This window comes from Oceanimonas pelagia (genome assembly GCF_030849025.1).
GTDB classification, from domain to species: Bacteria; Pseudomonadota; Gammaproteobacteria; order Enterobacterales; family Aeromonadaceae; genus Oceanimonas; species Oceanimonas pelagia.
This window is the reverse complement of record NZ_CP118224.1, coordinates 115,964-165,000: the sequence shown is the minus strand read 5'-3', so window position 1 is coordinate 165,000 and position 49,037 is coordinate 115,964. Positions and strand designations below refer to the sequence as shown.

Genomic DNA, 49,037 nt, shown 5'->3' with positions numbered 1-49,037 from the left:
GCGAAGAAGCTTTCCGAACAGGCGTTATCCCAGCAGTTACCTCGGCGTGACATGCTGATGGTGATTCCCCGTGTATTCAGCCATCTCATCACCTCTCCGTTGCGATACTGACTCCCTTGGTCCGAGTGGAACAACAGCTGTTTCCCATCTGGCCGCTGATGTTGCCATGCCTGCTCAAGGGCCTCCAGCACCAGTTGGGCGCTATTGATGGCACCCATGGCTCGGCCCACCACGCGGCGTGTGCCCAGGTCTAGGACTGCTGCGATGTAGAGCCAGCCTTCACTGCACCGGATTTGGGTGATATCTGATACCCAAACTCGGTTCGCTGAACCCACCGAGAACTGGCGATTCAACAGATTCGGTAACACAGGCAAGGACGATGTTGGCTTTTGATATCCTGCTTTAGGAGCCGTGCATGAACGATAACCAGCGTCTCTCAGCAAGCGCTGAACCTGGTTCTTGCCGCAGCAGAACCCGGCATCCCGTGCTTCCAGCCACAGCTTGCGATAACCCGGCACATTCTTCAGTTGCCTGGCTCGCTCGAGCAGGAAGGTGTTCAGCGTCCGTCGCTCGATGGCACGCGCCCCCGGAGAGTGTTGACGTGTTCGCCAGCGATAATATCCCGCTCGTGACACGTCGAGTACTTCACACATTATCGAGACCCGCCAGCGTTGACTTCGGTGGGCCTCGATAAAGGCAAACCTTACTTGCCGTGCTTGGCGAAGTACTCTTGCGCCTTTTTTAGGATTTCGTTCTCCAGCTCTTTCCGCTCAAGCTGCTTCTTCAGCCGAGCTACCTCGCGCTCCAGCTCCTGCAGGCTTTTTTCTGGTCCGGTGTTTTCAACGGCTTTGTCGGATGATTTCTTGGTCATGCTCCACTCTCTACGCCAGCGACTCAATTGGTTAGGATGGATCCCAAGTCTGCCAGCAAGCTGAGCTTGTGTCTCTGTGGTGGAGAGCGAGGCCTCGACGGCCTCACGTTTGAATGCATCGCTAAAGCGACGGTGGGGTTTGTATTTCATAACACCTTCTCATCTAATGAAGGTGTCTACTTTTCTCGGGCCAGTCCAGTGAGCATAAATTTCTCCTCACTCCTCACCCTTTTCGTCTCACGCAATTACAGATTACAGACTGATGCTGCCATCTGGCGCAAAGGCCTCTTCTTCAATGCGCTCGCACACCAGCTCTTCGATATCAAAGCGCACCTGCTCAAAGGCCAGGATCACACTGGCCTCGTCGGCCAGTTGCTGGCCGGACAAATGCTCCAGCCGGTGCTGAGCAATAAAGCAGGGCACCTGCCGCCCCTGCCAGTGGGTGCTGAAGGCAACCCGCTGTTCGTCGGGTTGCCAGTAAATTTCGTCACCGACGATAATGTCCTGATTCATTGTCCCTGCTCCAGCCTGGCCCTGAGCGCCTGCAACACCGGCGCCATATCGGGGCGCACCCCCCGCCAGAGATAAAAGCTCTCCGCCGCCTGCCCCACCAGCATGCCCAGGCCGTCAAAACGATCCTGCACACCCTGCTCCGCGGCCCATTGCAGAAAGGGGGTTTCTTCCCGGCCATACATCATATCGTAGACCTGGGTGCCGGAATGGCAAAGGCTGGCGGGCAACGCCAGGCGCTCTCCCTGCAGGCTGGCGGAGGTGCTGTTGATGATAAGATCAAAGGTATCTGCCAGGCCTTCGAGCGGCTGATGGCTGACCGGCCCCAGTCCGGCAAAACGCTTGGCCAGCGCCTCGGCCCGCATCTCGGTCCGGTTAGCCACCACCAGGGCTGCCGGCCGTTCGGCCAGCAACGGGCCCATCACCCCCCGGGCGGCGCCCCCTGCGCCCAGCAACAGAATGCGCCGGCCGGCCAGTGCCCCCCCCAGGCGATGAAGATCCATGACCAGACCGGCCCCGTCGGTATTGTCGGCCAGCAGCCGACCGTCTTCCAGCACCTTAAGGGTATTGACCGCTTCCGCCAGGGCAGCCCGTTCACTCAGCTCATCCGCCACCGCCAGGGCATCGGTCTTGAACGGTACCGTGATGTTGCAACCACGGCCCCCGGACCGCACAAACTCGCTCAGGCCGCCCTGAAAGTGGTCCAGCGGCAGCAGCAGGCGTTCATAGCTCATGGCTTGTCCGGTTTGTTCGGCAAAGGCACCGTGAATGAAGGGAGACTGGCTGTGGGCAATGGGATTACCGATAACGACGTATCTGTCCATGATGGCTCTCGCTGCTCGTCGGCGGCCGCCAGAACTGGGCGATCAACCGCGATGTTCAAAAGGGATTGGCATTATATTGCCATGAATGGCATTTTTTTGGTTGCATTAGCCGCCAAAACGAATAGATTTTGCGCTAACGAACAAAATCTTTGTGGTTGGCCTTGGATACCGAACTTTTAAAGACCTTTCTGGAAGTGTCACGCACCCGTCACTTCGGCAAGGCGGCAGAGCACCTGTACCTGACCCCGTCGGCGGTCAGCTTTCGCATTCGTCAGCTTGAAAGCCAGCTGGGCGTAACCCTGTTTACCCGGCTGCGCAACAACATTCAGCTGACCTCGTCGGGCGAGGCGCTGATCCCCCATGCCGAGTCCATGCTGCTGGCCTGGGCGCGGGCCCAGCACGAGGTGGCCCTGAGTGAACGGCAGACCCAGCAACTGGCGGTGGCCGGCACCGCCAACCTGTGGGACGCCTATCTGCAGGACGGCCTGCACCGGCTTTATTGCGAACTGCCGGCGCTGTCGCTGCGGGCGGACATTCGCACCCCCGAGCAGATGACCCGGGCCCTGCTGAGCCGCACCCTGGATCTGGCTTTTCTTACCGATCCGGCCCGCATCGAGGGAGTGCGTCACATCGCCACTCATACCATGGAGCTGCAGCTGGTATCTACCTACCCGGAGCTGAATGCCACTCAGGCCATGGCTCAGGACTACATTCGCATCGACTGGGGCACCGCCTTCAACACCCAGCATGCCAAGCTGTTCAACACCGCCACGCCGCCGCTGCTGCACACCGGCTCGGTACGCATCGCCCTGGAATACCTGCTGCATCATGGCGGCAGTGCCTTTCTGCCGAGTGCCATGATCCGGCAATACCAGGATCAGGAGCGGCTGTTTCTGGTGGACGACGCCCCCATCATCAGCCGGGAAGTCTATGCCGCCTTTTTGCCCGGCGGCGAGCGCCAGGCCCTGATCGACAAGGTGATCGAGCTGTTCGGCGCCTCCGAAGAGGCCAGCGCTTAAACCCAGTTCCTGGGGACCAGAAACTCCTGCAGCCGGGCTTCCTTGGTGCCCGGCTCTGGCCGCCAGTTGTATTCCCAGCGCGCCAGTGGTGGCATCGACATCAGGATCGACTCGGTACGGCCGCCGGTCTGCAGGCCAAACAGGGTGCCCCTGTCATACACCAGGTTGAATTCCACATAGCGTCCGCGCCGGTACAGCTGGAACTGGCGTTCGCTCTCACCATAGGGCGTGTCCTTGCGTCGCGCAATGATCGGCAGGTAGGCATCCAGATAACCCCTGCCCACCGCCTGCATAAAGGCAAAGCACTGCTCAAAGGGCCAGTCGTTGAGATCGTCAAAGAACAGGCCGCCCACCCCCCGGGTTTCATCCCTGTGCTTGAGGTAGAAGTAACGGTCGCACCAGTCCTTGTATTTGGGGTAAACGTCATCGCCAAAGGGATCGCAAAGGTCTTTGGACACCTGGTGCCAATGCCTGCAGTCTTCTTCCACCGGGTAGAAGGGGGTCAGGTCAAAGCCGCCACCAAACCACCATACCGGATCGGCGCCTTCCTTCTCGGCAATGAAAAAGCGCACGTTGGCGTGGCTGGTGGGCACATGGGGGTTGCGCGGGTGGATCACCAGCGACACGCCCATGGCCTCAAAGGAGCGACCGGCCAGCTCGGGGCGGTGGGCAGTGGCCGAGGCCGGCATGGCGGCACCGTGCACATGGGAGAAGTTCACCCCACCCTGCTCGATCACGGCGCCGTCGCGCAACACCCGGCTGCGGCCACCACCGCCCTCTTCCCGGGTCCAGCTGTCTTCCACAAAACGACCGGTGCCGTCGGCCTGCTCCAGCTGCCGGCAGATGTGGTCCTGCAGCTCTAGTAAAAACGCCTTCACGGCCGCGGTATCCGGTTTGGTACTCATCATGATTCCTTGTTGATATGCAATCAGGCCGGACGCAGCACGGCGCCGGTAATGCCATCGCGAATAAGCGACGGATTGGTCCGGCCGCCAGTGGCACCGGGCAGTATGTAGTCGAGCTCGCTGCCAAGCCGTTCCGCCAGCTCATCGGCGCTGCGCGCCGGCTCCTCGCCACTTTTGTTGGCACTGGTCGACACCAGCGGCTTGCCAAAAGCCAGACACAGAGCATGCGCCTGGGGGTGATCGGTCACCCGCACCGCCAGCGAGTCGAAACGCCCTTTCAGCCACTCGGGCACCTCCGGGCGAGCGGGAATCACCCAGGTATAGGGGCCGGGCCAGCTTTCCAGGATCACCTCCAGTCGCCCCGCCGGCAACCGGGTCAGATCCAGATAGGGCAGCAACTGGCTGACGTCGGCGGCAATCAGCACCAGGCCCTTGTCGATGGGCCGCTCCTTGATGGCCAGCACCCGCTGGACCGCCTCGCCGTTGTCGGGATCGCATCCAATGCCAAACACCGCCTCGGTGGCATAGCCGATCACGCCCCCCTGCTCGAGGTGCTCAACGGCGGTAAAAAGCACTTGCTGAGTCATGAAACTGAACTTCCTTTTTGAATAAAAACCGCTTACTGCTGATAACCGCAGCCCTTGTTGGGGCAATACAGACGTCCCTTGCGTTCGGCCAGAATGCCAAAGCCGCACTCGGGGCAGGTTTGGGCCACCGGCTTGTCGTTGAGGATGTAGCGGCAGCCGGGATAGGCATCGCAGGCATAGAAGCGTTTACCGTAACGGGAGGTACGGGCTACCAGCCGGCCCTTGCTACATGCCGGGCAGGCCGGATCACTGTTGCCCTGGTCATTGAGGTCGGCCACGTAGTGACAGGCCGGATAGTGGGAACACCCGATAAAAAGCCCGTAGCGGCCCTTGCGAATGGCCAGGGTATGGCCACACAGCGGGCAGGCGCTGCCTTCCAGCGGCTTTTCCACGTCTTCGTCGTGCTCAATGACCCTGAGCGGGCGCATGTAGTCACAGTCTGGGTAGGCGGAGCAGCCAAGAAAGGCGCCATGCTTGCCATGACGCAGTTGCAGGGCCTCGCCACACTTCGGGCAAACCTCGTCGGCCCGGGCCGATGGCTTGCCACTGAACAGACTGGGATCGATTTTCGACATGCCGCGCCTCCGAATTCACTGAGGGAATTCTACCAGCGCGGCCAGGTTCAGTGAACCGCTCCGTCGGGCTGTTCGAACAGCAGCTCTTCCAGCTGATGGTAGGCCGATTCGCTGCCGGGCACATTGAACAGCACCATCAGCACCACCCACTTGAGATCGTCGAGCTCAATCACCGGTGAGTCCAGTTCCATCACCCGATCGATGACAATCTCCCGGGTGTCGGCGTTAAGCACCTTGATCTGTTCAAGAAACAGCAAAAAGCCGCGGCCGTCGGTGTCGAGTTTGTACAGCTCTTCGGGCGTGTAAATACGGAATGAATCGGGAGCGGAACGCGCCCAGGACGGCGGTTCATCCGCCTCCTGCAACTCGGCCAGACGCTCCAGCCAGGCCAGCGCCTTGAGGATCTCTTCCTTGTTGAAGCCCGCTTCGGTCAGTTCTTCGGCGAGTTCATCCTGATCCACCATGGTGTCTACATCCGCATGGATGTAGGTCTCGAACAAGTACATCAGTACTTCGAACATGATCAGCTCCTCCTCGCTCTGACATAACCTCCGGGCACGGATTCCACCCAGCCGGCCAGTTCCAGCTCGATCAACCGGGTTAACACCTCATGCACCGGCTGTCGGCACCGCGCCGCGATAACATCCAGCGCCGTTGCCTCCAGACCTACGGTATCCAACAAGTCCGGATAAGGCAATAACTGCTCCGTGGCGGTCTCGTGAATTTTGACCGCCGCCGCGGAGAACCCCGCCAGCTCTTCCAGCACATCATCGGCACCGCACACCAGCTTGGCACCCTGCTGGATCAGCCGGTTACAGCCGGCGGCCTGGGGGTTTTGCCAGGCGCCAGGTACGGCAAACACCTCCCGGTTCTGCTCCAGAGCAAAGCGGGCGGTGATCAGCGACCCGCTGCGCTCGGCGGCCTCCATCACCAGCACCCCCAGGCTGAGGCCGCTGATAATGCGGTTGCGGCGGGGAAACTGAAACGCCTGGGGCGGCTCCCAGGGATAACATTCCGACAATAACGCACCACCGGCCTCGACAATCTGCCTGGCCAGGCGGGCATGACGCTTGGGGTGACACCGGTCCAGCCCCGAGCCAAATACCGCCAGGGTAATGCCGCCGGCGTCCAGTGTGGTCTGATGGGCCAGGCCGTCAATGCCCATGGCCAGTCCGGAGGTAATGGCCAGCCCCGCCGCGACCAGCTCTGCGACCAGAGCGCGCGTGTTTTCCTTGCCCACATAGGACGGGTGGCGGCTGCCCACCACCGCCAGTTGCGATCGTTCCAGCGCCGTCAGGTTGCCTTCCACAAACAGCAGCAGGGGAGCGGCGGGGCACTGATTGAGCAGGGTCGGGTAGGCCTTGTCGGCGCGCGTCAGAACATGCCGCTCAGGGCCGTTCTGAAGCCAGCGCAGCACCCGCTCCAGCAACTCATGCCGGGGAGCCAGCAACTGTGCCCGGCCGTCGCCACCGAGATGAGCTTGCCCCACCAGATCGGCCTGTTGCCAGTCTGGCCCCAGCCGCTGCCACAACTGCCAGGCCCGAACAGGCCCCAGCCCCGGCGCCTGCTGCAGCGCCAGCCAGGGCAAAAGAGGGTGAGCGTCAGAGGCCGTGCTCGTCATACTCAGGCTCGCCCAGCAGATAGTCGCGCTGCACCGGCTCCCGGCTGTCGAGCACCAATGCCGCACTGACTTGTTCACCGGCCTCAAACACCATCACCCGGGCCACCGGCAACGGCGGCAGAACAATGCCTTCTTTGTTTGACGGAGCTGGCCGCAAGACACCATAAAGGTGGCCGGCACGCAGGCCGTCCCGCTGCCCCTTGTTAAGCAAAATCACGTCATGGCGGGCCGCCACCGTGCCCTCAGCCCCCATGGCCAGCACTCGGCCGGCACTCAGCGCCGGGCCCGGCGCCGGCCGGTAAAAGGCCGCCAGCGCCCGATCCGCAGACAGTGGCAGCAGCGCATCTCCGGGACGCATTTCCCGGCTCAGGCTGCTGATGTGCACGCTGGCCAGATTATATTCCGGCTGCGCCTGGGTGCTCACCGTGCCCACCAGCATGGCCCGGCGCCCGTAGGACTCGCCGGTGCGGTCATCGGCCAGTTCCCCCATGTCACGGTACACGCCGTACAACTGCCCGGGAACCAGCCGCCCTTCCACGTAGGCCAGTTCGCCCTGGCGCAACAAGTCCCGCCCGTGCCGGTCTCCCAGCAACACCGGCGCCGTATCGAGCTCGCCGGACGCCAGCAGCCGGTGACTGCCGGTGTAATTCATGATCGCCGCCAGCGGCACCGTGGCCACCGCCGGCTCGGTGCGCACGCGGGGCGACAGTTTTACCACTCCCGGTTGCGGCTCACCGTCGCGCACCAGCCGGGGCTCGCCGTTCACCCAGATCAGGGTCAGGCGATCGCCGGGATAGATAAGATGAGGGTTGGCCACCTGGGGGTTGGCCCGCCACAGTTTGGGCCACAGCCAGGGCGATTTGAGGAAGTGAGCGGAAATGTCCCACAGGGTGTCGCCCTGGCGCACCGTATAACGGGTGGGGTGGTTGTCTTTCAGCGCCAGTGCCTGGGCCTGGACGGAGCCGGTCAGCAACAGCATGCCGGTCAGAATCAGTGCTCTCGGTTTTATCATCCCTGTTCACCTTGATGGAATCTTGTTCCGCTTGATAAGGTCGCAACCTGCCGCCGCCCGGTGTCGGCCATCTGTTGCTGATCTTTGAGTGGCAAATGGCTAAAATACTGACAGAACCGAATACAGGAAAACACCGTTGTTATGGCAAAAGTACTAGAAGTATTGCGCTTTCCCGATGAGCGGCTGCGCACCGTGGCCAAGCCGGTTGGCGCTTTCACTCCCGAATTACAGACCATTGTAGATGATATGTTTGAGACCATGTATGCCGAAGAAGGCATTGGGCTGGCCGCCACCCAGGTCGACATTCATCAGCGCATTATCGTGATCGACGTGTCCGAGGACCGCCAGCACCCGCTGGTGCTGATCAACCCGGAAATTCTGGAAAGCCACGGCAGCACCGGTATTGAGGAAGGCTGCCTGTCGGTGCCCGGCGCCCGCGCCCTGGTGCCCCGCGCCGAACGGGTGAAGGTGCGCGCTCAGGATCGCCACGGCGAGACCTTTGAACTGGACGCCGACGATCTGCTGGCCATCTGCATTCAGCACGAGATGGATCACCTGATCGGCAAGCTGTTTGTCGACTACCTGTCGCCGCTCAAGCGCCAGCGCATTCGTCAGAAAATGGAAAAAATGGCCCGCCAGGAACAGCACTGATTGACCGCTAAGGATCCACGCTTGAGCAAGCTCAACCTCGTTTTTGCCGGCACCCCCGACTTTGCCGCCCGCCACCTGCAGGCGCTGCTCGATGCCGGCCACAATGTCATTGCCGTTTATACCCAGCCCGACCGCCCCGCCGGCCGCGGCAAAAAGCTCACCCCCAGCCCGGTCAAGGTCACCGCCGAGCAGGCCGGTTTGCCGGTCTATCAGCCCCAGAGTCTGCGCAACGAAGAGGCCCAGGCCGAGCTGGCGGCACTGGGAGCCGATCTCATGGTGGTGGTGGCCTACGGCCTGATTTTGCCGCAGGCGGTGCTCGACACCCCGCGCCTGGGCTGCATTAACGTGCACGGCTCGCTGCTGCCCCGCTGGCGGGGCGCGGCGCCCATTCAGCGGGCCATCTGGGCCGGCGATGCCGACACCGGCGTGACCATCATGCAGATGGACAAGGGCCTGGATACCGGCGCCATGCTGCACAAGGCCAGTCTGCCCATTGCCCCCGATGACACCTCCGCCAGCCTCTATGAAAAACTGGCCGGACTCGGCCCTCGAGCGCTGCTGCACACACTGGAACAGCTCGCCGACGGCACTGCCGTGGCCGAGCCGCAGAACGACGCCGAAGCCAACTATGCCGAGAAACTCAGCAAGGAAGAGGCCCGCATCGACTGGACCCTGCCCGCCGAGCAGCTGGAGCGCTGCGTGCGCGCCTTCACCCCCTGGCCGGTGAGCTACTTCATGGTGGCAGAGCACAACATCAAGCTGTGGCAGGCCGAGGTACTGGCCAATGCCAGCAACGCCGCCCCGGGCACCATTCTCGCCGCCGGCAAGGCCGGCATCGACGTGGCCACCGGCAACGGCGTGCTGCGCCTGCTCAGCCTGCAGCCGCCGGGCAAGAAAGCCATGAGTTGCCAGGATCTGCTCAACGCCCGCAAGGACTGGTTTACTCCCGGCAGCCAGCTGTCCTGAATACCGCCAACCAGAAGAGAACACCATGAAAACTCGCGCCGCCGCGGCCTCCGTGGTTCACCAGGTGATCAACCAGGGCCAGTCCCTTTCCACCCTGCTGCCCCGCTACCAGCAGGAGGTGGCCGCCAAGGATCGCGCCCTGCTGCAGGAGCTGTGCTTTGGCACCCTGCGCTGGTACAGCCGCCTCGACGCCATGGCCAAGCAGCTGCTCGACAAGCCGCTCAAGGGAAAATACCAGCCGGTGCACACCCTGCTGCTGGTGGGCCTGTACCAGTTGCTGTATACCCGCATTCCGGCCCATGCCGCCCTGGCGGAAACCGTGGCCGCCTGCAAACGGCTCAAGGCCGAGCCCTTCAAGGGGCTGGTCAACGGTGTGCTGCGCAACGTGCAGCGCCGGCAACAGGAGCTGGAACAAAAGGTCGATGCCCTGCCCCAGCTGCGGCTGGCCCACCCCAACTGGCTGATGAAGCGGCTGCAACAGGCCTATCCCGAGCAGTGGCAGGACATCATGGCCGCCAACAACCGTCATCCGCCCATGTGGATTCGCGTCAACGAAAACCACCACCGCCGGGAAGATTACGCGGCGCTGCTGGCGGAAAGCGGCATTGAGGCCAGCCCGGACCCGGTAGCTGCCCAGGCCCTGCGGCTGGCGCGCCCGGCGGATGTGACCACCCTGCCCGGTTTTGACCAGGGTCACTGCTCGGTGCAGGACGCCGCCGCCCAGATGGCGGCCCGGCTGCTGGACCCACAGCCCGGTGAGCGGGTGCTCGATGCCTGCGCCGCACCCGGCGGCAAGACCGCCCATATTCTGGAGCGCCAGCCGGCCCTGAGCCAGCTGGTGGCCATCGACATGGATGCCGACCGGCTTGAGCGGGTGCACCAGAACCTTGATCGCATTGGCCTCACCGCCACCGTGCTGCAGGGCGATGCGGCCAGACCACAGGACTGGTGGCAGGGGCCACCATTCGATCGCATTCTGCTCGACGCGCCCTGCTCCGCCACCGGGGTGATCCGCCGCCATCCCGACATCAAGTGGCTGCGCCGGCCCGAGGACATCGCCCAGCTGGCGGCGTTGCAGGCGCAAATTCTCGATGCCCTGTGGCAACAACTGAAGCCCGGCGGTATGCTGCTATACGCCACCTGCTCCATTTTGCCCGACGAAAACCGGGAGCAGATCAAGGCCTTTCTGGCCCGTACGCCCGATGCCGTGCACCAGCCCCTGCATGCCGACGACACACCGGCCCGGCCGGGCTGGCAGTTGCTGCCGGGCGAGCATGAGCGGGACGGTTTCTATTACGCCAGCATAGCGAAACAGGCATGAAAATCATCATTCTGGGGGCCGGCCAGGTCGGCGGGACCCTGGCGGAAAACCTGGTCGGTGAAAACAACGACATCACCATCGTCGACACCAACACCGAACGGCTGCGCGAGTTGCAGGACAAGTACGACTTGCGGGTGGTCAACGGCCACGGCGCCTATCCGGCGGTGCTGCGCGAAGCCGGCGCCCAGGATGCCGACATGCTGGTGGCGGTCACCAACAGTGACGAAACCAACATGATCGCCTGCCAGGTGGCCTACTCCCTGTTCAACACCCCCAACAAGGTGGCCCGCATTCGTTCGCCGGAATTTCTGGCCGAGCGGGAGCGGCTGTTTCTGAACGAGGCCATTCCGGTGGACAACCTGATCGCCCCCGAGCAGCTGGTCACCGAATACATCTACCGGCTGGTGCAGTATCCGGGCGCGCTGCAGGTGGTCGACTTCGCCGAGGGCAAGGTCGGCCTGGTGGCGATCAAGGCCTATTACGGCGGCCCCCTGGTGGGCAACGCCCTGTCCACCCTGCGGGATCACATGCCCGGCATCGACACCCGGGTGGCGGCCATTTTCCGTCAGGACAGGCCCATTCGTCCCCAGGGCACCACCATTATCGAGGCCGACGACGAGGTGTTCTTCGTCGCCGCCAGCGGCCACATTCGCGCCGTGATGTCGGAGCTGCAGCGACTCGAAAACGACTACAAGCGCATCATGATCGTCGGCGGCGGCAACATCGGCGCCGGCCTGGCCCGGCGGCTGGAGCGGAACTACTCGGTCAAGCTGATCGAGCACAACCCCGGGCGGGCCGAGCAACTCTCGGAGCTGCTGGAGCACACCATGGTGTTCTGCGGCGATGCCTCGGATCAGGAGCTGCTGATCGAGGAGCATATCGACCAGGTGGATGTGTTTATTGCGGTCACCAACCAGGACGAGGCCAACATCATGTCGGCCATGCTCGCCAAGAAAATGGGCGCGCGCAAGGTGATGGTGCTGATCCAGCGCGGCGCCTATGTGGATCTGGTGCAGGGCGGCACCATAGACGTGGCCATCTCGCCCCAGCAAGCCACCATTTCGGCGCTGCTCACCCATGTGCGCCGGGCCGACATCGTCAACGTCTACTCCCTGCGCCGGGGCGCGGCCGAGGCCATTGAGGCCATCGCCCACGGTGACAGCAGCACCTCACGGGTGGTGGGCCGCAAGGTCGGCGATCTCAAGCTGCCGCCGGGCACCACCATCGGCGCCATCGTGCGCGGTGAAGAGGTGCTGATCGCCCACGACAAAACCGTGATCGAGCAAAACGATCACGTGGTAATGTTTCTGGTCGACAAGAAGTTTATTCCCGAGGTGGAGCGGCTGTTTCAGCCCAGTCCCTTCTTTCTGTAACCGAGGCCGCCATGTTCAACCTGCGCCCCATCGCCTTTATTCTCGGCATGGCGTTGTCCAAGCTGGCGCTGTTCATGTGGCTGCCCACCCTGCTGGCGTTAACCGGCCGCAGCCGGGGCTTTGAGGAATTTCTGCAGGCCACCCTGCTCACCCATGGGGCGGCGCTGGGGCTGCTGGCCTGGGGCCGGCGCGAGCGGCTACGGCTGCGGGTCAAGGAGATGTTCCTGCTCACCACCCTGGTGTGGACCACGGTGTGCGTGTTCGGCGCCCTGCCCTTTGTGTTTATCAGTCACATCAGCTTTACCGACGCCTTTTTCGAGACCATGTCGGGGGTCACCACCACCGGCTCCACCGTGCTCGCGGGGCTCGACACCACCCCCGCCGACATTCTGCTGTGGCGCTCCATTCTGCAGTGGCTGGGTGGGGTCGGTTTTATCGTGGCGGCGGTGGCGGTGCTGCCCTACCTCAACGTGGGCGGCATGAAGCTGTTTCAGACCGAATCGTCAGACTGGTCCGACAAAAGCGCGCCCCGGGCCGCCACCATGGCCAAGCGCATTGTGCTGCTCTATGTGCTGCTCACCGCCCTGTGCGGCCTGGGTTACTATGCGCTGTCGGACATGAACGCCTTTGAGGCGGTCAATCATGCCATGACCACCCTCAGCACCGGCGGCTATTCCACTTCCGACGGCTCCATGAACCACTTTGCCCCGGCGGCCCACTGGGTGGGCACCCTGTTCATGTTTATCGGCGGCCTGCCCTTTCTGCTGATGGTGTCCAGCCTGCGCAACCGCAACCTGGAACTGTTCCGGGACGCCCAGGTACGCGGCTTTTTCTGGCTGGTGCTGGCCACCGGCCTGGTGCTGAGCCTGTATTTGTGGGCCACGGGCCAATACCCCCTGATGGATGCCATGCGCATCAGCCTGTTCAATCTGGTGTCGGTGCTCACCACCACCGGCTTCGGGCTGGAAGACTTCGGCACCTGGGGCCCCTTTCCGCTGGTGCTGTTTGCGGTATTGATGCTGTGCGGCGCCTGCTCGGGATCCACCGCCGGTGGCTTCAAGATTTTCCGGCTGCAGGTAGGCATGGCGCTGTTCCGCCGCCAGTTGCTGCAACTCATGCACCCTCAGGCGGTGCTGCCGCAGAGATACAACGGCCGCAGCGTGAGTGACGACATTCTGCGCTCGCTGATCACCTTTATCTTTGGCTATTTCGCCACCATGCTGGTGCTGGCACTGGCGCTCAGCCTGATGTCGCTGTCGCCCCAGGTGGCGATCACCGCGGCGGTCACCGCCGTGGCCAACGTGGGCCCGGGCATTGGCGAGCAGATCGGCCCCAGCGGCAACTTCGCCACTCTGCCCGATACCGCCAAATGGCTGCTGGCACTGGGCATGCTGATGGGCCGGCTGGAAATTCTGACCGTGGCGGTGCTGTTTATTCCGCGGTTCTGGCGTCATTAAGCCGGACGGGTGCGTCCTGCTCCAGGGCGCGTTCCCGCAGGTGCTCGGGCAGCGGCTTGACCACCTCCACCCCCAGCTCACGAAAGGCCTCGGCCTGGCGCACCAGGTTGCCCCGGCCCTGACTGAGCCGCTTCATGGCCCGCTGGTAGCTGTCGTCGGCGCGGCGCAGCGAAGTGCCCACCGCTTCCATGTCTTCGGTAAACAGCCGCAGTTTTTCATACAACTTGCCCGCCGACTCGGCAATACGCCGGGCGTTCTGGTTCTGCCGCTCCACCCGCCACAGGTTTTCAATGGTGCGCAGCGCCACCAGCAGGTTGGTGGGACTCACCAGCAGAATATTGTGGTCGAGGGCATATTTCACCAGCCCGGGATCGTGCTCGACCGCCACCAGAAAGGCCGGCTCCACCGCCACGAACATCAGCACATAATCCAGGGTGCGCACCCCCTGCAGCTGATGGTAATCCTTGCGCCCCAACTCGCGAATGTGGCCCCGCACCGAGGCCACGTGCTCGCGCAGCGCCTGCTCGCGCCCGGCCTCGCTTTCGCCGTTGAAGTAACGCTCATAGGCGGTCAGCGAGACCTTGGCATCGATGATGATGTCTTTGTCCTGGGGCAGGTGCACAATCACATCGGGCTGGTAGCGCTTGCCGTCGGCATTGCTCAGGCTCTGCTGGGTGCTGTATTCATGACCTTCGCGCAGGCCGGACTCCGACAGCACTCGTGACAGCACCACCTCGCCCCAGTTGCCCTGCTGCTTGCTGTCCCCCTTCAGGGCCCGGGTCAGGGCATGGGTGTCGGCGCTCATCTGCCGGTGCAGCTCGGCCAGCCGTTCGATTTCAAACTTCAGGCTGTGGCGCTGGCGGCTCTCGTCGGCATAGGTTTCCTGCATGTTGCGGCGAAAACCTTCCAGCTGCTCCCGCAGTGGCCCGAGCAGGGCATCCAGGCTGTGCTGGTTCAGCTCGCGCAGATTATGGGTTTTCTGCTCAAAAATGCGCTGGGCCAGGTTTTCGAACTGCTGCTGCAGCCGGGTTTCACTGGCCTCAAACTCGGCCTGCCTTTCCGCCGCCCACTGCCGCTCCTGGCGCAACAGGGTCTCGTACTCCTTGAGCCGGCCGTTCATCTTCAGCACCAGTTGCTGTTGTTGCTCCAGCCGCTGGCGGGTGTCCTGCAGCTCGGCCGTGCGCTCTTCCAGCGCCTGCTGCCAGTGCTGGCCCTGCTGGGCCTGCAATTGCAGACGCCCCCCCATGGTCAGCCGGGTCAGGCCCCAGCCGGCCAGGCCGGACAGCACCGCCAGCCCCAGCGGCCAGTAATGTGTTAACCAGTCGGTCATGCTCACCTCCGCCGCGTGATCAGCGCCAGCACCCGACGGTTAAGCCGCCACCACAACACCACGTAAAGCAGGTAAAGGCACACCAGAATCCACTTGTGATGGTTCACGCCGTTATCAAAATCACTCAGGGGCACGCCCAGCACTTCCACATAGCCGAATACCAGCAGGGGGAACATCAGAAAAACCGACCAGCGCCAGCACAGCACCAGGGCGGAAACCAGCAGGTTGTCATTCACCGGAGTCGTCTCCACTCACCTTGTTGGTATCGAGCTTACCAGTGTCGGCGCGGGAGTTCAGCCCGCCGGCCAGGTGTGCCCGCAGCCGGGTAGAGGGAATGGAGCTGGACGACGACAGGGTAAAGGCGGCCCAGCGGCCGGCCTCGGCCAGGGCATGGTCCATGGCAGCGCCGTTGACCAGAGCGTGGATCAAACCGCCGGCAAAGGCATCGCCGGCGCCGGTGGCGTCCACCACGGTCACCGCCGGCGCCGGCACACGAATGTGCCGGCCGGCGGAAATGGCCTCGGCCCCGCCTTCGCCGTGGGTCAGCACCAGCCATTCCAGGCCGTTTCCGGCAAGGGTCTGCGCATGCGCCCAGGGGTCGGCAACCGCTCCCAGGTCGGTGGCGGAGGCAATCATCACGCGGCAGGGCCGGGCCCAACGCCCGCCGCGAGGGTACTGGCTGACCACCAGGCTGTGTTCGTTCATGCGCTTCATATAGGCGACTACGTCGGCGCCGTCGGTGTTGACATACAGGCAGTCCACCGGCGCGGCCGGCAGTCTGGCGGGCAGCACCGGCGGCCTGGCCTGGCGCAAAATGGTGCGCTCGCCCCGGTCGTCCACCAGCACCAGCAGCTCACCGGTGGTTCCCTCTACCCGCTCGACGTAATCCAGATTGAGCCCCTGGGACGCGGCCTGCTGTACCAGCCAGTCACCGGTCTTGTCCCGGCCCACCCGTGCCGCCAGCAGTACCTTATGCCCGGCCCAGCACAGGCCGATGCCGGTATTGGCTGCGCCACCACCCAGCCGACGTCCGCCATCCCGGTAATGCAGCCGCTGGCCGGCTTCAAGGGGCGCCTCTAGCTGCAACACATGATCGCAGTTGAGATTGGCCAGCAGCACTATGTTCTTTTGAATGGGCTCAGCTTCCGCCATGGTCATCCTCACTTGGCACAAGGGCCGCATCTTAACGCCCGGCTTGCCCCCGGCACCAGCCCCTGTTTGCCTTTGGTTTGATGCAGGTCAAATCAACGGGACTCACAAGGCTACCGATCATCCCGGTGCAACTGCTATGCTGCGGTGGCGGCCGTTCCGGCCGTCAATAACTCAAATACCAACAAGCACGGGACGCTTCAGCCTGCAGTCCGGGATTGTCTGCCCGAAGGCTTACAAGCCACCCTCAACCCGCTCGAGGATGGATATGCAATTTTTCAACAACCTCAGTTTGCGCAACAAGCTGATGGCCATGGTCATTACCCTGTTTATCGGTCTGTTGCTGGTACAGGGCTCGGCCATGAAAAGCCTGCACCAGGAGCTGCTCAACGCCCGCAAGGAAAAGGTGCGCGAGCAGGTGGAAACCACGGTTTCCCTGATCAACCACTTTTACCAACAGCGCCAGCAACTGGGCGACAGCCAAAGCCGGCAACTGGCGCTGGAGGCGGTGCGCGCCCTGCGTTACGGTGACGGCGGCTACATGTGGATCAACGACATGCAGCACCGGCTGGTGATGCACCCGATGAAGCCCGACACGGAAGGCAATGACATGACCCGGGTCACCGACGCCGACGGCAAGCATCACTGGCAGGCCATGGTCACCACGGTCAGCAACCAGGGCGCCGGTTTTGTCGACTACAGCTATATCGGCCCCCAGTTTGACCGCCCCCAGCAAAAGGTGTCGTACGTGCAGGGCTTTGCGCCCTGGGGCTGGGTGATCGGCAGCGGGGTTTACCTCAGCGACATCAATGCCCTGTTCTGGCAGCAGGCGGGCAAGTCGCTGGCCCTGCTGGTGCTGGTGACCCTGCTGGCGCTGACGCTGATCGTCATCATCACCCGCTCGCTCACCTTCTCGGTAACCCGGGTGCAGGAGGTAATCGCCCGCTTTGGCAAGGGGGATCTCGGCGCCCGCACCGGCGCCACCCGCACCGATGAAATCGGCCAGCTGTCCCGGGGTGTGGACGCCATGGGCGATCAGCTGTGCGCCCTGCTGGCCCGGGTGCGCGAGGCCGCCACCCTGCTCGACGGCGAGGCCGAAGGCCTGAGCGTAAAAAGCAGGCAGACCCGCGCCAGCATGCAAAACCAGTTCAACGAGGTGGATCAGGTGGCCACCGCCATGAACGAAATGAATGCCACCGTGCACGAAGTGGCCCGCCACGCCAACGACGCTTCGGCGGCGGCGGAAAAAGCCAACCAGGAAGCCAACATGGGCCATGACGACGTGGTGCGCAGCATCGACAGCATGCAGCAACTGGCCGACTCGGTGAGCGAAGCGGGCCAGGCCATGCAGGAGCTGGAAACCCAGACCCGGCAGATTGACTCTGTGGTGGAGGTGATCCGCAACATCTCCGAACAGACCAACCTGCTGGCGCTCAACGCCGCCATCGAGGCGGCCCGGGCCGGCGAGTCGGGCCGGGGCTTTGCGGTGGTGGCCGACGAGGTGCGCTCGCTGGCCATGCGCACTCAGGAGTCGACCGGCGAAATTCAGCGCATGATCCAGCAGTTGCAGAGCCACGCCGGCACAGTGGCGGAGCACATGAGCAACAGCCAGGAGCAGGCCGCCATCAGCATGGACGTGGTGCGCGCCGCCGGCCGGGATCTGGAGCAGATCCTCAACGAGGTGCAAAGCATCAACGACATGAACGCCCAGATTGCCACCGCCTCGGAAGAGCAGTCGGCAGTGGCGGAAGAGATCAACCGCAACCTGATCAACATTAACGAGGGTGCGCAGGAAGCGCTACAGGTGGCGGATCTGATCTCCGACAGCAGTCAGCGGGTTTACCAGTCTGCCAGTGAGCTGGCCCGGCAGATTGCCCATTTCAGGTTACAGCACGACGAGCCCGGGGCAGTGAAGACCAGGGTCACCGACTCCCGGCTGCAACCCGCTTGATCGACAAGGCCACCCTCGAAGTGGCCTTTTTTATAACCCTGCTTCGTACGCTTAACCGGTAGCGATCGCCATATCGTCGTAACCGGCTTCCAGCCCCCGCGGCAGCGGATGGCGCTGCAGCCAGCGGTGAAAATCATGGCCGATGTGGGTCAGCACGGTTCTCGCCGGTTGCAGTTGCGCGCACAGTGTCATCACCTGATCCAGCCCGTTGTGGTTACGCCCCTCGACACCGGGCCCGAAGCTGCAGTCGATCACCAGCGCCTCCAGCGGCGGCAGTGCCTGCAACAGCACCAGGCTGTGGGCCGGCAGCCCCTTGGTGTCGGTAAGGTAGGCCAGTCGCCGGCCATGATACTCAAACAGGTAACCCAGGGTCGGGCGGGAATGCACCATGTCCAGCGGGGTGATGTGCAGATCATGCAGTTGCCAGGTTTTGTCATGGGCCATTTCCGGCCTAAAATCCAGGCAACCCGGGTACTTCAGCAAATCGGCACAGCCGTCGGGATCGGACGGGCACCACACCGGAATCGGCGCCGCCGGTCCCCAGCGCAGGTGAAACAGCCCCTGCACATGATCCACATGAAAGTGGGTCAGCAACATGCCGGTAAGGCTGCCGGGGGCAAACCGCCGGTGCAGATCCATCAGGCCGGCATCCAGCAGCAACCGGTGCCCGCCCCATTCCAGCAGTGCCGAGCAGGGTGCCCGGCCAAGCTTGGGCTCGGCCAGAGCCTGGCGGCAGTCGGCGCAGTCACAGCCATAAAGGGGCATGCCGCCGGCCGCCCCCGTGCCCAGCAGGGTCAGTCGCATGCCCGCTCTCCCCGCCGGTACTGCTCAAACTGCTGCAGGGTCTGTTGCAGAGAGCCGGAGTTATCCAGCCGCCACACCGAGTCCGGCAACCCCTCATCGTGCGCCCGGGCCCGTGCCAGCCGCAGCCGGATTTCGGCTTCATTTTCCCGGCCCCTGGCCCGCAGCCGCTTTCCCAGGGTCTCGCCGTCCACCGTCACCAGCACCGGCACCAGGCGCTCGCCAAAGCGCTCCCTGGCTTGTGGCAGACAGGCCCGGGAGCCGTTGACCATCACCTCTAGCCCGGACGCCAGCCAGCTGTCCAGTTCGCAGCCCAGGGCATAGCAATGGCCGTTGGCCTGCCAGTCGAGGGCAAACAGGCCCAGCTCCCGGCGCCGCTGAAACTCGGGCAGGGACAGCTCCACATGGTTTTCACCGCCGGCGAAGGCGGCCCGGGTGATATAGCGGTGCGCCACCAGCAACTCGGCCGGCAGCCGCGTCCGCACCAGCTGCAGAAAGCTGTCCTTGCCGGCCCCCGAAGGACCCATCACATAAAACAGTCTGCCGGGCTGACGATTCATGATGTGGCTCCCCTTGTCAGTACGCCAGTGCGCCCCGGCACCAGACCCGGGCCGGATAGATCTGGCCCTCATGCTGCCGGGCCAGCACCAGATCGGCCCGCGTGCCTTCCGCCAGCACGCCGCGATCATCCAGCCCCAGGCTGTGGGCCGGGTTACGGGTGGCCAGCCGTACCGCCTCGGCCAGTTGCAGAGTGTTGCGTTCATCGGCGGCCAGGCGGAATACCGCATCCAGCAGGCTGCCCGGATAATAGTCGGACGACAGCACGTCCAGCACGCCGAGGGCGGCCAGCTCGTGAGCGGCCACGTTGCCGGAATGGGAGCCGCCGCGCACCACATTGGGCGCCCCCATCATCACCATCAGGCCATGCTGGTGGGACGCCTGCGCCGCTTCCACCGTGGTCGGAAACTCGGCCAGCACCATGCCCAGCCGGTGGGACTCCTGCACATGGGCCAGGGTGGCGTCATCGTGGCTGGCCAGGGAAATGCCCCGCTCCCGGCACTGACGGGCAATCTCGCTGCGATTGGGGGTGGACCAGCGCGCCGCCAGCGCCAGCTGATGCTGCTCGTACTCGTCCATCTGCCGGTCATTGAGGCGGTACTTGCCCTGGTAGTACTCCCGGTATTTCACCGGATTAACAAACTGGCGCTGGCCCGGGGAGTGATCCATCAGCGACACCAGCCGCACTTCCGGCAGCCCGGCATAATGCTCAAACAGCGGTACCGTGGTCTCGTGGGGCAGCTCGCAACGCAGGTGCAGCAGGTGCTGGGCCCGGTTCAGGCCGCGGCGCTCACTGTCCACCACGGTATGGATCATGCGATCCAGGTTGTCCCGGCGGGTACCGCCGTCGCGCTCGTCGCCGATGGCCACCGCGTCCAGCACGGTAGTGATGCCGGCCGCCACCACCTGGGCATCGTGGGCGCGCATGGCCGGCAACGCCGGCCAGTTCACCTTGGGCCGCGGGGTAAAATGCTTGTCCAGATTGTCGGTGTGCAGTTCTACCAGGCCGGGCAGCAGCCAGCCACCCTCACCGTCCATGGCGCCGGGCTGCTGACTGGGGCTGTCGGCCATGGCGCGGATCACGCCGTCCTGTACTTCCAGCGATCCGCTGACCACTTCGTTTTCCAGCACCAGATTCACATTGGTAATAATCATGCTCTCACTCCCCTTACTGCATTACCGGCCGGCTGTCGGCGCGGGACTGAATATCATAAAGACGATCGGCCACCTGCTCGCGCACGTCCTCGTCGTGAAAAATGCCGACAATGGCGGCGCCCCGGGCCTTGGCCTCGTGAATAAGCTCCACCACCACCGCCCGGTTGACGGCGTCGAGCGAAGCGGTCGGCTCATCGAGCAGCAGCACCGGGTAGTCGGCGATAAAGCCCCGGGCGATGTTCACCCGCTGCTGCTCGCCGCCGGAAAAGGTGGCCGGCGCCAGCTGCCACAGGTGCTCGGGCACATTGAGCCGGGTCAGCAGGTGCTCGGCCCGGCGCCTGGCCTCGGCCCGCTCGCCGCCCTGCTCGATCATCGGTTGCATCACCACTTCCAGAGCGCTGATGCGGGGGATCACCCGCAAAAACTGGCTGACCCAGCCAATGGTCTGGCGGCGCACGTTCACCAGGGCACGCGGGCTGGCCCGGGTCATGTCCAGCCACTGGCCCTGATGCATCACCTCGATATGGCCGGTATCGGTGAGGTAGTTGCCGTACAGGGTGCGCAGCAGGGTGGACTTGCCGCTGCCGGAGCGGCCGTGCAGCACCACGCATTCTCCCGCCGCCACACTCAGGGACGCGCCGGCCAGCACCGGCAGGCGAATGCCGTTCTGGTTATGCAGCACAAAGGTCTTGTGAACGTCGGAAACTTTCAGTGCAAGGGTCATGACGGCTCCTAGCTTTGCAGTACGGAAGACACGAGTAACTGGGTATAGGGGTGCTGGGGGTCGTCGAGCACCTGATCGGTGAGCCCGGTTTCCACCACCCGGCTCTGTTTCATCACCATCAGCCGGTGCGACAACAGCCGCGCCACCGCCAGATCGTGGGTCACGATGATCACCGCCAGCCCCAGCTCGGACACCAGCCGGCGCAGCAGATCCAGCAAGCGGGCCTGCACCGACACGTCCAGGCCGCCGGTTGGCTCGTCCATGAAGATCAGTCTGGGATGGGTGACCAGGTTGCGGGCGATCTGCAACCGCTGCTGCATGCCGCCGGAAAAGGTCACCGGCAGGTCATCGATGCGATCGGCGGGGATCTCCACATCCTCAAGCCATTGCAGCGCTCGCTCGCGAATGTTGCCGTAATGACGCTGGCCCACCGCCATCAGTCGCTCGCCGATGTTGCCGCCGGCCGATACCCGCGGGCGCAGACCGTCGAGGGGGTGCTGATGCACCACCCCCCAGTCGGTGCGCAGCAGCTGGCGGCGCTGGCTTTCGGCCATCTCATACAGGCTCACCACCTGCGCCAGCTGGCTGCCGGCACCGCCGCGCAGATACAGCACCTCGCCGTCGTCCGGCGCCAGCCGGCCGGAAATGGCCCGCAGCAGGGTGCTCTTGCCGGAGCCGGACTCGCCGACGATGCCCAGCACTTCGCCGGGGTACAGATCAAAGGATACCTCGGCAAAGCCCTTGCCCGGGGCGTACAGTTTGGTCAGGTTGCGTACCGACAGCAGCGCCTGCTCCGGCAGCTGAACGGTGGCCTGTTGCGGTGTCATGTCAGTGTCTCCCGCCATGAATAGGGTGTGTTGGTTCATGCCTGCTGCTCCAGCTGCTGACGGCAATAGTCGGTATCGGAACAAATAAAGACCCGGCTGCCCTGATCGTCGGTCACCACCTCGTCGAGGAAGCTGTCGGTGGCGCCGCAGATATCGCAGGGCTCGTCCCACTGCTGCACTTCAAAGGGATGGTCGTCAAAGTCCAGGCTGGTGACCCGGGTGTAGGGCGGAATGGCGTAGATGCGCTTTTCCCGGCCGGCGCCAAACAGCTGCAGCGCCGGCATCATGTCCATCTTGGGATTGTCGAACTTGGGGATCGGCGACGGATCCATGATGTAACGCTCATTGACCCGCACCGGATAGGCATAGGCGGTGGCAATCTGGCCGTAGCGGGCGATGTCCTCGTACAGCTTGACGTGCATGATGCCGTATTCCTCCAGCGCGTGCATTTTGCGGGTCTCGGTTTCCCGCGGCTCGATAAAGCGCAGCGGCTCGGGAATGGGCACCTGATACACCAGGATCTGACCCGGCTGCAGCGGTGTTTCGGGAATGCGGTGACGGGTCTGGATCAGGCTTGCCTCGGTGGTCACCTCGGTGGTGCTGACATCGGCCACCTTCTCAAAGAAGGCGCGAATGGACACCGCATTGGTGGTGTCGTCGGCACCCTGATCGATCACCTTGAGGGTGTCATCCCGGCCGATCAGCGCCGCGGTCAGCTGCACGCCGCCGGTGCCCCAGCCATAGGGCATGGGCATTTCCCGGCCGCCAAAGGGCACCTGATAACCGGGAATGGCCACCGCCTTGAGCAGCGCCCGCCGGATCATGCGCTTGGTCTGTTCATCCAGGTAGGCGTAGTTGTAGCCCTGGTGCTGAGTGTCGTGCTGGGTGTTCATGCTTGCTCCCCCTGTTCACCGGCATTGGCGCCCTGCGCCTGTTCATGTTCCCTGCGCATGCGGCGCAGCAGCTCCAGCTCGGCCTGGAAATCAACGTAATGGGGCAGCTTGAGGTGCGACACAAAACCCGCCGCCTCCACGTTGTCGGCATGGGCCAGCACAAACTCCTCGTCCTGGGCCGGGCCGGCCACCTGCTCGTCGTATTCCGGGGCCTGCAGCGCCCGGTCCACCAGCGCCATCGACATCGCCTTGCGCTCGCCAAAGCCAAAGGTCAGGCCATAGCCGCGGGTAAAGGCCGGCTTGTGCCGCTTGTCGCCGGTAAAACCGTTAATCATCTGGCACTCGGTCAGCTCGATATCGCCGATCTCGATGGCAAAGCCCAATTCCTCGGGCACCAGCTCCAGCGTCACCTCGCCGGAGCGGATCTCGCCGGCAAAGGGGTGATTGCGGCCATAGCCGCGCTGGGTGGAATAGCCCAGCGCCAGCAAGAAGCCCTCGTCGCCGCGCACCAGCTGCTGCAGCCGGGCGGAGCGCTCGCAGGGAAAGGTCACCGGGGTCATGGTGACATCGGCGGGCTCAGCGCCACCATCACGCTCCGCCACCAGCAACTGCTGCCGCTCCAGCATGGCCGACACCTGCGGGCAGGGCTCGGCCTCGGTCACCACCGGCGCCGGGCCGGGATGCTCGCCCTCGGCCAGCAGGGCAAAGTCCAGCAGGCGGTGGGTGTAGTCATAGGTCGGACCCAGCACCTGGCCACCGGGCAAGTCCTTGTAGGTGGCCGAGATGCGGCGCTCGATGCGCATGCGGGCGGTGTCCACCGGCTCGGTCACCGCCAGCCGCGGCAGCGTGGTGCGGTAGGCCCGCAACAGGAAAATGGCTTCCACCAGATCGCCGCCGGCCTGTTTCACCGCCAGCGCCGCCAGCTCCTTGTCGTAAATACCGCCCTCGGTCATCACCCGGTCCACGGCGCCGGCAAGCTGTTGTTCCACCTGGGCCACGCTGAGTTCGGGCTGATCGGTGTCGCCGCGGCGCTTCTGCGCCTGCAACTGGTGGGCGGCGGCGATGGCTTTCTCGCCCCCCTTGACTGCTACATACATGGGTTACACCTCCACTCGGGTTGAACGGGGAGTCGCAATCAGCTCGCGCTCACAAACGAATATCAGGTCAACACCCAGGGGCGAACGCGGATCCCGCTCGCTCAGCCAGCGCACCAGGGCCGGCGGCAGGCTGCCCAGGCACACGGAACGCTGCCCGGGAATACCGGGCCCCGACAGTACGGCGGCCACGCCGTCGTCCAGTGAGTCGGTTTCCACCACCAGGGTCGCGCCCTGATCCGGGTATTCCTCGGTGCCCGCCGGCAGCGCCGGCAGCACGGTTTCGCAGGCGTGCAGATCCGTCCGGGACAGCACCGCAAAGTCGGCCTGGGCCGGCTCATTCACCAGCGGTGCGCCGACGTGAAAACGCAGATTGTCGAGAACGACCTGATCGGCACTCAGGCTGGGTGACAACCACAACCGGGTATGATGGTCGGCCAGGGTCAGCAACACCTGCACGGCACCGGCGCTCAGGGCGCCAAAGGCATGGGCACGATCCAGTTGCACCCGCGTGCCCGGCTCCGCCATGGCGGTCAGCAGGCGACGAAAGCAGGTCTGACTGTCGTGTACGGCATCGGCAAAGGCCGTGGTAATGGTGGTCATCAGTCTTCTCCCCGCACCATGGTAAAAAAGTCCACCTTGCTGGCCGCCACCTGCCGGCGGCGCAGCTCCTCCTGCTCGGCCCTGTGCGCGGCCAGCGGTACAATCAGCTCCCGGCTCAGCCGCTCGCCGGTCTCGGGGCTCTGCATCAGGCCGTCGATCACTGCGGCCAGCTCGGCATGGGCCTTGTTGCGGCCACGCACATAGCTGTAGCCCAGCGCACCGCCGGCCAGCCTGACCACCGCCCGGGTAATGGTGGTGTCGCCCAGATTGAACTGGCTGCCGGTGGCGCCCATGCGTGCCCGCACCTGGGCCAGGCCCACCTCCGGTGCCCGGATCAGTTCATAGTCGGGCGCCAGGGCCAGCGCCTGCCAGCGGGATTCCAGCTCGCGCCAGGGGGCGCGCGCCAGCACCGACATCCATTGCTTGCGTTGTGCTGTATTCATTCAATGCTCCACGACATACTCGATTAAATCGGCCCGGGCCGAACTGACGGAATACTCCGCAATACGGTTCGAGCCCTTTAACTGGTTCCGGGTTTTGATGCGCATTACCGGAACCGACTTGTTGATTTGCAATAACCGGCATTCTTCACCGGAAGGCATCCTGGCCCCCAGCCGGGTGGACTCCCGTTTTAATTCCAGCGACAGCGCCCGCTTTAAAAAACCGTGTAAGGAGCCCTGCTGAAAATGTTTTACTGCCGGCCACCATTGCGGATCACTCAGGTAGTGATTAATCACACAGCGGGGAATGCCTTCCATGTGCCGCAAGGTCTGCAGGTGAATAATCTTTTGCTCCGGCTCGATGCGTAATTCCCGGGCCAGCTTGTCACTGGCCGCTATCAGCCGGGCGCCGGTTACCCGGCTGCTGGGCAGTGCGCCCTGCTCCAGCAGGCAGCCGGTAAAGTGTGCGCCCTCATGCAGGCGGTACGGTTGAGGCTGGTGCAGCACCATGTTGCCCTTGCCCTGATGACGCTGAACCAGCCCATTGGCCACCAGCTCGTCAATGGCCCGCCTGACCGTATGCCGGTTCACCCCGAAACGTTCCGCCAGCCGGGCTTCCGGCGGCAGATAATCCCCCGGACTGAAATAGTCCCGAATATCCACTTCCAGCTGCCGGCTAATCGTCAGATACACCTTCATTGCATTCCTCCGACCTGTTAAACGCTCTGGTTCCAGGAAATAACGCCCGCACCTTCTTGTTATTCGCCACTTATCTAGACAAGTGGGCGCAAATAAATCAGATGTATTTCTTGCGAATAAACTGGGAAGCGAAATCCAGCAGGCTGACGGTGACAATCACCACGGCCATGATGGCGGCCGTCTGCTCGAACTGAAAACTGCGAATGGCTTCCCACAGCAGCACCCCCACACCACCGGCGCCCACCATGCCCACTACCGTGGCCGAGCGAACATTGGACTCAAACCGATAGAGCGAGTAGGAAATCCACAGCGGCATTACCTGGGGCAGTACGCCATAGATAATTTCTTCCAGCTTACCGGCACCGGTGGCCCGCACCCCCTCGATGGGGCCGGGTTCGATGGCTTCCACCGCCTCGGAAAACAGCTTCGACAGCACCCCTGTGGTATGCACGAACAGCGCCAGCACGCCGGCGAAGGGGCCCAGCCCGACCGCCACCACAAACAACATGGCGAATACCATTTCGTTAATGGCCCGGGCCGCGTCCATCAGCCGGCGCATCGGCTGGCATACCCACTGCGGGAACAGGTTTTCGGCACACAGCAGACCGAATGGCACCGACAGCACAATGGCCAGCAGGGTGCCCCACAGTGCCACCTGCAGGGTGACCAGGGTCTCTTTCAGGTATAGCTGCCAGTGGGTAAAGTCGGGCGGAAAAAAGCCGGCGGCCAGCTCGGCCATGTTGCCCGCGTCCCGCACCAGCAGCGCGGGGTTTATCTCCGCGCCCTGCCAGGCCCAGGCCAGCACCAGGGCCAGCAGCATCCATTTCACCCATTGCCACAGGCGCAAGGCCGGGCCGGGCTGAGTCACAACGTCTGTATTCATTGTTATCGTCTCCGATAACCGAGAAAGGCCGGCCGGACCGGCCTTTCACCGGTCGTTAGTTGCTCATGGCCGCCAGGGCGGACATCTGCCGGCTCAACGCCGCCAGCTGCATTTCCACCTGAGCGATGTCGGCGGCATCGGCCTGGTCGTTTTCCATCACCTTCAGCTCCTTGAACAGCTCCAGCTGACGAATGGGCAGCAGTTGCAGGTCGCTGGAGGGCTTGAATCCCTTCCAGTCCAGCGCCGCCAGGATGTTCCGCTGCGCGGGAGTGGCGGACTGGCCGTAATTCATAAAGAAGTCGTACACCGCCTGCTTGGTGGCTTCCGGCAGGCTCTTGCGCCACACGATGGGGTCGGCGGGGATCAGCGGGGATTTCCACAGCACCTTGATGTTCTTGGCTTTTTCCGGCTCCCGTGCGCTAAAGCGCTCCAGGCTTTCGGTGTTGTTGGTGGCCACGTCCACCTGCTTGTTGAGCACGGCGAACACATTGACCTCGTGGCTGGAATTCAGGGTGCGCTTGAACTCCTGGGGAGAAACGTCGTTCTGGGCAAACACATAGTAGGACGGCACCAGAAAGCCGGAGGTGGAGTTGGGATCGCCGTTGCCGAACACCAGCTCCTTGCGTTGCGCCAGCACGTCGTCCACCGAGGTGAGCGGGCTGTCCTGGTGGGCGATCAACAGGCTCCAGTAACCGGGCTGACCGTCGGCACGCACGGTCTGGGCGAAGATTTCGCCGCCGGCGCGGTCCACCGCCTCCATGGCCGATTTGTTGCCGAGCCAGGCGATGTCGACCTTGTCAAAGCGCATGCCCTGAATGATGCCGGCGTAATCGGGGGCAAAGAAGGCTTCAACCTCGACCCCCAGCTGCTTTTCCATATCGGCCAGAAAGGGCTCCCAGCTCTGCTTGAGGTTCTGCTGGGACTCGGTAGAGATAATGCCGAAGTGCAGGGTCTTCAGTGCGGCGTCATCCGCCTGTACCGGTGCGGCCACGGCGGCACTCAGCAGGGCGGCTCCGCCCACGAGTTTTTTCAGGGTATGCATCATGACGGTTGTCCTTGAATTGAACCGGTTACAAAGGAAAGTGCAGAAGCCCGGGAGCCGGCGTCTGCCGCTCCCGCCACAGAAGAAAGCGGTCGTGAACGGGCGTAGAGGGCGGTCAGGGCCTCGGAGGTAATGGCATCCGCCGCGCCCTGATAAAAAATTTCCCCTTCCCGCAGGGCCACCAGCTGCTGGCAGTATTTCAGCGCGTAATCCACCTGGTGCAGGGTGACCACCACCGGAATGCCTTCACGTTCGTTGATGTCGCGCAGCAGTTCCATCACGGTGCGGGCCGACTCGGGATCGAGTGAGGCAATGGGTTCATCGGCAAAAATAATGCGCGCCTGCTGCATCAGCGAGCGGGCAATGGCCACCCGCTGTTGCTGGCCGCCGGACAGGGTGGACACCCGCTGCCCGGCAAAGGCCGCCATGCCCACCCGCTCCAGGGCCTGCATCGCCTGCCGGCGCTGTTCGGCGGTGAAGCGGCCGGTCAGGGTGCGCCAGCGGGCAGTGCTGCCCAGGGCGCCGATCAGCACGTTGGTCAACACGCTAAGACGGTTGACCAGGTTGAACTGCTGAAAGATGTAGCCGGCCCGGGCGCGGCAGCAGCGCACGCCGGACGCCGCCCGGCCCCGGGCCTGCACCAGTTCGCCCATGACGCGGATTTCGGTGCCGTCCTTCTTGTCGGACAGCGCCAGCCCGCTCAGGTGGCGCAGCAGGGTGGATTTACCCGAGCCGGAAGGGCCCAGCAGCGCGGTGATCCCGGCGTGGGCGATGTCCAGGCTGATGTTTTTCAGCGCTTTCTTGTTGTCGAAGGTCTTGCTCAGACACCTGACTTCAATGATGTTGTTGTTCATTGCCAGCGGCCTCACGTTGAATACGTGGGCCATGGTGCTGAGCCAAGATGACGCTTTTATTGAGGAATTAAGTCAGCCAAATGGCAGCGGAACACTGGTGCATTCTCCAAAACAAGCACAAGTCACTGTTATTAAAGAGTTTATAAATTTAACCCCAAACAGGAGGGGGACTTGTCTAGCCGCAGCCTTCAAAAAAGCTTCACCCGTTTTCCCCTGCGGACGGCGGCCAGAAACGGCGAAGCCGCCTCAAGGGCGGCTTCGCATCGGGGGCGGGCAGGTATCCGTCAGGCTTGCAACACCCTGTCCAGGGCGGCTTCAAAGGTAGCCACGGTACGATCCACGTCCTTCAGTTTGTCGAGACCGAACAGACCCAGACGGAAGGTCTGGAAATCGGCGGGCTCGTCGCAGGCCAGGGGCACACCGGCTGCGATCTGCAGACCCTCGGCGGCAAACTTGCTGCCGCTCTTGATGCCGGCGTCGTCGGTGTAGCACACCACCACGCCCGGCGCAGCAAAGCCGTCGGCGGCTACACTCTTGATGCCTCGTGCGGCCAGCACGGCGCGGATGCGATCGCCCAGCTCTTGCTGACGCTGTTTCATCACCGCAAAGCCCATTGCCTCGCTTTCGATAATGGTATCGCGGAACGCGGTAAGGGCGTCGGTGGGCATGGTGGCGTGGTAGGCATGGCCGCCCTGCTCGTAGGTTTCCATGATCTGCAGCCACTTTTTCAGATCCATGGCAAAGCTGCTGCTCTGGGTACCGTCGATACGCTCCCGGGCCAGCTTGCTCAGCATCACCAGACCACAGCAGGGCGAGCTGCTCCAGCCCTTTTGCGGCGCGCTCAGCAAAATGTCGACACCGCAGGCGTCCATGTCCACCCAGATGGTGCCGGAGGCGATGCAGTCGATCACCAGCAACCCACCCACCTCGTGCACGGCATCGGCCATGGCACGAATGTAGTCGTCGGGCAGCATCATGCCGGCAGCGGTTTCCACGTGGGCGGCAAACACCAGATCGGGTTTCTGCTCGCGAATGGTGGCCACCACCTCCTCGATGGGCGCCGGCGCCATGGCGGCCTGCGGGCCCTGCTCTATGGCGCGGGCCTTGAGCACGGTTTCGGATGCCGGAATGCTGCCGGCTTCAAAGATCTGGCTCCAGCGATAGCTGAACCAGCCGTTGCGCACCACCAGGCAGTGCTTGCCGGTAGCAAACTGGCGAGCCACGGCCTCCATGCCAAAGGTGCCGCTGCCGGGCACGATCACCGCCGAATGGGCGTGATAGAGCGTTTTCAGGCTGGCGGAGATGTCCTTCATGACCTGCTGAAAGCGCGCCGACATATGGTTGAGCGCCCGGTCGGTGTACACCACCGAATATTCCAGCAGGCCATCGGGGTCGATATTGGGCAGCAATCCGGACATAATCACCTCTAGATAAAGTAACTGGTTCTGAAAACAGGGCCGCAAGCGCACCACCGGCACCGACTCAAGAATGACATAGCTCCCCCGGCGGGGCCAGGCCTCCTGACAGGGTGAGTACACACAGATACGCGGCAGGCAATACGGTTTGAAAGCAATAATGATGCCCAATCTTTTGAGAAACAGCAAAAAAACCATCACCCAAACTACGAATTAAGCAAAAGTGTAAGATTTAAAACTATTTTTAAACTTACAACCAAACTAAACCACCATTAAAGAGAACGTTCATGAGCGAAACATTCAGCCTGGAAGGCAACGACTTTATTCCTCTGTGCAACCTGCTGAAGGTGCTGGGCTGGTGCGACTCGGGCGCCATGGCCAAGGCGGTGATCGACGAAGGCGCCGTGACCGTGAACGGCCAGGTGGAAGTACGCAAGCGCTGCAAGATAGTGGCGGGCCAGGTTGTTCATTTCAACGGCCAGACGGTGACCGTCAGCGAATAAAGCAAAAAGGGGCCAAACGGCCCCTTTGGTTTTTCATGTGCAGAAAAACAAAAAAGCCTCGCATTGCTGCGAGGCTTTTTTGAGAATCTGGTCGGCATGAGAGGATTCGAACCTCCGACCCCTTCGTCCCGAACGAAGTGCGCTACCAGGCTGCGCTACATGCCGTTAACGGGGCGAGAATTTACAGAAACGCCGCCCCCCTTGCAAGCCCTTTTTCATCCAAAATCCGCTTTTGGACCCAATAACCGCATGGTCCAGTCATCCACCCGGCCGGCGGCCAGATAATCCGCCGCTTTTTTGCGCCAGTTGGCGGATAATTGCTCGGTGGCGGCCAGTTCACGCAAGCCGTCGGCATCGAAGCCACGGTTGAACACTATATCGCCGGCCCGCTTTACCGGCATGGCAGGACAGGGCCGCGCCATCAGCACCAGGGAAGCAGGGGAAGCCACCCTGCCTTCTTCTAGCACCCGCAACAACCAGCCGGTGCGGCCGTTGGCCTGCATCAGTACCGAGAAAAAGTCGTGACCGAAACGGGCATTGAGCTTGTGGCAGGGCGAGCGTGGCTGGCTGATCTGCACCAGGGCCTCGCCCAGCCGGTATATGTCACCAATGCAGGCGGTGTCTTCAGCCAGCCCGGTGCCGGACAGGTTTTCTCCAAAGGCACCGGGCACCAGCAACTCGCAGCGCCCGCTCAGCCCCATGCCTGCAAACCACTGCCGCCACACCGGATAATGCTCGGCCGGATAATAGTGCAGCGCCCGCTCCGGGCCGCCGTGAAAACGGGTTGAAACCTGCACATCCCCTTCCAGTCCGTTGACACCGCAAAACAGGGCGGCGTCGACCGGTCGTTTGTCGATGGCACTGTCAATGCCCGGCGCCAGCGACCTGGCCTTGCCGGTAAGAAGCGTAACCTGCATCGTCATTCCTTTGGTGAAAATACCTTCACATAGAAACATCATTTATCCTGCCGGGCAAGGCATTCCCGCGCCGATCGGGCATCAGGCTTGAAAAAGCCCGCCAGCAGGCCCAATACTCCTTACAACCCCACCGGCAAACGGAGCCGCCCCTTTCATGAAAATCGCCTTTTTCAGCGCTCGTCCCTATATGCAGGCGCCCTTTGTTGCACAAAACCGCCATCACGGCTTTGACATTACCTGGCTCGACGCCGGCCTGAACGCCGACACCGCGGTGCTGGGGCGGGGGTTTGACGCCGTGTGCGTGTTCGTTAACGATCACCTGGATGCGGGCGTGATCCGTACCCTGGCCAAGGGCGGCGTCAAATGCATTGCCCTGCGCTGCGCCGGCTACAACAATGTTGACTTGCAGGCCGCCGCCGCGGCCGGTGTGGCGGTGGTGCGGGTGCCCGCCTACTCCCCCGAGGCGGTGGCCGAGCACACGGTGGGCCTGATGCTCACCCTCAACCGCCATATTCACAAGGCCTATCAACGCACCCGGGACGCCAATTTCTCCCTCAATGGCATGGTCGGCTTCAATATGCACGGCAAAACCGCCGGCATTATCGGCGCCGGCAAAATCGGCCTGGCCACCCTGCGCATTCTCAAGGGCCTGGGCATGACCCTGCTGGTGCACGACCCGGTGCAGGATGAGGCCGTGCTGGCGCTGGGTGCCCAATACGTGCCACTGGCGCGGCTGTTTGCCGAGTCGGACGTGATCAGCCTGCACTGCCCGCTCACTCCCGACAATCATCACCTGCTCAACCGGCACAGCTTTGCGCAAATGAAGGACGGGGTGATGATCATCAACACCAGCCGGGGCGGCCTGCTCAACGCACGGGACGCGATTGAGGCCATCAACAGTGGTAAAATCGGCCACCTAGGGCTGGATGTATACGAAGAGGAAGAGCACCTGTTCTTTGAAGACAAGTCCTGCGAGATCATTCAGGACGATACCTTTCACTTGCTTTCAGCCTACCCCAACGTCATTCTCACCGGTCACCAGGCCTTTTTAACGAATGAAGCTCTGTCCGCCATCGCTCAGGTCACCCTCGACAACCTGCAATGCCTGGCCGATGGCCGGCCCTGCGATAACAAGATCAACTAAGGAGCACTCAATGAAACTCGCCCTTGCCGCCACCACCGCCCTGCTGCTCACCGCCTGCAGCGGCGGCCTGAAAGTGGTTGAATCGGATCTGCAGCATCACCACTGGAAGCTGGCCGCCGTCGACGGCGTGGCCGTGAATGCCGATATTCAGTCGGAGCTGGAAATTGGCGAGCACTTCTCCATCAACGGCCAGGCGGGCTGTAACCGCTTCTTTGGCAAGGCCAGCCTGGAGCGGGGCGTACTCAGGGCCGAGCCCCTGGCAAGCACTCAAATGGCCTGTGCGCCGGACGCCCAGAAAGTGGAAACCGCCGTGCTCAACACCCTCACCAGGGGCGCCGTAGTCAGCCACGACGGCAAGCAGCTGGAGCTGAAGGGCGAGCAACACACCCTGACCTATGAACTGGCCGACTGGATGCAGTGATGAGCGAACATTACCTTGTGTGCCCGGCCTGTCAGGCCCGTAACCGGGTGCCAACCGAGCGCCTGCAACAGGGCCCCAAATGCGGCAAATGCAAGGCGGCACTGACCCCCGCCACGGCCCTGGAGCTGGACGGCTCCCGGCTTGACCGGCTGCTTGCCAACGAAAGCCTGCCGCTCGTCATCGACTTCTGGGCGCCCTGGTGCGGCCCCTGCAAGATGATGGCGCCGGTGTTTGAGGCCGCCGCCGGCGAGCTCGCCGGCCGGCTGCGGCTGGCCAAGCTCAATACCGAGGCACATCAGCAGGCGGCAGCACGTTTTGGCATTCGCTCCATTCCCACCCTGATCGCCTTTAAGGACGGAAAGGAAATCGCCCGCCAGTCCGGCGCCCTGCCGGCCGGCCAGCTGGCGCAGTGGTTACGTCAGTTTTACTGATAGTAACCCCTGCCATTAATGTTGGAGCACTGGCATATCGTCCGTGCTCCGAATAACTCCCATTCATATTTTTTGAACAGCCGGCTCGAATATTCCCGCTATATGCTCGAAATCACCCCGCCATAATGACTCATGTGGTTATTGTGACAGGAGCATTCCATGGGCAAGCTGATCGACGGCGTCTGGCACGACGTCTGGTACGACACCGACAAGAACGAGGGCCGATTTGAGCGCAGTGAGAGCCGGTTCAGACACTGGCTCACCGCGAACGGCGACCCCGGCCCCAGCGGTGAGGGCGGCTTTGCCGCCGAGCCGGGCCGCTATCATCTTTATGTGTCTCTGGCCTGCCCCTGGGCTCACCGCACCCTGCTCCTGCGCCGGCTGAAGGGGCTGGAAGATGCCGTCACGGTGTCGGTGGTGCACCCGTTAATGCAGGAGCACGGCTGGACCTTTGCCGCCGACTTCGACGGCGCCACCGGCGATCGGCTTTACGGCCACCAGTACCTGCACCAGCTTTACACTCGCGCCGAACCGCGCTATTCGGGCCGGGTGACCGTGCCCCTGCTGTGGGACAAGCAGCGCCAGACCATTGTCAGCAACGAGTCGGCAGACATTATTCGCATGTTCAACAGCGCCTTTGATGCCGTGGGCGCCGCCGAAGGAGACTACTATCCCGACGAGCTCAGGAATGACATCGACGCCCTGAACCGGGTCATTTATGACAAGGTGAACAACGGCGTATACAAGGCCGGTTTCGCCACCGCCCAGGCCGCCTACGACGAGGCCATCGAGCCGCTGTTTGCCACCCTGGACGAACTGGAGCAGCGCCTGGGCCGCCAGCGCTGGCTGCTGGGTGACCGGCTGACCGAGGCGGACATTCGGCTGTGGACCACCCTGGCCCGCTTTGATGCGGTGTATCACACCCACTTCAAGTGCGATCGCCGCCGTATCTCTGATTATCCCAACCTGTATGGCTTTTTACGCGATCTTTACCAGCAACCCGGCGTGGCCGGCACGCTGAACATGGCGCACATTCGCCATCACTATTTTCGCAGCCACACCACCCTCAACCCGAGTGGCATCATCTCCGTAGGGCCGCAGCAGGACTGGTGGCAGGCCCACGACCGGGACACCCGCTTTTAGTAAGGAGCCGCATTATGAGCGCACGAACCATTACCGAAACTTACCCGGCCCTGGACACACAGGACGGTGCCGGCGTGCGCCTGCGCCGGGTGCTCGGCCAGCACCCCGGCCAACGCATGGATCCCTTTCTGATGATGGATCACTTCGCCTCGGATGAGGCCGCCGACTACCTGGCCGGCTTTCCCGATCATCCACACCGGGGCTTTGAAACCATCACCTACATGCTCGACGGTCACATGCTGCACCGGGATCACATGGGCAACGAAGGCCATCTGCACCCCGGCGACGTGCAGTGGATGACCGCCGGCCGGGGGGTAATCCATTCGGAAATGCCCCAGCAGGAAGCCGGTCGCATGCAGGGCTTTCAGATCTGGCTGAACCTGCCGGCGGCGCTCAAGATGCAGCCGGCCCGCTATCAGGACATTGCCGCCGCGCAACTGCCCCGCATTCCCCTTGCAGAAGGCGGCGAACTGGTGCTGCTGGCAGGAAAACTGACCCTGGCCGGCACCACCTGGCAAGGCCCCATCCACAGCGAGCATACTCGGCCGCTGATCGCCGATATTCGCCTCGCCGCCGGCGAACGGCTGAACCTGCCCTTGGCAAAGGCGCTCAGCGCCCTGCTGTATTCGTTTGAGGGCGAAGTCGGTGTCGGTGAGCAGTTACTGCCGCAAAAGCAAAGTGCCCTGCTGGGTGCCGGCGACACCCTGGCACTCAAGGCCGGCGCCAACGGTGGCCGGCTGCTGTTGCTGGCAGGCCGGCCACTTAATGAGCCAGTGGCGCAATACGGGCCCTTTGTGATGAACACACAGGCGGAAATCGAGCAGGCGATCATGGATTACCGGGCCGGCAAACTGGTATAAAAGGCATTTTCAGTCAGCAGGAAATCATCATGGATGCGCTTGAGCAGCAACGCCTGAAACGTATTCTTTCCGACACTCGCAATATCGCCCTGGTGGGGGCATCCAACCGACCCGAGCGGGCCAGCTATCAGGTGATGGAATACCTGCAGCAGCAGGGTTACCGGGTATATCCGGTCAATCCTCAGCTGGCCGGCGCCGTGATCCTGGGGGAGACCTGCGTCTCGGGTCTGGAAGACCTGGATCAACCGGTGCAGCTGGTTAATGTGTTCCGCAGGGGCGAGTTTGCCGCCGACATTGCCCTGGATGCCATTGAGCACGAGGCACTGTGCCTGTGGTTGCAGGAAGGCGTGATCAGCCAGGCCGCCGCGGAAGCCGCCGCCGAGGCCGAGCTGGAATACGTGGAAGATTGCTGCATCAAGGTAGCCCACCGGGCGCTGCTGGGGTGATGCAAAAGGGGCCTGCCGGCCCCTTTTGTGATTAGTGGTGGTGATGGCCTTTATCGCTGGCCTTTTTCACCGGCTGGGGAGCTCTGGCATCCACCGAAATCTCCACCTGCACCTCACCGGCCTGCTCAAACTGCAGGGTCAGCGGAAAACGCTCGCCCAGCTGGGGCGCCTGTTTCAGCCCCATCAGCATCAGGTGATGACCGCCCGGCGCCAGGGTTACCGCTTCCCCCGCCGGCACCGGCAGGTTGTCGAGCTGGCGCATTTTCATCATGTCGCCGTCCATCACATGAGTATGTATTTCCACCCGCTCGGCCAGGGGCGTGCTGGCCCCCAGCAGCACATCACCGGCCTGGCCGTGGTTGTTGATCACCAGATAGGCGCTGCCGTTCACCGCCATGGGCGGAACCGGACGACTCCAGGGGTGCTCAATATGCAATCCACCCTGTTCATATTCGTGGGCCAGGGCGCCGGTGGCGCCGAGCAGCAACAGGGAAGCGACGGCATTACGCAGCATCTTCATGAACTTACTCCTGAAAACAAAAAGACAGCGCCCGGATCCGGGCAGCCGGAAACGTCATCACAAAGCGCCATGTTAACACGATAAAAACGCCGGAAGTGCGTTGAAATAATGCACTTCCGGCTTACGGCGCGTGATGACAGGGCGCTGATTATAATGCTGCGGTTTCGGCGCTCACTGTGCTCTCCGGCTCACCTTCTCCCTCATCGGCACGCCGGCCCAGCAGGCGCAGACCGGCGGCCATGGCCAGGGTGCAGATGATAATGCCCAGCCACCAGGGCATGCCGTAGGCCACCGGCACCACACCAAACAGGGTGGCGATTACCCCCACAAACAGCGCATAGGGCAACTGGGTGCGCACATGCTCCACCAGGCCACAGCCCGAGGCCATGGCGGCCAGCAGGGTGGTCTCGGCCAGGGGCGAACAATGATCTCCCCACACCGCGCCGGCCAGCACCGCCGCCACCGAGGCATAGAACAGGTGCATGGCGTCCGGGTCGCCGGCCAGGCCATGGTGCTGCAGCACCGCCCAGGCCAGGGGCACCACCAGGGGCATCATAATGCCCATGACGCCCCAGGACGAGCCGGTGGCAAAGGCGGTAAAGGCCGACAGCACAAACACGCTCACCGGAATCAGCTCCGGCTGCAGGCTGTCGCTGAGCACGCTCACCAGGTAGTCGCTGGTGTTCAGGGTCTCATTCACCGACGACAGCGCCCAGGCCATCATCAGAATGGTGATGGGCAGCAGCATCGACTTCACGCCTTCAAACCAGTAATGGGCGGCCTCGTCCATGCTCAGCAGGCCCTGAATGCGGGTCATCACCAGCGCCACCAGGGTACTGAGCAGCGAGCCCCACATCATGGCGGTAAAAGAGTCGCTGTTGCCAAACACGTCGCGCAGGCCGGCCTCGGCGGGAAAGCCCAGCTCGCTCATGCCGGTGTACCAGATGCCGCCAAGGGTGGTGAGCACCAGCACCGTCATGGGAATAATGGCGTTCAGCGCGCGGTGAGGAATGCCCGGCTTGGCGTCGATGCTGGCTTCCTCGGCAATGGCTTCCCGGTCGGTCAGTTCATCGTCCGCCTCTGCTTGCTGGCGAACCGCCCGCTGCTCGGCCCTGAGCATGGGGCCAAAGTCCCGGCCGCTGAGGCTGATCATAAACACGAACACCAGCGCCAGAATGGGATAAAAGCTGTAGCTGATGGAGGCCATAAACACCCCGTAAGCGGAGCCGTCAAAGCCGTCCACCAGCCCGAGGGCCTCGTCAATCAGCCCTACCTGAAAACCGATCCAGGTAGTCACCAGCAAAATGGCCGATACCGGGGCGGCGGTGGAGTCCACCAGATAGGCCAGCTTTTCCCGGGAGATGCGCAGCCGGTCGGTAATGTTGCGCATGGTATTGCCGACAATCAGCGCATTGGCGTAGTCGTCAAAGAAAATGGCGGTACCCAGCAGCCCCGTGGTGGTCTGGGCGCTGCGCCGGCCGCGCACAAAGCGGGTAATGTGCCGGGCAATGCCCACGGTGCCGCCGTTGCGGGAAATAATGCCCACCATGCCGCCGATCAGCAGGCAGAACAGCACCACCGACATATGCTCGGCGTCGCTGGCGGCGGCCAGCACGTGCACATTCACCGAGTCGAGTACACTGCTGAGCAGCTTGTCGCCGGCCAGACCATAACCCAGCCAGCCGCCACAGCAGATGGCCACGAACAGCGCCAGTATCACCTGCCGGAACGCCAACGCCAGCACGATGGCCAGCAGCGCCGGCACCACCGACAGCCAGGCGGCAATGGCCGAGCTGGCCGCTTCGGCCAGCACCATGCCGGCCTCGCTCTGCAGGCTGAGCGTCAGGCTGTCGGCCTGAGTCACCAGCGCTATGGTCGCTTCGCCGTTCTCAAGCGTCACCGGCTGGCGGTTGTCTTCCTGCACCAGCCACAGCGGCCCGGTGCCGGTGACCGTTACTTCAAAGGGAATGCCCTTCAGCACCAGGGCCGGGGCATCAAGGGTGGGGCCATCGGCCCGGGCCAGCCCGGGCAGCAGTAAAACAAGGGTCAGCAGCGGCAACAGCCAGCGGCGCATGTTACATCCTTCCATGGGACTTTCTCCTGTCAGACCGAACGCAGATACCAGTCATACTCCTGAGAGCTGACGTGGCGCATAAACAATTGCCGTTCGCCGTAGCGGTTGGCGTGATACACCCGGCAGAACTCCTGGCCCAGGTATTCCGGCAGGATCTCGTTTTGCTGCCACTGATCCAGCGCCTGGATCCAGCTGTTGGGCAGGCTGGGCGGGTGGCTGGCGTAGGCGTTACCGGAGACGGGCTCGGGAACATCAAGCCGGTGGGTCAGGCCATAATGAATGCCGGCCAGTATGCTGGCCACCAGCAGATAGGGGTTGGCATCGGCGCCGGCCACGCGGTGTTCCAGCCGGCGGGCGGCGGGGTTGCCACCGGGAATGCGCACCGCCACGGTGCGGTTGTCGGCGCCCCAGGTCTGACTCATGGGCACGTAAAAGCCGGGCTGAAAGCGGCGGTAGCTGTTGGCGTTGGGCGCAAACACCACCATGGACTCGGGCATCAGCGCCAGCACCCCGGCCACCGCCTGTTGCAGCAGCTCGTTGCCCAGCGGGCTGTCGTCCCGGCTGCAGAAACGGTTATTGCCCTCGCTGTCGATCAGGCTCACATGAATATGAGTGCCGCTGCCCGCCTCCTGGTTGTAGGGCTTGGCCATAAAGGTGGCTTCCATGCTGTGGCGGGCCGCCACCCCTTTAATCAGCCGCTTGAGCAGCACCGCCTCGTCGCAGGCCTGCATGGCATCGGGTCTGTGCTTGAGGTTGATCTCGAACTGGCCCGGGGCGCACTCGGCAATGGCGGTGTCCACCGGCAGGTTCTGAGTCATGGCCGCCTGCTGAATGCTCTCAAGGAAATCGCAGTAGTCATCGAGATCCGACAGCGAATACACCTGACACTGACGATCCCGCTTGCCGCTGACCGGCGACACCGGCGGCTGCAACTGATGCTCGTCGTCCCGATCCCGGTCGATCACATAAAACTCGGTTTCCACCGCCACCACCGGCGTCAGCCCCAGATCGGAGAAACGATCCAGCACCCGCTGCAGCACATGGCGGGGATCGTACACAAAGGGGCTGTGATCATTTTCATACATGCTCATCAGCAGCTGGGCGCAGGGCCTGTCCTGCCAGGGCACCCGGCTCAGGGTGCCGGGCACCGGAAAGCACAACCGGTCGCCCTCGCCCTGATCCAGCCCCAGGCCGGTTTCCTCAATGGTGTTACCGTTAATGTCGAGGGCAAACAGCGAGGCCGGCAGGCAGACCCCCTCTTCATAGGCCTTGAGCAGACTGTCCCGGGGAATGCGCTTGCCGCGGATCACCCCGTTGATGTCACCGATCATCAGATCGATGGAATTGATATCCGGGTTTCGCTCCAGAAACTCCCGGGCCTCTTGCATGCCCCTGTCACTCATGGTGACCTCCATGTTGTTTTTTAATAACCATCCAGAATGCCATTTGTTATAGGATAATGAACAACACAAGACAATCGCTCGAGCACTACAAAAGTTAACGCATTGTAAAAAAGAGTTAACCTCGTCACATTATTTAAACCAATGTTCGCTTTTAAAGCCGTCATTCACTGGATTTTGTGTGATTGCCGTGCTTCCATGCCGCTATGGATTCGGCACACAGGGCCGTTAAATATATAAACCACATGGTTTGAGCAGGTGACACAATGGAAAGAATAATGCACAAGCCTCTGATCGGCGTGACCGCCTGTCAGCGACAGATTGAAGGGCATCATTGCCATATGGTGGTGAACAAGTACGTGGACGCCCTGCGCCACTCCGCCAACGTGGAGGTGGTGGTGCTACCGGCCCTGGCCGAAGGTCTGAATGAAGGGATCCTTGAGCGCCTCGACGGTCTCTGCCTCACCGGCAGCTACAGCAATGTGGATCCGCGTCATTACGCCGCCGATCAGGATCACCCCGACTGCCGGCTGGATCCGGATCGGGACGGATCCGCACTGTCGCTGATCCGGGCCGCCCGTCGGCTCAAGCTGCCGCTGCTCGGCATTTGCCGCGGTCTGCAGGAAATGAACGTGGCCTGGGGCGGCAGCCTGCGCCAGCCACTGCAGGCGCTGCCCGGCCTGATGGATCACCGCGAGCCGGACACTGGCGGGGTGAACTCTCATTACGAACCGGCCCACGCCCTCAGCCTGAACCCGGACGGCATGCTGTACCGGCTGACCGGCGAGCTGAACTTCGAGGTGAACTCGCTGCACCAGCAGGGCATCGACCGCCTGGGCGAGGGCCTGCTGGCCGAGGCGCTGGCGCCGGACGGCCTGGTGGAAGCCATCAGCGACCCCACCCTGCCCTTTGCCCTGGGCGTGCAGTGGCACCCGGAATGGCGCACCGATGAACATCCGCTCTACGCCGCCATCTTTACCGCCTTTGGCACCGCCTGCGCCCACTACCGGGACACCATCAAGGCTTAAAAAGGCTCATTCAAACAAGAGGGGATAGGCCGTTGCCGAAGCCAACCGTCGATGGCAGGGATGCCATCGTCGAGCATACATGGAAGTACTTGCTGCGTGTTGGTGTGGCAATGGTCTGTACCCGAGATAGTCACATGAAGAAAAAGGACACCATCATGCATCAGTACAACACTCAAGAATTGCGCCAGCAGGACGGCCAGCACCACCTGCACCCCTTTACCGACACCAGGGAGCTGGGCAGCAACAGCCGCATCATCACCGGCGCCGAGGGCATCTATATTCACGATTCGGAAGGCAACCGCATTCTCGATGCCATGGCCGGCCTGTGGTGCGTGAACCTGGGCTATGGCCGCCAGGAGCTGGTGGAGGCCGCCACCGCCCAGATGACCGAGTTGCCCTACTACAACAACTTCTTCAAGACCGCCCATCCGCCGGCGATCAAACTGGCCAAAAAGCTCACCGAGCTGGCCCCGGAGCACATCAATCATGTGTTCTTTACCGGCTCCGGCTCCGAGTCCAACGACACGGTCGTGCGCATGGTGCGCCGCTACTGGCAGCTCAAGGGCCAGCCGGAAAAAACCGTGATCATAGGCCGGCGCAACGGCTACCACGGATCCACCGTGGCCGGCGCCAGCCTGGGCGGCATGGCCCCCATGCACGAGCAGGGCGGCCCCATGCTGCCAGACGTGGAGCACATCGCCCAACCCTACTGGTTTGGCGAAGGCCGGGAAATGAGCCCGGAAGAGTTCGGCCTGCTGGCGGCGCGCTCCCTGGAGCAGAAAATCAAGGAGCTGGGGGTGAACCGGGTGGCGGCCTTTATCGCCGAGCCGGTGCAGGGTGCCGGCGGCGTGATCATTCCGCCCGAGAGCTACTGGCCCGAAATTCAGCGCATCTGCGACCACTACGGCATTCTGCTGATCGCCGACGAGGTGATCTGCGGCTTTGGCCGGCTGGGGCAGTGGTTTGGCAGCCAGCACTTCAATATCAAGCCCGATCTGATGCCCGTCGCCAAGGGCCTGTCTTCCGGCTACCTGCCCATCGGCGGCGTGCTGGTGGGAGACCGGGTGGCCGACACCCTGATCGAGCAGGGCGGCGAGTTCTACCACGGCTTTACCTACTCCGGTCACCCGGCCTGCGCTGCCGTGGCCCTGCGCAACCTGGAGCTGATGGAAGAAGAGAATGTACTGGAGCATGTGCGTGAAGAAGCCGCGCCCTACTTTGCCGAGCGCTGGGCCAGCCTGGCGGATCACCCGCTGGTGGGCGAGACCCGCAGCCTGGGGCTGCTGGGCGCGCTTGAGCTGGTGGCCGACAAGACCACCCTGGCCCGCTTTGAGCCAGGCATCGGCGGCCGTTGCCGGGACAACTGTTTTAACACCGGCATAGTAATGCGCTCCGTGGGCGAAACCATGGTGGTGTCGCCGCCCCTGGTGATCACCAGGGCCGAAATTGACGAGCTGGTGCGTCTGGCCCGGGAAAGCCTGGACGCCACCGCCCGCCAGCTGGGCATCATGGACTGAGGAGGCCACCATGGCACAACACCCCCTTGCCCACTGGCAAGCCCTGAGTGAAGGACTGCGGCCCGAGGGCCGCGCCTTTATCAATGGCCGCTACTGCGACGCCCTGTCCGGCGAACGCTTTGCCAGCTTTAACCCGGCCACCGGCGCCCAACTGGCCGAGGTGGCCAGTTGCGACGAGCAGGACGCCAGCCTGGCGGTGGCCCACGCGCGCACCGCCCTGCCCCACTGGGCCGGACTGGCCCCGGCGGAGCGCAAACAGGTATTGCTGCGCTTTGCCGAACGGGTCGAAAGCCACGCCGAGGAGCTGGCGCTGCTGGAAACCCTGGACATGGGCAAACCCATCGCCAACAGCCTGAATGTGGATCTGCCGGCGGCGGTGCGCTGCCTGCGCTGGAACGCCGAAGCCATCGACAAGGTGTATGGCGAAATCGCCCCCACCGCCGCCAGCAGCCTGGGGCTGGTCACCCGGGAACCGCTGGGGGTGGTGGCCGCCATCGTGCCCTGGAACTTTCCGCTGATGATGGCCTGCTGGAAAATCGCCCCGGCGCTGGCCGCCGGCAATACGGTGATTTTAAAGCCGTCGGAAAAGTCACCCTTAAGCGCCCTGCGGCTGGCGGCCCTGGCCCATGAGGCCGGCCTGCCCGCCGGCGTGCTGCAGGTGCTGCCCGGCTACGGCCATACCGTGGGCAAGGCCCTGGCGCTGCACATGGACGTTAACGCCCTGGCCTTTACCGGCTCTACCGGCGTGGGCAAGCTGCTTATCCAGTATGCGGGCGAGTCCAATATGAAGCGTACCTTTATGGAGTGCGGCGGCAAGAGCGCCAATATCGTGTTTGCCGACGCCGGCAACCTGGAGCATGTGGCGCAGCAGGCGGCCCAGGCCATTTTCTACAACCAGGGCGAGGTGTGCATCGCCGGCTCCCGGCTGCTGGTGGAAAACAGTATTAAAGATGAACTGGTGGAGCGCCTTGTGCACCAGGCCGCCGCCTGGCAACCCGGCAACCCCCTGGATCCGGCCAGCCCCATGGGCGCCATTGTGGATGCCACCCAGCTCGACGGCATTGCCGGCCATGTGGCGGCGGCGCTGAAACAGGGGGCGCGCCTGCGTACCGGCGGCGAGCCGGTAAGCATCAATGGCGGCCTGTATTTTGCCCCCACGGTGTTTGATAACGTCACCAACAACATGGCCCTGGCGCGGGAAGAAGTATTCGGCCCGGTGCTGGCGGTGATCGGCTTTGACAGCGCCGACGAAGCGGTGGCCATCGCCAACGACTCCCCCTACGGCCTGGCGGCGGCGGTCTGGACCCAAAACCTCGACCGCGCCCTGACCACGGCCCGGCGACTGGAGGCGGGCCAGGTGTTCGTCAACAACTACGCCGGCGGCGACATGACGGTGCCCTTTGGCGGTTACAAGCAGTCCGGCAACGGCCGCGACAAGTCACTGCACTCCCTGGCCGAATACAGCCAGCTGAAAACCACCTGGATTGAGTTTGGGACGGGGTGATTAGCCCTGGAGCGCGGGCCGCCCGCCCGCAATTTGCCGCAATGCGGCAACACTTGCCAGACATCAAAGGGCGCTACAGCAGCGCCCTTTTTCTGTTTTCCCCTGCCTTACTCCACTCCCAACTGACGCAGAAACAGCTGAAACAGTTCGGCCTGGCTGTTGATGGCAAGCTTGCCGTAAATATTCTTGCGGTGATTTTTCACCGTGCCCGGACTGATGCACAGCAGCTCGGCAATGGCCGGGGCACTGTGTCCCTGCAAAAACAGCCGTGCCACCTGCTGCTCGCGCTCGCTCAGGCGCTCATCAATAAACTCCTCGGAGCCCGCCCTATCGTCATTGATCGCAGACTGCCAGTGATGCTTTTCCAGCAGCGCCTGCAACAAGGGAAACAGATAAGCCATTTTGTCGCTCAGCAGGCAACCATCAGGGTGCGGCGGAGGCTGATAAAAGCCAAAGGAAAAAGCCAGGGTGGTATTCGTGTTGGATGAGAAAAAACACATCAGCTCGTCATGCAGGCCCAGTCCGGTGTAGTAGGTCAGAAAATACTCACTGCGCCGGAATTCCGAGGGAGCTATGTCATCCAGACGAAATACGCCGGTAGTCGGGTGGCTCAGCCAGTGCTGGTAAAATGGATCGAGCTGATACATGCCGGCACAGTAAGGGTTTTCGTTTCCTGACGGTGGTTCAGATTGTGCAACAGTATTTCGGGGCTGCGCCGGCGGTGAAACCGGCATAACACCAGATCGATACCGGCAAAGTAACTTTCCAGGCAAGCCTGAAGCTCGTGCAAAAACTCTCTGCCGTCAAGGGCTGAAAGCAGCTGCGCCAGGGGTTCAAGAGAAGTGGGTGCAATATCCTTTTGCATGAACGCCATGTTCACCGATCAATAAAACGGTGAATAAAATGTAACACTCAAAAAAGACCATGACCAGTTTTTGCGCTGGTTCAGGGCCGGATCATCAGGCGTGAATATCCTTCAGCAAGGGCACAAGACTTTCGAGCAGTGCCGCCTGATGAGGCTGCAACTCCTGCTGGCCCCAGCGGGCAATATCATCTCCCGCCGGATCGGGCACGTGAATATCGCTTCGACTCAGGGTTTCGATCACCCGGTGGCCGCAAAAAGGCACATATCCCTCCGAATAGCCTCCTTCATGCACCATCACCAACCGGCCCCGGCACAGTCGGTCGGCGGCGATCATCACCTTCTCGGTCAGCCGACCAAAGGCATCGGCATTAAGCAACATGCAGCCGAGCGGATCCATGGCGCCGGCATCAAAGCCACAGGCCACCACGATCAGTTCCGGCTTGAAACGATCCAGTGCCGGGATCACCAGTTGATCCATGGCCGCCAAGTAGGTGCCGATCCCGGATCCGGCCGGCAGCGGCACATTGAGGTTATAGCCGAAACCGGCCCCTCGGCCTCGCTCGTCCGCGCTGCCCGAGCCGATGGGATAGTTGTTGTCGTGATGCAGTGAAATGGTCAGCACCTCTGCATCCTCATAAAACGCCTGCTGAGTGCCGTTACCATGGTGCACGTCCCAGTCGATCACCGCCACCCGGCGCACCAGGCCCCGCGCCTGTGCCGACCGAATGGCGATGGGTATATTACCCAGCAGGCAAAATCCCATTCCCCTGTCCGCTTCGGCATGATGGCCGGGAGGGCGCGACAGACAGTAGCCGTTATCGACTTCGCCGTTGAGCACCGCCGCCACCGTGGCCATGGCCAGCCCCGCCGAGCGGCAGGCAATGGGAAAGGCATCCTGACGAAAGGGCGCATACTGGCCGGCATCACCGAAACCCCGCTCACTCATGGCGCTGAGCTCATCGATATAACGCTCGGTATGAAAACGTAACAAATCTTCCCTCGTTGCCGGCTCGGCATGTACCGGAGTCAGCTGCTCCAGCAGGCCGCTCACCGCCAGCAGGTTGCGCAGCCGGCGCTTGGTTTCCGGGTGTTCGGCGGCCACGGCGGGCTGCACAAAGCCACCGGGGCGGTCAAATACCGAACAGGGGCCGGCATCGTGCCACAGGCAGTGTTCGTGAAAGGCGAATCCGGTTCGTTTCATTGTGCTCTCCTTGTTCAAAATCAGGTCAGCAGCCACAGCAACACAGTGGTGACGGCGGCGGCAATCAGGGTATAGGGCAGCTGGCTAAGGGCATGCTGCATCGGGCTGATGCCACAGCCTCTGGCGGAGATCACGGTGGAGTCGCCAAAGAAGCAGGCATGGCTGCCAAAGGCACCTGCCGACACCACGGCCCCCAGAGTCAGCGCCATGTTGGCATCCAGGGCCTGAGCCAAGGGGATCATGATGGGAAAGGCGATGGCATAAACGCCCCAGAAAGAGCCGGTGGCAAAGGTCAGCCCGGCCAGTACCAGAAAGCTGAGCGCCGGCAGCCACTGGGCGTTCATGTAGGGGGTAATGGTATCGATAAGATAAGGCGCCAGCCCCAGCTTCTCGTTCACCGCCTGCAGCACGAAGGCTGTAAACACGATGCCAAGGGGCAGCAGCATGGTGGCCATGCCCTGAATGATTTCATCAAACAGCCGAGGCAGACTGGCCAGCCCCTGCAGCCGGTACAGCACCAGCGACACCACCAGGGCACAGCCCACACCCATCAGGGCATCGATGTCGAAATACCAGGTGGCCAGCAGCAGGGTCAGCACCGGCAACATAAAGTTCACCAGCCGCGGCGGCTGCCGATGACCCGGCTCGTCCTGTTCGGTAACCTCACTGTTGCCCTCAAGGCAGTCCCGCTCCGCCTGTTTCATGCTGCCAAGCAGCGGTATCACGCCAAAGGCCACCAGGGGGACCAGCAGCAGCGCCACCCAGGGGTACACCAGATAGGGCAACAGGCTCAGGTAATAATTGAACCCTTCCCCTTCAGGCACCAGGCCGTTAACTTCAATCAGGCCAGCGAGATAAATCCCCCAGGTGGAAAACGGGATCAGCAGGCACACCGGCGCCGAGGTGGAATCCACCACATAGGCCAGCATGTCCCGGGAGATTTTCAGCTTGTCCGACAGCTTGCGCATGGCGGTACTGACGGTCAGGGCGTTGAGGTAGTCATCAATAAAAATGACAATGCCCAGCAGCCAGCTGGCCATCAGGGCATGGGAGCGACGTTTGACGTATTTGCCCAGGCTGTCGCTGAAGGCCAGGGTGGCACCGGAAAACTGCAGCAGTGCAATCAGACTGCCGAGCAGGCCGCACACCAGGATCAGCCAGCCCATAATGGGCCCCTGCATCACCTCCAGGGTGCTGGCCACAAAGTTGTGCAGTGTGCGCTCCGGTTCAACCAGCGCAAAGCCGGCAAGGGCGCCCGCCAACAGTGGCTCCAGCGTGCGCCGGGTAAGCAGCGCCAGCCCCAGCACCACTAGCGTCGGCACCAGGGCAAAGAGCCCGAACTCGCCTTCGGTATTGCCCGTACCAAGCATCACCACCAGCAGAAACAGAGCGGTTAATATTGCCAACCGAATCCAGCCGACAGGCAGTTTCTCCACCCGGGGGGTCAGTATTTTCTCCATCGCTTCTTCCTCGTCTGTCCATTGACGCTTCATCATAAAAGGGGACGGAAAGAGGCAGACATGTCCCTTCAGGGACATTTGGTGTGATATAGATCACATGATTGGTCAGCTGTTAACCAGCAGCGTTGAATCAGGTGAATTAAGAATGGCGAGGGCTGGCTGCCCTCGCTGAGGTTCAAAAATGCTTGGCCGGCGTCGAGCAGCTGACGATGCGGCAGGGCTTATCGCTGTTATTGCGAAAGCGGTGAGGCTGGGTGGTGGAGAAGTAGTAGCTGTCGCCTTCCTTCAGCAGCCGGTGCTGGGCACCTATGGTGATTTCAATTTCCCCTTCGATCACCACGCCGGCTTCCTCGCCGTGATAGGCCATCATGTCGTGGCCGGTGTCCACGCCGGGAGGGTAGGTTTCCACAATAAAGGACATGGCCCGGTTTTTTCGGTTATAGCCCACCAGTTTCAGGGACAGGTTGCCACTGCCCACGTCCTGCAGCTCGTCGGGGCTGAAAAAGATCTGATCGGTGTTTTCCAGATCCAGAGTAAAGAACTCCCCCACCGTCATGGGAATGCCATCCAGAATCTTCTTCAGGGAGCTCACCGACGGACTGACCTTGCCCTGCTCAATCAGCGACAGGCTGGAGTGGGTCACGCCGGTGCGTTTGGCCAGCTCCCGCTGGGAAATATTGCGCATCAGGCGCACCGCCTTGAGGCGGGTGCCCACATCGTTGGTGTCGTCGCCGCCCTGCTTCGCCGTTGTCATGTTGCTCCGTTAATCAAAAAGAAAACCCTCGGGCAAATTCTACCCAATGGCAAAACAGGCTGTAAATTCAATTCCGTACCGCTCAGAGTCCGGCTCGCTCCAGCCGGGTGGCCATGTCGCTCAGTCCATCGAGGCCCTGAATATCCGTGGGCTGCAGATACAGCGGATAACGGGACAAATCGGCAAACAGCCGTGCAATCTCGGCCAGATGCGTTTTTTCCTGTTCCCGCCGCTGCGCCAGAAAGGTGCCGTCGGCTTCATCGGGCAGAATGCGGTTCACCACCAGGCCGGCCAGGGGCAGTTTTTCTTGCTGCAAGGCGGTTACCGCCCGCCCGGTTTCCAGTATCGGCAGTTTTTCGGGGGTCAGCACAAACAGCAGCGCGGTCTGCTCACCGTCGGTCAGCAGCCGGCGGGTGCGCTGAAACAGCCGCTGGCGCGCCAGCAGGGTGTCGGTAATGGATTTGGTGCGTTCGTCCATGCCGGCGGTTTCGTGGGCCCGCGGATCGCCAAAGGGGCTGTCCACGTCCTTGCCCGGGGTCAGGTGGTCCAGCACTTGCCCCAGTTTTTCCGAACGCTGGTTGCTTTTCAGCATCCCTTGCGTCCAGGCGGCCATGGCCTCGGGCAGGCTGAGCAGACGCAGAGTGTGGCCGGTGGGTGCGGTGTCGAAAATCACCAGGTCATGGGTCTGCATCCCTTCTTCCATCACCCGGGCCATGCGTTCCAGCAACGCCGCCTCCTG

General features: G+C 62.7%; 53 protein-coding genes and 1 tRNA gene (2 of these 54 running past the window's edge). 17 read left to right on the top strand and 37 right to left on the bottom strand.

Going from position 1 to position 49,037, the window contains the following annotated elements; genetic code table 11:
• The 3 genes from PU634_RS00805 to aroE all read right to left on the bottom strand — a co-directional run.
• A protein-coding gene (locus tag PU634_RS00805) for an IS3 family transposase (protein WP_306760800.1) occupies positions 1-1,021 on the bottom strand; the annotation gives its coding sequence in 2 pieces (ribosomal slippage) (positions 1-730 and positions 730-1,021; 1,179 coding nt in all); it reaches 157 nt to the left of the window's first position.
• A gap of 102 nt (positions 1,022-1,123) precedes the next feature.
• A complete protein-coding gene (locus PU634_RS00800; protein ID WP_306762194.1) occupies positions 1,124-1,384 on the bottom strand; it encodes a DUF1488 family protein in 261 nt (86 codons plus the stop codon).
• Entirely contained in the window at positions 1,381-2,205 is an 825-nt protein-coding gene (gene aroE, locus PU634_RS00795) for a shikimate dehydrogenase (RefSeq protein ID WP_306762193.1), read from the bottom strand. Before aroE ends, PU634_RS00800 begins: the two co-directional genes overlap by 4 nt.
• A gap of 161 nt (positions 2,206-2,366) precedes the next feature.
• Between aroE and hdfR the strand changes: the two genes are divergently transcribed.
• Positions 2,367-3,224, top strand: a complete 858-nt coding sequence (gene hdfR / locus PU634_RS00790) for an HTH-type transcriptional regulator HdfR (protein WP_306762192.1) — start codon at positions 2,367-2,369, stop codon at positions 3,222-3,224.
• On the opposite strand, the gene hemF is transcribed toward hdfR, so the two are convergent.
• Genes hemF through PU634_RS00760 form a run of 6 tightly spaced genes read right to left on the bottom strand, consistent with a single transcriptional unit; the run spans position 3,221 to position 7,924 of the window.
• Entirely contained in the window at positions 3,221-4,129 is a 909-nt protein-coding gene (gene hemF, locus PU634_RS00785) for an oxygen-dependent coproporphyrinogen oxidase (protein ID WP_306762191.1), read from the bottom strand. The two genes, hdfR and hemF, sit on opposite strands and share 4 nt — an antisense overlap.
• 23 nt (positions 4,130-4,152) lie before the next feature.
• Positions 4,153-4,716, bottom strand: a complete 564-nt coding sequence (tsaC, locus tag PU634_RS00780; protein ID WP_306762190.1) for an L-threonylcarbamoyladenylate synthase type 1 TsaC — start codon at positions 4,714-4,716, stop codon at positions 4,153-4,155.
• A 32-nt stretch (positions 4,717-4,748) separates the two neighbouring features.
• The gene (locus PU634_RS00775) at positions 4,749-5,291 is read right to left on the bottom strand and encodes a DNA topoisomerase family protein (protein ID WP_306762189.1); all 543 of its coding nucleotides are present in this window, start codon (positions 5,289-5,291) and stop codon (positions 4,749-4,751) included.
• 47 nt (positions 5,292-5,338) lie between these two features.
• On the bottom strand, positions 5,339-5,812 hold the full coding sequence (locus tag PU634_RS00770) for a DUF494 family protein (RefSeq protein ID WP_306762188.1): 474 nt from the start codon (positions 5,810-5,812) through the stop codon (positions 5,339-5,341).
• A gap of 2 nt (positions 5,813-5,814) precedes the next feature.
• A complete protein-coding gene (gene dprA, locus PU634_RS00765) occupies positions 5,815-6,912 on the bottom strand; it encodes a DNA-processing protein DprA (RefSeq protein ID WP_306762187.1) in 1,098 nt (365 codons plus the stop codon).
• Entirely contained in the window at positions 6,893-7,924 is a 1,032-nt protein-coding gene (locus PU634_RS00760) for a LysM peptidoglycan-binding domain-containing protein (protein ID WP_306762186.1), read from the bottom strand. The genes dprA and PU634_RS00760 overlap by 20 nt, the downstream gene beginning before the upstream one ends.
• Before the next feature lie 141 nt (positions 7,925-8,065).
• On the opposite strand from PU634_RS00760, the gene def reads away from it, so the two are divergent.
• Genes def through PU634_RS00735 form a run of 5 tightly spaced genes read left to right on the top strand, consistent with a single transcriptional unit; the run spans position 8,066 to position 13,692 of the window.
• A complete protein-coding gene (gene def, locus PU634_RS00755) occupies positions 8,066-8,575 on the top strand; it encodes a peptide deformylase (protein WP_306762185.1) in 510 nt (169 codons plus the stop codon).
• Between the two features lie 21 nt (positions 8,576-8,596).
• Entirely contained in the window at positions 8,597-9,541 is a 945-nt protein-coding gene (gene fmt / locus PU634_RS00750) for a methionyl-tRNA formyltransferase (RefSeq protein ID WP_306762184.1), read from the top strand.
• Positions 9,542-9,566: 25 nt separating this feature from the next.
• Positions 9,567-10,862, top strand: coding sequence for a 16S rRNA (cytosine(967)-C(5))-methyltransferase RsmB (rsmB, locus tag PU634_RS00745; protein WP_306762183.1), 1,296 nt, complete (start codon positions 9,567-9,569; stop codon positions 10,860-10,862).
• The gene (gene trkA, locus PU634_RS00740) at positions 10,859-12,235 is read left to right on the top strand and encodes a Trk system potassium transporter TrkA (protein WP_306762182.1); all 1,377 of its coding nucleotides are present in this window, start codon (positions 10,859-10,861) and stop codon (positions 12,233-12,235) included. Before rsmB ends, trkA begins: the two co-directional genes overlap by 4 nt.
• A gap of 11 nt (positions 12,236-12,246) precedes the next feature.
• Positions 12,247-13,692, top strand: coding sequence for a TrkH family potassium uptake protein (locus tag PU634_RS00735; protein ID WP_306762181.1), 1,446 nt, complete (start codon positions 12,247-12,249; stop codon positions 13,690-13,692).
• On the opposite strand, the gene rmuC is transcribed toward PU634_RS00735, so the two are convergent.
• The 3 genes from rmuC to PU634_RS00720 are packed head-to-tail and all read right to left on the bottom strand — an operon-like array spanning position 13,667 to position 16,174.
• Positions 13,667-15,022 (bottom strand): DNA recombination protein RmuC, encoded by a 1,356-nt coding sequence (rmuC, locus tag PU634_RS00730; protein ID WP_306762180.1) that lies wholly within the window; start codon positions 15,020-15,022, stop codon positions 13,667-13,669. The genes PU634_RS00735 and rmuC overlap by 26 nt on opposite strands.
• Before the next feature lie 2 nt (positions 15,023-15,024).
• On the bottom strand, positions 15,025-15,258 hold the full coding sequence (locus PU634_RS00725) for a hypothetical protein (protein WP_306762179.1): 234 nt from the start codon (positions 15,256-15,258) through the stop codon (positions 15,025-15,027).
• Complete coding sequence (locus tag PU634_RS00720; protein WP_306762178.1) at positions 15,251-16,174, bottom strand: PfkB family carbohydrate kinase; 924 nt, start codon at positions 16,172-16,174, stop codon at positions 15,251-15,253. Before PU634_RS00720 ends, PU634_RS00725 begins: the two co-directional genes overlap by 8 nt.
• A gap of 265 nt (positions 16,175-16,439) precedes the next feature.
• Between PU634_RS00720 and PU634_RS00715 the strand changes: the two genes are divergently transcribed.
• Positions 16,440-18,122, top strand: a complete 1,683-nt coding sequence (locus PU634_RS00715; RefSeq protein WP_306762177.1) for a methyl-accepting chemotaxis protein — start codon at positions 16,440-16,442, stop codon at positions 18,120-18,122.
• A 51-nt stretch (positions 18,123-18,173) separates the two neighbouring features.
• Here PU634_RS00715 and phnP read toward each other — a convergent pair whose 3' ends face one another.
• The 14 genes from phnP to PU634_RS00645 all read right to left on the bottom strand — a co-directional run bounded on the left by phnP (position 18,174) and on the right by PU634_RS00645 (position 30,113).
• Complete coding sequence (gene phnP / locus PU634_RS00710; protein ID WP_306762176.1) at positions 18,174-18,926, bottom strand: phosphonate metabolism protein PhnP; 753 nt, start codon at positions 18,924-18,926, stop codon at positions 18,174-18,176.
• Positions 18,917-19,483 carry a ribose 1,5-bisphosphokinase gene (gene phnN / locus PU634_RS00705; RefSeq protein WP_306762175.1) on the bottom strand — a complete coding sequence of 189 codons (567 nt, stop codon included), beginning with the start codon at positions 19,481-19,483 and terminating at the stop codon, positions 18,917-18,919. Before phnN ends, phnP begins: the two co-directional genes overlap by 10 nt.
• A gap of 16 nt (positions 19,484-19,499) precedes the next feature.
• Positions 19,500-20,636 (bottom strand): alpha-D-ribose 1-methylphosphonate 5-triphosphate diphosphatase, encoded by a 1,137-nt coding sequence (phnM, locus tag PU634_RS00700; protein ID WP_306762174.1) that lies wholly within the window; start codon positions 20,634-20,636, stop codon positions 19,500-19,502.
• A 13-nt stretch (positions 20,637-20,649) separates the two neighbouring features.
• A complete protein-coding gene (gene phnL, locus PU634_RS00695) occupies positions 20,650-21,360 on the bottom strand; it encodes a phosphonate C-P lyase system protein PhnL (protein WP_306762173.1) in 711 nt (236 codons plus the stop codon).
• 8 nt (positions 21,361-21,368) lie between these two features.
• Entirely contained in the window at positions 21,369-22,187 is an 819-nt protein-coding gene (gene phnK, locus PU634_RS00690; protein WP_306762172.1) for a phosphonate C-P lyase system protein PhnK, read from the bottom strand.
• A 35-nt stretch (positions 22,188-22,222) separates the two neighbouring features.
• On the bottom strand, positions 22,223-23,080 hold the full coding sequence (locus PU634_RS00685) for an alpha-D-ribose 1-methylphosphonate 5-phosphate C-P-lyase PhnJ (protein ID WP_306762171.1): 858 nt from the start codon (positions 23,078-23,080) through the stop codon (positions 22,223-22,225).
• Complete coding sequence (locus PU634_RS00680; RefSeq protein WP_306762170.1) at positions 23,077-24,177, bottom strand: carbon-phosphorus lyase complex subunit; 1,101 nt, start codon at positions 24,175-24,177, stop codon at positions 23,077-23,079. The genes PU634_RS00685 and PU634_RS00680 overlap by 4 nt, the downstream gene beginning before the upstream one ends.
• A 3-nt stretch (positions 24,178-24,180) precedes the next feature.
• Positions 24,181-24,777: a phosphonate C-P lyase system protein PhnH gene (gene phnH, locus PU634_RS00675; RefSeq protein WP_306762168.1), complete on the bottom strand. Its 597-nt coding sequence runs from the start codon at positions 24,775-24,777 to the stop codon at positions 24,181-24,183.
• The gene (gene phnG, locus PU634_RS00670) at positions 24,777-25,220 is read right to left on the bottom strand and encodes a phosphonate C-P lyase system protein PhnG (RefSeq protein ID WP_306762167.1); all 444 of its coding nucleotides are present in this window, start codon (positions 25,218-25,220) and stop codon (positions 24,777-24,779) included. Before phnG ends, phnH begins: the two co-directional genes overlap by 1 nt.
• Positions 25,221-25,916, bottom strand: coding sequence for a phosphonate metabolism transcriptional regulator PhnF (gene phnF, locus PU634_RS00665; RefSeq protein ID WP_306762166.1), 696 nt, complete (start codon positions 25,914-25,916; stop codon positions 25,221-25,223).
• A gap of 97 nt (positions 25,917-26,013) precedes the next feature.
• Positions 26,014-26,799 carry a phosphonate ABC transporter, permease protein PhnE gene (gene phnE / locus PU634_RS00660; protein ID WP_306762165.1) on the bottom strand — a complete coding sequence of 262 codons (786 nt, stop codon included), beginning with the start codon at positions 26,797-26,799 and terminating at the stop codon, positions 26,014-26,016.
• Positions 26,800-26,854: 55 nt separating this feature from the next.
• Positions 26,855-27,844 carry a phosphonate ABC transporter substrate-binding protein gene (gene phnD / locus PU634_RS00655; protein WP_306762164.1) on the bottom strand — a complete coding sequence of 330 codons (990 nt, stop codon included), beginning with the start codon at positions 27,842-27,844 and terminating at the stop codon, positions 26,855-26,857.
• Complete coding sequence (gene phnC / locus PU634_RS00650; protein WP_306762163.1) at positions 27,841-28,695, bottom strand: phosphonate ABC transporter ATP-binding protein; 855 nt, start codon at positions 28,693-28,695, stop codon at positions 27,841-27,843. The genes phnD and phnC overlap by 4 nt, the downstream gene beginning before the upstream one ends.
• A gap of 284 nt (positions 28,696-28,979) precedes the next feature.
• On the bottom strand, positions 28,980-30,113 hold the full coding sequence (locus tag PU634_RS00645) for an aminotransferase class V-fold PLP-dependent enzyme (protein ID WP_306762162.1): 1,134 nt from the start codon (positions 30,111-30,113) through the stop codon (positions 28,980-28,982).
• 284 nt (positions 30,114-30,397) lie between these two features.
• Between PU634_RS00645 and ybcJ the strand changes: the two genes are divergently transcribed.
• Positions 30,398-30,613: a ribosome-associated protein YbcJ gene (gene ybcJ, locus PU634_RS00640; RefSeq protein ID WP_306762161.1), complete on the top strand. Its 216-nt coding sequence runs from the start codon at positions 30,398-30,400 to the stop codon at positions 30,611-30,613.
• Between the two features lie 88 nt (positions 30,614-30,701).
• Here the strand turns inward: ybcJ and PU634_RS00635 are convergent.
• Both PU634_RS00635 and PU634_RS00630 read right to left on the bottom strand, forming a co-directional pair.
• Positions 30,702-30,778: transfer RNA gene (locus tag PU634_RS00635), tRNA-Pro, on the bottom strand.
• A 50-nt stretch (positions 30,779-30,828) separates the two neighbouring features.
• On the bottom strand, positions 30,829-31,530 hold the full coding sequence (locus PU634_RS00630) for an MOSC domain-containing protein (protein WP_306762160.1): 702 nt from the start codon (positions 31,528-31,530) through the stop codon (positions 30,829-30,831).
• Positions 31,531-31,684: 154 nt separating this feature from the next.
• Here PU634_RS00630 and PU634_RS00625 point away from each other — a divergent pair, with 154 nt between their 5' ends.
• From PU634_RS00625 to PU634_RS00600, 6 genes are all read left to right on the top strand, one after another.
• On the top strand, positions 31,685-32,674 hold the full coding sequence (locus tag PU634_RS00625) for a 2-hydroxyacid dehydrogenase (RefSeq protein WP_306762159.1): 990 nt from the start codon (positions 31,685-31,687) through the stop codon (positions 32,672-32,674).
• A gap of 10 nt (positions 32,675-32,684) precedes the next feature.
• Positions 32,685-33,095, top strand: coding sequence for an META domain-containing protein (locus PU634_RS00620; RefSeq protein WP_306762158.1), 411 nt, complete (start codon positions 32,685-32,687; stop codon positions 33,093-33,095).
• The gene (gene trxC, locus PU634_RS00615; RefSeq protein ID WP_442604701.1) at positions 33,095-33,526 is read left to right on the top strand and encodes a thioredoxin TrxC; all 432 of its coding nucleotides are present in this window, start codon (positions 33,095-33,097) and stop codon (positions 33,524-33,526) included. Before PU634_RS00620 ends, trxC begins: the two co-directional genes overlap by 1 nt.
• 159 nt (positions 33,527-33,685) lie before the next feature.
• Positions 33,686-34,669 (top strand): glutathione S-transferase family protein, encoded by a 984-nt coding sequence (locus tag PU634_RS00610; RefSeq protein ID WP_306762156.1) that lies wholly within the window; start codon positions 33,686-33,688, stop codon positions 34,667-34,669.
• Between the two features lie 14 nt (positions 34,670-34,683).
• A complete protein-coding gene (locus PU634_RS00605) occupies positions 34,684-35,529 on the top strand; it encodes a pirin family protein (RefSeq protein WP_306762155.1) in 846 nt (281 codons plus the stop codon).
• Between the two features lie 29 nt (positions 35,530-35,558).
• A complete protein-coding gene (locus tag PU634_RS00600; protein WP_306762154.1) occupies positions 35,559-35,975 on the top strand; it encodes a CoA-binding protein in 417 nt (138 codons plus the stop codon).
• A gap of 31 nt (positions 35,976-36,006) precedes the next feature.
• On the opposite strand, the gene PU634_RS00595 is transcribed toward PU634_RS00600, so the two are convergent.
• From PU634_RS00595 to PU634_RS00585, 3 genes are all read right to left on the bottom strand, one after another.
• Positions 36,007-36,495 (bottom strand): copper chaperone PCu(A)C, encoded by a 489-nt coding sequence (locus PU634_RS00595; protein WP_306762153.1) that lies wholly within the window; start codon positions 36,493-36,495, stop codon positions 36,007-36,009.
• Positions 36,496-36,643: 148 nt separating this feature from the next.
• Positions 36,644-38,584 carry a Na+/H+ antiporter NhaC family protein gene (locus PU634_RS00590; protein WP_306762152.1) on the bottom strand — a complete coding sequence of 647 codons (1,941 nt, stop codon included), beginning with the start codon at positions 38,582-38,584 and terminating at the stop codon, positions 36,644-36,646.
• Between the two features lie 14 nt (positions 38,585-38,598).
• Positions 38,599-39,972 carry a glutamine synthetase family protein gene (locus PU634_RS00585; RefSeq protein ID WP_306762151.1) on the bottom strand — a complete coding sequence of 458 codons (1,374 nt, stop codon included), beginning with the start codon at positions 39,970-39,972 and terminating at the stop codon, positions 38,599-38,601.
• 275 nt (positions 39,973-40,247) lie between these two features.
• On the opposite strand from PU634_RS00585, the gene PU634_RS00580 reads away from it, so the two are divergent.
• The 3 genes from PU634_RS00580 (at position 40,248) to PU634_RS00570 (ending at position 44,018) form a co-directional block, all read left to right on the top strand.
• Positions 40,248-40,997: a gamma-glutamyl-gamma-aminobutyrate hydrolase family protein gene (locus PU634_RS00580; protein WP_306762150.1), complete on the top strand. Its 750-nt coding sequence runs from the start codon at positions 40,248-40,250 to the stop codon at positions 40,995-40,997.
• Between the two features lie 155 nt (positions 40,998-41,152).
• On the top strand, positions 41,153-42,514 hold the full coding sequence (locus PU634_RS00575) for an aspartate aminotransferase family protein (protein WP_306762149.1): 1,362 nt from the start codon (positions 41,153-41,155) through the stop codon (positions 42,512-42,514).
• A 10-nt stretch (positions 42,515-42,524) separates the two neighbouring features.
• The gene (locus tag PU634_RS00570) at positions 42,525-44,018 is read left to right on the top strand and encodes an aldehyde dehydrogenase (protein WP_306762148.1); all 1,494 of its coding nucleotides are present in this window, start codon (positions 42,525-42,527) and stop codon (positions 44,016-44,018) included.
• A 107-nt stretch (positions 44,019-44,125) separates the two neighbouring features.
• Here PU634_RS00570 and PU634_RS00565 read toward each other — a convergent pair whose 3' ends face one another.
• From PU634_RS00565 to PU634_RS00540, 6 genes are all read right to left on the bottom strand, one after another.
• Entirely contained in the window at positions 44,126-44,665 is a 540-nt protein-coding gene (locus PU634_RS00565) for a response regulator transcription factor (RefSeq protein WP_306762147.1), read from the bottom strand.
• Complete coding sequence (locus PU634_RS00560; RefSeq protein WP_306762146.1) at positions 44,629-44,892, bottom strand: hypothetical protein; 264 nt, start codon at positions 44,890-44,892, stop codon at positions 44,629-44,631. The genes PU634_RS00565 and PU634_RS00560 overlap by 37 nt, the downstream gene beginning before the upstream one ends.
• Positions 44,893-44,977: 85 nt before the next feature.
• Positions 44,978-46,084, bottom strand: a complete 1,107-nt coding sequence (locus PU634_RS00555) for a histone deacetylase-like amidohydrolase (protein WP_306762145.1) — start codon at positions 46,082-46,084, stop codon at positions 44,978-44,980.
• A gap of 20 nt (positions 46,085-46,104) precedes the next feature.
• Positions 46,105-47,544, bottom strand: a complete 1,440-nt coding sequence (locus PU634_RS00550) for a Na+/H+ antiporter NhaC family protein (RefSeq protein ID WP_306762144.1) — start codon at positions 47,542-47,544, stop codon at positions 46,105-46,107.
• A gap of 175 nt (positions 47,545-47,719) precedes the next feature.
• Complete coding sequence (locus tag PU634_RS00545; protein ID WP_306762143.1) at positions 47,720-48,298, bottom strand: cupin domain-containing protein; 579 nt, start codon at positions 48,296-48,298, stop codon at positions 47,720-47,722.
• 82 nt (positions 48,299-48,380) lie between these two features.
• Positions 48,381-49,037, bottom strand: the 3' portion of a protein-coding gene (locus PU634_RS00540) for an ArsA family ATPase (protein WP_306762142.1). Its footprint extends 342 nt past the window's final position; the window shows 657 of its 999 coding nt (coding positions 343-999); its start codon lies off the right edge, out of view; it ends in the stop codon at positions 48,381-48,383.

What these genes read in the sequence shown, in the direction of transcription:
- PU634_RS00800 (WP_306762194.1), bottom strand. Translation starts at nt 1,384, where the DNA reads ATGAATCAGGACATTATCGTCGGTGACGAAATTTACTGGCAACCCGAC.
- aroE (WP_306762193.1), bottom strand. Translation starts at nt 2,205, where the DNA reads ATGGACAGATACGTCGTTATCGGTAATCCCATTGCCCACAGCCAGTCT.
- hemF (WP_306762191.1), bottom strand. Translation starts at nt 4,129, where the DNA reads ATGAGTACCAAACCGGATACCGCGGCCGTGAAGGCGTTTTTACTAGAG.
- tsaC (WP_306762190.1), bottom strand. Translation starts at nt 4,716, where the DNA reads ATGACTCAGCAAGTGCTTTTTACCGCCGTTGAGCACCTCGAGCAGGGG.
- PU634_RS00775 (WP_306762189.1), bottom strand. Translation starts at nt 5,291, where the DNA reads ATGTCGAAAATCGATCCCAGTCTGTTCAGTGGCAAGCCATCGGCCCGG.
- PU634_RS00770 (WP_306762188.1), bottom strand. Translation starts at nt 5,812, where the DNA reads ATGTTCGAAGTACTGATGTACTTGTTCGAGACCTACATCCATGCGGAT.
- dprA (WP_306762187.1), bottom strand. Translation starts at nt 6,912, where the DNA reads ATGACGAGCACGGCCTCTGACGCTCACCCTCTTTTGCCCTGGCTGGCG.
- PU634_RS00760 (WP_306762186.1), bottom strand. Translation starts at nt 7,924, where the DNA reads ATGATAAAACCGAGAGCACTGATTCTGACCGGCATGCTGTTGCTGACC.
- def (WP_306762185.1), top strand. Translation starts at nt 8,066, where the DNA reads ATGGCAAAAGTACTAGAAGTATTGCGCTTTCCCGATGAGCGGCTGCGC.
- rsmB (WP_306762183.1), top strand. Translation starts at nt 9,567, where the DNA reads ATGAAAACTCGCGCCGCCGCGGCCTCCGTGGTTCACCAGGTGATCAAC.
- trkA (WP_306762182.1), top strand. Translation starts at nt 10,859, where the DNA reads ATGAAAATCATCATTCTGGGGGCCGGCCAGGTCGGCGGGACCCTGGCG.
- PU634_RS00735 (WP_306762181.1), top strand. Translation starts at nt 12,247, where the DNA reads ATGTTCAACCTGCGCCCCATCGCCTTTATTCTCGGCATGGCGTTGTCC.
- rmuC (WP_306762180.1), bottom strand. Translation starts at nt 15,022, where the DNA reads ATGACCGACTGGTTAACACATTACTGGCCGCTGGGGCTGGCGGTGCTG.
- PU634_RS00720 (WP_306762178.1), bottom strand. Translation starts at nt 16,174, where the DNA reads ATGGCGGAAGCTGAGCCCATTCAAAAGAACATAGTGCTGCTGGCCAAT.
- PU634_RS00715 (WP_306762177.1), top strand. Translation starts at nt 16,440, where the DNA reads ATGCAATTTTTCAACAACCTCAGTTTGCGCAACAAGCTGATGGCCATG.
- phnP (WP_306762176.1), bottom strand. Translation starts at nt 18,926, where the DNA reads ATGCGACTGACCCTGCTGGGCACGGGGGCGGCCGGCGGCATGCCCCTT.
- phnN (WP_306762175.1), bottom strand. Translation starts at nt 19,483, where the DNA reads ATGAATCGTCAGCCCGGCAGACTGTTTTATGTGATGGGTCCTTCGGGG.
- phnM (WP_306762174.1), bottom strand. Translation starts at nt 20,636, where the DNA reads ATGATTATTACCAATGTGAATCTGGTGCTGGAAAACGAAGTGGTCAGC.
- phnL (WP_306762173.1), bottom strand. Translation starts at nt 21,360, where the DNA reads ATGACCCTTGCACTGAAAGTTTCCGACGTTCACAAGACCTTTGTGCTG.
- phnK (WP_306762172.1), bottom strand. Translation starts at nt 22,187, where the DNA reads ATGACACCGCAACAGGCCACCGTTCAGCTGCCGGAGCAGGCGCTGCTG.
- PU634_RS00685 (WP_306762171.1), bottom strand. Translation starts at nt 23,080, where the DNA reads ATGAACACCCAGCACGACACTCAGCACCAGGGCTACAACTACGCCTAC.
- PU634_RS00680 (WP_306762170.1), bottom strand. Translation starts at nt 24,177, where the DNA reads ATGTATGTAGCAGTCAAGGGGGGCGAGAAAGCCATCGCCGCCGCCCAC.
- phnH (WP_306762168.1), bottom strand. Translation starts at nt 24,777, where the DNA reads ATGACCACCATTACCACGGCCTTTGCCGATGCCGTACACGACAGTCAG.
- phnG (WP_306762167.1), bottom strand. Translation starts at nt 25,220, where the DNA reads ATGAATACAGCACAACGCAAGCAATGGATGTCGGTGCTGGCGCGCGCC.
- phnF (WP_306762166.1), bottom strand. Translation starts at nt 25,916, where the DNA reads ATGAAGGTGTATCTGACGATTAGCCGGCAGCTGGAAGTGGATATTCGG.
- phnE (WP_306762165.1), bottom strand. Translation starts at nt 26,799, where the DNA reads ATGAATACAGACGTTGTGACTCAGCCCGGCCCGGCCTTGCGCCTGTGG.
- phnD (WP_306762164.1), bottom strand. Translation starts at nt 27,844, where the DNA reads ATGATGCATACCCTGAAAAAACTCGTGGGCGGAGCCGCCCTGCTGAGT.
- phnC (WP_306762163.1), bottom strand. Translation starts at nt 28,695, where the DNA reads ATGAACAACAACATCATTGAAGTCAGGTGTCTGAGCAAGACCTTCGAC.
- PU634_RS00645 (WP_306762162.1), bottom strand. Translation starts at nt 30,113, where the DNA reads ATGTCCGGATTGCTGCCCAATATCGACCCCGATGGCCTGCTGGAATAT.
- ybcJ (WP_306762161.1), top strand. Translation starts at nt 30,398, where the DNA reads ATGAGCGAAACATTCAGCCTGGAAGGCAACGACTTTATTCCTCTGTGC.
- PU634_RS00630 (WP_306762160.1), bottom strand. Translation starts at nt 31,530, where the DNA reads ATGCAGGTTACGCTTCTTACCGGCAAGGCCAGGTCGCTGGCGCCGGGC.
- PU634_RS00625 (WP_306762159.1), top strand. Translation starts at nt 31,685, where the DNA reads ATGAAAATCGCCTTTTTCAGCGCTCGTCCCTATATGCAGGCGCCCTTT.
- PU634_RS00620 (WP_306762158.1), top strand. Translation starts at nt 32,685, where the DNA reads ATGAAACTCGCCCTTGCCGCCACCACCGCCCTGCTGCTCACCGCCTGC.
- trxC (WP_442604701.1), top strand. Translation starts at nt 33,095, where the DNA reads ATGAGCGAACATTACCTTGTGTGCCCGGCCTGTCAGGCCCGTAACCGG.
- PU634_RS00610 (WP_306762156.1), top strand. Translation starts at nt 33,686, where the DNA reads ATGGGCAAGCTGATCGACGGCGTCTGGCACGACGTCTGGTACGACACC.
- PU634_RS00605 (WP_306762155.1), top strand. Translation starts at nt 34,684, where the DNA reads ATGAGCGCACGAACCATTACCGAAACTTACCCGGCCCTGGACACACAG.
- PU634_RS00600 (WP_306762154.1), top strand. Translation starts at nt 35,559, where the DNA reads ATGGATGCGCTTGAGCAGCAACGCCTGAAACGTATTCTTTCCGACACT.
- PU634_RS00595 (WP_306762153.1), bottom strand. Translation starts at nt 36,495, where the DNA reads ATGAAGATGCTGCGTAATGCCGTCGCTTCCCTGTTGCTGCTCGGCGCC.
- PU634_RS00590 (WP_306762152.1), bottom strand. Translation starts at nt 38,584, where the DNA reads ATGGAAGGATGTAACATGCGCCGCTGGCTGTTGCCGCTGCTGACCCTT.
- PU634_RS00585 (WP_306762151.1), bottom strand. Translation starts at nt 39,972, where the DNA reads ATGAGTGACAGGGGCATGCAAGAGGCCCGGGAGTTTCTGGAGCGAAAC.
- PU634_RS00580 (WP_306762150.1), top strand. Translation starts at nt 40,248, where the DNA reads ATGCACAAGCCTCTGATCGGCGTGACCGCCTGTCAGCGACAGATTGAA.
- PU634_RS00575 (WP_306762149.1), top strand. Translation starts at nt 41,153, where the DNA reads ATGCATCAGTACAACACTCAAGAATTGCGCCAGCAGGACGGCCAGCAC.
- PU634_RS00570 (WP_306762148.1), top strand. Translation starts at nt 42,525, where the DNA reads ATGGCACAACACCCCCTTGCCCACTGGCAAGCCCTGAGTGAAGGACTG.
- PU634_RS00565 (WP_306762147.1), bottom strand. Translation starts at nt 44,665, where the DNA reads ATGTATCAGCTCGATCCATTTTACCAGCACTGGCTGAGCCACCCGACT.
- PU634_RS00560 (WP_306762146.1), bottom strand. Translation starts at nt 44,892, where the DNA reads ATGGCGTTCATGCAAAAGGATATTGCACCCACTTCTCTTGAACCCCTG.
- PU634_RS00555 (WP_306762145.1), bottom strand. Translation starts at nt 46,084, where the DNA reads ATGAAACGAACCGGATTCGCCTTTCACGAACACTGCCTGTGGCACGAT.
- PU634_RS00550 (WP_306762144.1), bottom strand. Translation starts at nt 47,544, where the DNA reads ATGGAGAAAATACTGACCCCCCGGGTGGAGAAACTGCCTGTCGGCTGG.
- PU634_RS00545 (WP_306762143.1), bottom strand. Translation starts at nt 48,298, where the DNA reads ATGACAACGGCGAAGCAGGGCGGCGACGACACCAACGATGTGGGCACC.